The organism is Streptomyces sp. NPDC046805 (assembly GCF_040645355.1).
In the GTDB taxonomy this organism is placed as follows: Bacteria; Actinomycetota; Actinomycetes; order Streptomycetales; family Streptomycetaceae; genus Streptomyces.
Genome location: NZ_JBEYYC010000036.1, coordinates 1 through 57,671 on the forward strand (window position 1 = coordinate 1; position 57,671 = coordinate 57,671).

General features: G+C 69.6%; 41 protein-coding genes, 1 pseudogene and 1 riboswitch (1 of these 43 running past the window's edge). Of the genes and pseudogenes, 27 read left to right on the top strand and 15 right to left on the bottom strand.

Annotated features, from left to right (window positions below; all coding sequences use genetic code 11):
- Positions 1-487: 487 nt before the first annotated feature.
- The 3 genes and pseudogenes from ABZ910_RS30630 to ABZ910_RS30640 all read right to left on the bottom strand — a co-directional run bounded on the left by ABZ910_RS30630 (position 488) and on the right by ABZ910_RS30640 (position 2,505).
- Positions 488-1,279: a CPBP family intramembrane glutamic endopeptidase gene (locus tag ABZ910_RS30630; protein ID WP_361371325.1), complete on the bottom strand. Its 792-nt coding sequence runs from the start codon at positions 1,277-1,279 to the stop codon at positions 488-490.
- 180 nt (positions 1,280-1,459) lie between these two features.
- Positions 1,460-1,573 (bottom strand): annotated as a pseudogene (locus ABZ910_RS30635) (SGNH/GDSL hydrolase family protein); the annotation flags it as partial.
- Positions 1,522-2,505: a glutathione S-transferase C-terminal domain-containing protein gene (locus ABZ910_RS30640; protein WP_361371515.1), complete on the bottom strand. Its 984-nt coding sequence runs from the start codon at positions 2,503-2,505 to the stop codon at positions 1,522-1,524. The gene ABZ910_RS30640 and the pseudogene ABZ910_RS30635, both read right to left, overlap by 52 nt.
- A gap of 249 nt (positions 2,506-2,754) precedes the next feature.
- Between ABZ910_RS30640 and ABZ910_RS30645 the strand changes: the two genes are divergently transcribed.
- The 3 genes from ABZ910_RS30645 (at position 2,755) to ABZ910_RS30655 (ending at position 5,457) form a co-directional block, all read left to right on the top strand.
- On the top strand, positions 2,755-3,096 hold the full coding sequence (locus tag ABZ910_RS30645; RefSeq protein ID WP_361371328.1) for a DUF1330 domain-containing protein: 342 nt from the start codon (positions 2,755-2,757) through the stop codon (positions 3,094-3,096).
- 38 nt (positions 3,097-3,134) lie between these two features.
- Entirely contained in the window at positions 3,135-4,439 is a 1,305-nt protein-coding gene (locus tag ABZ910_RS30650; protein ID WP_361371331.1) for an MFS transporter, read from the top strand.
- A gap of 217 nt (positions 4,440-4,656) precedes the next feature.
- Positions 4,657-5,457 carry an SAM-dependent methyltransferase gene (locus tag ABZ910_RS30655; RefSeq protein WP_361371334.1) on the top strand — a complete coding sequence of 267 codons (801 nt, stop codon included), beginning with the start codon at positions 4,657-4,659 and terminating at the stop codon, positions 5,455-5,457.
- A gap of 253 nt (positions 5,458-5,710) precedes the next feature.
- Here ABZ910_RS30655 and ABZ910_RS30660 read toward each other — a convergent pair whose 3' ends face one another.
- From ABZ910_RS30660 to thiM, 8 genes are all read right to left on the bottom strand, one after another.
- Entirely contained in the window at positions 5,711-6,727 is a 1,017-nt protein-coding gene (locus tag ABZ910_RS30660; protein WP_361371337.1) for a substrate-binding domain-containing protein, read from the bottom strand.
- Between the two features lie 12 nt (positions 6,728-6,739).
- On the bottom strand, positions 6,740-7,774 hold the full coding sequence (locus tag ABZ910_RS30665; RefSeq protein ID WP_361371340.1) for an ABC transporter permease: 1,035 nt from the start codon (positions 7,772-7,774) through the stop codon (positions 6,740-6,742).
- Positions 7,771-9,270 (bottom strand): sugar ABC transporter ATP-binding protein, encoded by a 1,500-nt coding sequence (locus tag ABZ910_RS30670; RefSeq protein WP_361371342.1) that lies wholly within the window; start codon positions 9,268-9,270, stop codon positions 7,771-7,773. The genes ABZ910_RS30665 and ABZ910_RS30670 overlap by 4 nt, the downstream gene beginning before the upstream one ends.
- A 9-nt stretch (positions 9,271-9,279) precedes the next feature.
- Positions 9,280-9,684: a D-ribose pyranase gene (rbsD, locus tag ABZ910_RS30675; protein WP_361371345.1), complete on the bottom strand. Its 405-nt coding sequence runs from the start codon at positions 9,682-9,684 to the stop codon at positions 9,280-9,282.
- A complete protein-coding gene (gene rbsK / locus ABZ910_RS30680) occupies positions 9,681-10,637 on the bottom strand; it encodes a ribokinase (protein ID WP_361371348.1) in 957 nt (318 codons plus the stop codon). The genes rbsD and rbsK overlap by 4 nt, the downstream gene beginning before the upstream one ends.
- 164 nt (positions 10,638-10,801) lie before the next feature.
- Positions 10,802-11,806, bottom strand: coding sequence for a LacI family DNA-binding transcriptional regulator (locus tag ABZ910_RS30685; protein ID WP_361371351.1), 1,005 nt, complete (start codon positions 11,804-11,806; stop codon positions 10,802-10,804).
- Positions 11,807-12,329: 523 nt separating this feature from the next.
- Positions 12,330-13,010 (bottom strand): thiamine phosphate synthase, encoded by a 681-nt coding sequence (gene thiE, locus ABZ910_RS30690; RefSeq protein WP_361371354.1) that lies wholly within the window; start codon positions 13,008-13,010, stop codon positions 12,330-12,332.
- On the bottom strand, positions 13,001-13,825 hold the full coding sequence (gene thiM / locus ABZ910_RS30695) for a hydroxyethylthiazole kinase (RefSeq protein WP_361371357.1): 825 nt from the start codon (positions 13,823-13,825) through the stop codon (positions 13,001-13,003). The genes thiE and thiM overlap by 10 nt, the downstream gene beginning before the upstream one ends.
- Positions 13,817-13,911, bottom strand: a riboswitch (TPP riboswitch). Its footprint overlaps the gene before it by 9 nt.
- A gap of 191 nt (positions 13,912-14,102) precedes the next feature.
- Here thiM and ABZ910_RS30700 point away from each other — a divergent pair.
- A complete protein-coding gene (locus ABZ910_RS30700) occupies positions 14,103-15,545 on the top strand; it encodes a cytosine permease (protein ID WP_361371360.1) in 1,443 nt (480 codons plus the stop codon).
- A 152-nt stretch (positions 15,546-15,697) separates the two neighbouring features.
- Positions 15,698-16,522 carry an SAM-dependent methyltransferase gene (locus tag ABZ910_RS30705; protein WP_361371362.1) on the top strand — a complete coding sequence of 275 codons (825 nt, stop codon included), beginning with the start codon at positions 15,698-15,700 and terminating at the stop codon, positions 16,520-16,522.
- Positions 16,523-16,633: 111 nt separating this feature from the next.
- On the opposite strand, the gene ABZ910_RS30710 is transcribed toward ABZ910_RS30705, so the two are convergent.
- Positions 16,634-17,446, bottom strand: a complete 813-nt coding sequence (locus ABZ910_RS30710; RefSeq protein ID WP_361371365.1) for a hypothetical protein — start codon at positions 17,444-17,446, stop codon at positions 16,634-16,636.
- Positions 17,447-18,628: 1,182 nt separating this feature from the next.
- Here ABZ910_RS30710 and ABZ910_RS30715 point away from each other — a divergent pair.
- The 22 genes from ABZ910_RS30715 (at position 18,629) to ABZ910_RS30820 (ending at position 54,607) form a co-directional block, all read left to right on the top strand.
- On the top strand, positions 18,629-19,438 hold the full coding sequence (locus ABZ910_RS30715; protein ID WP_361371368.1) for an ATP-binding protein: 810 nt from the start codon (positions 18,629-18,631) through the stop codon (positions 19,436-19,438).
- Positions 19,439-19,548: 110 nt separating this feature from the next.
- The gene (locus ABZ910_RS30720; RefSeq protein ID WP_361371371.1) at positions 19,549-20,256 is read left to right on the top strand and encodes a response regulator transcription factor; all 708 of its coding nucleotides are present in this window, start codon (positions 19,549-19,551) and stop codon (positions 20,254-20,256) included.
- A gap of 391 nt (positions 20,257-20,647) precedes the next feature.
- Positions 20,648-31,894: an amino acid adenylation domain-containing protein gene (locus ABZ910_RS30725; RefSeq protein ID WP_361371374.1), complete on the top strand. Its 11,247-nt coding sequence runs from the start codon at positions 20,648-20,650 to the stop codon at positions 31,892-31,894.
- A gap of 9 nt (positions 31,895-31,903) precedes the next feature.
- Complete coding sequence (locus ABZ910_RS30730; RefSeq protein WP_361371377.1) at positions 31,904-35,890, top strand: amino acid adenylation domain-containing protein; 3,987 nt, start codon at positions 31,904-31,906, stop codon at positions 35,888-35,890.
- Positions 35,872-36,288 carry an aspartate 1-decarboxylase gene (gene panD / locus ABZ910_RS30735; RefSeq protein WP_361371380.1) on the top strand — a complete coding sequence of 139 codons (417 nt, stop codon included), beginning with the start codon at positions 35,872-35,874 and terminating at the stop codon, positions 36,286-36,288. The genes ABZ910_RS30730 and panD overlap by 19 nt, the downstream gene beginning before the upstream one ends.
- Positions 36,285-37,523, top strand: a complete 1,239-nt coding sequence (locus tag ABZ910_RS30740) for an MFS transporter (protein ID WP_361371383.1) — start codon at positions 36,285-36,287, stop codon at positions 37,521-37,523. Before panD ends, ABZ910_RS30740 begins: the two co-directional genes overlap by 4 nt.
- Positions 37,520-37,726 carry an MbtH family NRPS accessory protein gene (locus ABZ910_RS30745; protein WP_361371386.1) on the top strand — a complete coding sequence of 69 codons (207 nt, stop codon included), beginning with the start codon at positions 37,520-37,522 and terminating at the stop codon, positions 37,724-37,726. Before ABZ910_RS30740 ends, ABZ910_RS30745 begins: the two co-directional genes overlap by 4 nt.
- A 26-nt stretch (positions 37,727-37,752) precedes the next feature.
- Positions 37,753-38,757: a cysteine synthase family protein gene (locus tag ABZ910_RS30750; RefSeq protein ID WP_361371389.1), complete on the top strand. Its 1,005-nt coding sequence runs from the start codon at positions 37,753-37,755 to the stop codon at positions 38,755-38,757.
- 110 nt (positions 38,758-38,867) lie between these two features.
- Positions 38,868-40,475, top strand: coding sequence for a citramalate synthase (gene cimA / locus ABZ910_RS30755; protein WP_361371391.1), 1,608 nt, complete (start codon positions 38,868-38,870; stop codon positions 40,473-40,475).
- A gap of 104 nt (positions 40,476-40,579) precedes the next feature.
- Positions 40,580-41,950, top strand: coding sequence for an amidophosphoribosyltransferase (gene purF / locus ABZ910_RS30760; RefSeq protein WP_361371394.1), 1,371 nt, complete (start codon positions 40,580-40,582; stop codon positions 41,948-41,950).
- Positions 41,951-42,229: 279 nt separating this feature from the next.
- Positions 42,230-43,393, top strand: a complete 1,164-nt coding sequence (locus tag ABZ910_RS30765) for a class I SAM-dependent methyltransferase (protein ID WP_361371397.1) — start codon at positions 42,230-42,232, stop codon at positions 43,391-43,393.
- Positions 43,390-44,919 carry a condensation domain-containing protein gene (locus ABZ910_RS30770; protein WP_361371400.1) on the top strand — a complete coding sequence of 510 codons (1,530 nt, stop codon included), beginning with the start codon at positions 43,390-43,392 and terminating at the stop codon, positions 44,917-44,919. Before ABZ910_RS30765 ends, ABZ910_RS30770 begins: the two co-directional genes overlap by 4 nt.
- Entirely contained in the window at positions 44,916-45,956 is a 1,041-nt protein-coding gene (locus tag ABZ910_RS30775) for an ornithine cyclodeaminase (protein ID WP_361371403.1), read from the top strand. Before ABZ910_RS30770 ends, ABZ910_RS30775 begins: the two co-directional genes overlap by 4 nt.
- 13 nt (positions 45,957-45,969) lie before the next feature.
- The gene (locus tag ABZ910_RS30780; RefSeq protein ID WP_361371406.1) at positions 45,970-47,139 is read left to right on the top strand and encodes a Zn-dependent hydrolase; all 1,170 of its coding nucleotides are present in this window, start codon (positions 45,970-45,972) and stop codon (positions 47,137-47,139) included.
- Complete coding sequence (locus ABZ910_RS30785) at positions 47,136-47,723, top strand: TIGR00730 family Rossman fold protein (RefSeq protein WP_361371409.1); 588 nt, start codon at positions 47,136-47,138, stop codon at positions 47,721-47,723. The genes ABZ910_RS30780 and ABZ910_RS30785 overlap by 4 nt, the downstream gene beginning before the upstream one ends.
- Before the next feature lie 25 nt (positions 47,724-47,748).
- Complete coding sequence (locus tag ABZ910_RS30790) at positions 47,749-49,284, top strand: AMP-binding protein (RefSeq protein WP_361371412.1); 1,536 nt, start codon at positions 47,749-47,751, stop codon at positions 49,282-49,284.
- A 71-nt stretch (positions 49,285-49,355) separates the two neighbouring features.
- Positions 49,356-50,105, top strand: coding sequence for a thioesterase domain-containing protein (locus tag ABZ910_RS30795; protein ID WP_361371415.1), 750 nt, complete (start codon positions 49,356-49,358; stop codon positions 50,103-50,105).
- A gap of 19 nt (positions 50,106-50,124) precedes the next feature.
- Positions 50,125-51,414, top strand: coding sequence for an aminotransferase class I/II-fold pyridoxal phosphate-dependent enzyme (locus ABZ910_RS30800; RefSeq protein ID WP_361371418.1), 1,290 nt, complete (start codon positions 50,125-50,127; stop codon positions 51,412-51,414).
- 17 nt (positions 51,415-51,431) lie between these two features.
- Positions 51,432-51,719: a phosphopantetheine-binding protein gene (locus ABZ910_RS30805; RefSeq protein WP_361371421.1), complete on the top strand. Its 288-nt coding sequence runs from the start codon at positions 51,432-51,434 to the stop codon at positions 51,717-51,719.
- The gene (locus ABZ910_RS30810) at positions 51,712-53,280 is read left to right on the top strand and encodes an amino acid adenylation domain-containing protein (protein WP_361371424.1); all 1,569 of its coding nucleotides are present in this window, start codon (positions 51,712-51,714) and stop codon (positions 53,278-53,280) included. The genes ABZ910_RS30805 and ABZ910_RS30810 overlap by 8 nt, the downstream gene beginning before the upstream one ends.
- Before the next feature lie 138 nt (positions 53,281-53,418).
- The gene (locus tag ABZ910_RS30815; protein ID WP_361371427.1) at positions 53,419-53,559 is read left to right on the top strand and encodes a hypothetical protein; all 141 of its coding nucleotides are present in this window, start codon (positions 53,419-53,421) and stop codon (positions 53,557-53,559) included.
- 181 nt (positions 53,560-53,740) lie between these two features.
- Positions 53,741-54,607 (top strand): helix-turn-helix domain-containing protein, encoded by an 867-nt coding sequence (locus ABZ910_RS30820; RefSeq protein WP_361371430.1) that lies wholly within the window; start codon positions 53,741-53,743, stop codon positions 54,605-54,607.
- 19 nt (positions 54,608-54,626) lie between these two features.
- Here ABZ910_RS30820 and ABZ910_RS30825 read toward each other — a convergent pair whose 3' ends face one another.
- From ABZ910_RS30825 to ABZ910_RS30835, 3 genes are all read right to left on the bottom strand, one after another.
- On the bottom strand, positions 54,627-56,309 hold the full coding sequence (locus ABZ910_RS30825; protein ID WP_361371433.1) for a serine/threonine-protein kinase: 1,683 nt from the start codon (positions 56,307-56,309) through the stop codon (positions 54,627-54,629).
- 15 nt (positions 56,310-56,324) lie between these two features.
- Positions 56,325-56,603, bottom strand: coding sequence for a hypothetical protein (locus tag ABZ910_RS30830; protein ID WP_361371436.1), 279 nt, complete (start codon positions 56,601-56,603; stop codon positions 56,325-56,327).
- 88 nt (positions 56,604-56,691) lie between these two features.
- Positions 56,692-57,671: the 3' portion of a hypothetical protein gene (locus ABZ910_RS30835; protein WP_361371439.1), read on the bottom strand. The gene runs 175 nt beyond the window's last position; the window shows 980 of its 1,155 coding nt (coding positions 176-1,155); its start codon lies beyond the right edge, outside the window — the gene reads right to left on this strand; its stop codon occupies positions 56,692-56,694.

A 57,671-nucleotide genomic window follows, 5' to 3' on the forward strand; every position in this document is an offset into this window, starting at 1 on the left:
CACTGCGCGAGATGCGCACCCCGGCCCGTGCACTCGCTCATGCACACCAGAACACCCTTGTGTGCCGTCACGCATCAACAGCTCACAACCCCTCGACTCCCAGCGAACACGAGCGAGTCCCAGAACGATGCGTCGGCCTGCATGACCAGCACCGTCACCGGCCGGAGCCGACCGCGGAGGAGACAGCCGCACACCTGACGGAGCGTCACTCCTGCCTGTCGGGCGGCGCGGCGTGCGCGGTCTCACGCGGACCCGACCCTTCGCAATCGAACACCGCGGTAACCATCCGCGACCGCTCCCCGATGTCCTGACGGCGGCTGGTCCGCTCCGGTAGCCCTGGACCGTGAGATACGCGCAGTCCCACGGTTCGGGGGCCCGCTCGTATGGCTACGGCAGACGGACATGTAGCGGTGAGTAGCGGCCCGGGAGTGGGCAGGAGACGGACCTACGAGCGCCAGTGCGCCGTTGACGCACCGAGGTGCGCCGATCATGCCCACCAGCGACTCGCGGCCCAGGCGAGCGTGTAGCTCAGACTGTTGAGGGAGTAGTGCAGCACCACGGGTGGGATGAGGCTGCCGGAGCGGCGGCGGAGCTCACAGAAGAGCACACCGGCGAGGGCGGTGCCGGCGACCGCCGCTGTCACGGAGAGGGCGACGCCGACCTGGCCGGCTCCGAAGACCGCTTGGGCCGCCGCGTTCGCGCGCGTGAGCCCGCGTGACGGCTGTACGTGCCAAAGCCCGAAGAGCACCGAGGAAGCGGCGGTGGCCCATGCAGGCCCCCACCGTTGCCGAACCATGGCCCACAACACGCCGCGAAATGCGATTTCCTCAAGCAGCACCGTGCCGAGCGGTACGCGGACCAGCACGCGGTACACCAGTTCTCCGGGCGACAGGCCCGCGGCCCGCTCGTCCTGGAATGCCTCTTGGGCGAACGGTAGGGCCAGGCCTACCAGATAGACCACGAGAACGGCTCCGGCCAGAACCAGGCCCCAGCGCAGACCGCGGCGGGCCGCGGCCCTGCCGAGCCCCAGATCGTCCCACGTGAGGCCGGACCGGCGGGCGATCAGAACAAGCAGCACGGCCGCGACTACACAGACCGGCACGTACCAACCGGGTGCGAGCAAGGCGTTGAGCGCGTTCGCGGCCGCGAGCACCACGACGGCCAGGAAAAGTATCCACATGGCCGAACAAGGATCGCCGACGTTCGCGACGCGCGACCAGCAACGCGCCGTTCCACGGCCTGTTCTCGTATAGCTACGGCCAAGGGCGTCTGTGGTCATCCGTCCTGGTCAACGAGACGCCCGGCGAGGGGAAACGACGACCGGAGCAGTCACACAGCGCTACATGTCCGTTCGCCGTAGCACGTCCGGTCCGGCGGTTGCAGGTGTCGTGCGGGTGAGGCCCCGCGTTTCATCGGTGCATGGCAGCCGGGCGAGGCTCCGGGCCAGGGCCCCACCTGTCCGCCAGTCCGTCACAGGGCCGGGGTTTGTGCGGTCTGCAGGCGTGATCCAGAAGGCTTTGCTCAGCTCAGCGCTGAACTGGGCGGCCGGCCGTCCCCGAACGGCCGGCCGCCCAGCTGCTCGCGGTGGTGCGGGCTCAGCCAGCCGTCGAGGTCCGGGCCGAGCGGCACGACGCCGGTGGGGTTGATGCCGGAGTGGACCTGGTAGTAGTGCCGCTTGATGTGGTCGAAGTCGACCGTGTCGCCGAAGCCCGGTGTCTGAAACAGGTCCCGCGCGTACGCCCACAGGACCGGGTTCTCGGTCAGTTTCCAGCGGTTACACTTGAAGTGGCCGTGGTAGACGGCGTCGAACCGGACCAGGGTGGTGAACAGCCGAATGTCCGCCTCGGTGATCGTGTCGCCGACCAGATAGCGACGGTCGGCCAACCGCTCAGCGAGCGACTCCAGTCGCCGGAAAACCCCCGCGCACGCCTTCTCGTAGTCCTCCTGGTTATGGGCGAACCCGGCCCGATACACCCCGTTGTTGACGTCCTCGTAGACGTCCGCCATCACCTCGTCGATCTCGTCGCGCAGACGATCGGGGTACAGGTCCGGCGCGTCCTCGCGGTGCAGGGCGGTCCACTCGGTCGCCAGGTCCAGGGTCAGCTGCTGGTAGTCATTGGTGACGAGTGCGCCGCTGGGTACGTCCACGACGGCGGGCACGCTCACCCCGCCGGGCGCGCCCGGTTCTCGCTTGTCGTACGCCTCGGCCAGGTACTGGATACCGAGCACCGGGTCCCGGCCGTCGGGGTCGAGGGTGAACCGCCAGCTCCGGTCGTCCTGGATCGGGTCGGTGATCGCCATCGGCAGCGCCTGCTCCAGCCCGAGCAGCCGACGCGAGATCACCGCCCGGCTCGCCCACGGACAGGCCCGGGAGACCACCAGCCGGTAACGCCCGGACTCCACGGGCCAGCCGTCCCGTCCGTCGGCCGTGATCCGGTCCGTGAAGTGGCTCCTGGAACGCTTGAACTCCTTGTGCCCCAAGGTGCTGTTGCCGTCGCCGCCCATGCCGCCTCCTCGTCGTACCGCTGTCATCAGGAACCTTCGCCCCAGCGCCGGATCCTCCAACCTGGCGCGCGCCACCCCCGATGCCGCAAAGCGGGCGGCAGCCAACGGCCAGGCAATCAATCACATAGCGACAGAAATCCGTCGATTGGTCACCCGCATGAGACTGAGGCTTGCTGCAAGCTTCGAATGGATGGTATACACCTCGAATATTTGCCGTGGTTCAAATGAGTCCAAATGAGGTAGCGACTCTTGGCTGAAATTCCAGGTTCTGGAAAGGTTTACGCCCTCAATCTGTTCGACGTCGCGGACCGCGAGGAATACCTGGCCTATTCTCGCAGGTCCGTCAAGGAAGTCACCGCCCACGGCGGCCGCGTGGTGGCCCTCGGTAAGTTCCGGGAGAGTGTCGCGGGGGACATCGCACCGCGCCGCGTGCTCATTCTCGTGGAGTGGGACTCGCCGGAGGCCTTCGCGAGCTACCGCGACGACCCGGCCCTGGCCACGCTCCATCCACATCGCGAGAATGGAACGTCGGCGTACGTCTGGCATCTCTTCGACCGACTCGACGATCTCCGCCCGCTGTTGAAGGACTGATTCGAGCCACATCGCATCCTGGACGCGAGGACCGTTCCATGGCCACGGACAACCGATCGACCACGGACGCCACGGGCGGCGGCGGGCGGCGAGAGCGCCGGTCCACCCGGGCCTTCTGGACGGTGGCCGCAGGGGTCGGCGTGGTGCTGGCGGCCAACAGCACACCGACCCCGCTGTACGTGAACTACCAGGAGCGCTGGGGCTTTTCCGCGACCACGCTCACCGCAGTCTTCGCCATGTACGCGGTCGGCGTCCTGGTGGCCCTCCTGCTCGTCGGCGGGCTGTCCGACCGCGTCGGCCGCCGCCCCGTCCTGCTGGGAAGCATCTGCTTGCTGATCGCGAGTTACGTACTGTTCCTCGCCGCCGGCTCCGTTGGCTGGCTCTACGTCGCCCGCGCCGTACAGGGGCTGGCGACCGGCGTGTTCACCGGCGTCGCCAGCGCGGCCCTGGTCGATCTGCATCCTCGTGGCGACCACCGGACGGCGGGTCTCGTGAACAGCACCGCCATGCCGTGCGGCCTCGCCGTCGGCGCCACGGTCAGCGGGACACTGGCCCAGTGGGGACCCTCCCCTCTGCGCACCCCCTTCCTCGCCCTCGCCGGCCTCTCCCTCGCCCTGCTCGTCGCCATCGTCTGCTGGGTGCCCGAGACGGTACGTCTCTCACCGCGTCGGTGGTCGCGAGTGCTGCGCCTCCAGCCGTTGCGGGTTCCGGCCGAGACGCGCCGCGAATTCCTCATCGCCGGCACGGGAGTCGCCGTCGCCTGGGCCGTGGGCGGTCTGTATCTCGGCCTTGGCGGCAGCCTGGTCAAGGAGTTGCTCCACGGCTCCAACCCGTTCATCTCGGGCCTCGTGATCCTGAGCATGCAAGGCGTCGCTGCGCTGGCCCAGTTGACGTGGACGCTGCGCTGGGGCGCCGTCTCGGACGGCATCACCTCCGCGTTCGGCTGTACGGCCCTGCTCCTGGGCATGCTGACCGTCTCCGGAGCCCTGCTGGCCGACAGCCCCGCTCTGTTCTTCACCGGTTCCGCGATGACCGGCGTCGGGTTCGGTCTCACCTTCATGGGCAGCACCCGCCGTATCACCCAGGCCGCCCCGGTAGCGCGCCGAGGCGAAACCCTCGCCGCCTTCTTCGTCGTCGCCTACCTGGCCTTCTCCCTGCCCGCCATCCTGGCTGGCTTCCTCTCGACCCGGTTCGGCCTGACGCACACGTTCTACGCCTTCGCCACGCTCACGGCCCTTCTCGCCACCCTCACCGCACTCCGCTCGATCCACCTGGCCAGGTCGCCACACCGCCTTTCCGAAGCGGCCGCACGGGGCGGACCGAATCCAAGGGCGCGGGTGTGACGACCTGACCGGACAGGGTATCGACTCGCCAGTCAGCGGGGCAAGTTGGTCGACCTGCACGCCCAACAGCCCGTCGGGGCGGCGCCAGGGATCACGGGATGATCCTCCGCGGGCGGTGCGCCCTCAGCAGTCGAGCGCATGCGCTCCGGTTCACCCCATCCCCTCACGCACGTGCCGGCCGTATCCTCTCCGGCATCCGACGAGAGGAATCCCCCTCATGCATGAGGAGCGGTTAGCTCGCTTCGCCCCCACCACCGCCCACCCCGCCCGCACCTGGAACTACTGGCTCGGCGGCAAGGACAACTACGACGCCGACCGCGAAGCCGGAGAAGCCATCCTCAAGATCTACCCCGAGATCGCGGACATGGCCCGCTACCAGCGTGCCTTCCTCCAACGGGTCATCCGCTACTTCACCGTCGACTGCGGCATACGTCAGTTCCTCGACATCGGCACCGGCTTGCCGACCGCCGACAACACCCACGAAGTAGCCCAGCGCTTCGCGCCCGAAGCACGCGTCGTCTACGTCGACAACGATCCCATCGTCCTGCGCCACGCCGAAGCGCTGCTCCGCAGCACTCCCGAAGGCAGAACCGCCTACATCGAGGCCGACCTGCGCAACCCCGGCCAGATCCTCGAAGAGGCGGCCCGCACCCTCGACTTCACCCGCCCCATCGCCGTCACCCTTCTCGGCGTCCTTCTCTTCATCACCGACGACGACGAAGTGGCCGCCATCTTGGGCCGCTTGCGCGACGCCATGGCCCCCGGCAGCTTCCTTGCGCTCACGCACACCACCAACAGCACAGGGGGCGGCCGTACCGACGACGCCGTGAAGGAGTGGAACGACAACAGTCCCAACCCCATGGTCATGCGCACCACCGAGCACATCCGCAGCTACGTGCAGGGCCTGGAGCTGCTCGAACCCGGCATCGTGCCCCTCACACACTGGCGCCCCGACCCCGCGGACACGGGCAGCGCGCGTGACATCGACGAGTTCTGCGCGGTCGCCCGCAAACCCTGACATTGCGGGGGTCTGCCCAAGGCTCGGCACAGGGGCGCGATTCCGACACCCGAGTCACCTTCGCCTGGTCGTGGTTGCGCCGACCCACTGGAGCCCGCCCTCATCATGCTGTGCCGATACGCGGCAGCGGCATCGGGCGGGCTCCAGTGACTTCCTGTTGCTGCGCACTGCGCACTGCGCACTGCGCACTGCACCGGAACGGGTTCTGGCCTCACCGGCACGGTGGAGCAGCAGGCCTTGGACGCCGACGGTTCTACCGAAGCGCGGCCGGTACGTCGGCGGAGTCGCCGATCCCGACGAGGTACTTGGCGTACTCCTTGACGTTGGACTTGGTGACGAGCTTGCCCTGCAGGGTCTCCTCGGCCGACACCTTCTTGCCGTCGAGGACGTTCCCGGCGAGGCCGGCGACCTTCTGGCCGAGGGCGTAGGGCGACTCGGCGTTGGTGGCGTACATCGTGCCGGCCTGGATGGCGGCGAGGGCGTCGGCTATGCCGTCGTTGCCGACGAGCCGTACCTTCCCGGCCAGGTGGCGGGACTTGAGGGCGGCGAGGGCGCCCATCGCCATCTCGTCGTTGGCGGCGTAGACGCCGTCGATGTTCGGATGGGCCTGGAGGATGTTGGTCATGACGTCGAGCGCCTTGGCCCGGTCGAAGCCGGCGGCCTGCTTGGCGACGGTCTTGATGTGCGGGTACTTGGCGATCTCCTCCTCGAAGCCCTTGCTCCGGTCCTGGGCGACATTGGTGCCGAGGAGACCCTGGATCTCGACGATCGTGCCCTTCTCGCCGAGGGACTTGGCGAGCGCGTCGGCCGCGTTGCGGCCCGCCTGGGTCGCGTCGTAGCCGATGAAGGAGGACAGCGTGCCGCTGTCGGGCTTGCGGTCGAAGGCCATGACGGGGATGTTGGCGCTGTTGGCCTGCTTGACGGACGCCGTCGCGGACGTGCTGCTGACCGGGTCGATGATCAGAACGCCGGTCTGCTTGGAGACGGCGGTGGTGGCCAGATTCAGCGCGGTGGAGTCGGAGTTGTTGGCGTTCTGAACACTGAGCTTCACCCCGGACTTGGCGGCCTGGGACCGGGCACCGTTGCCGACGCTGACGAAGAACGGGTTGTTCAGGGTGCTCATGATCAAGGTGGCCGTCTTGTGACCGGACGCCTTGCCGGGTGAGGTGCCGGAGGCCGCGTTCTGGGTGCCCCGGCTGCAGCCGGTGAGGGTGAGCGCGGTGGCGGCGGCAAGGACGGCGGCCGTCCTTGCGGTGCGGGAGACAGACATGAGGCGGCTCCTTCAGGGGGTGTGACGCGCGGCGGGGACGGGGGACGAGGAGGGGACGGTGTCCGGCGCTGAGGGGGCGGGGGAGAGGGGCGGCTTGCGCCAGGCGACCATGGCCCGCAGGGCGTCGACGTTGCGGTCGAGGAAGACGGCCAGGAGGATGACCAGGCCCTTGACGACGCTCTGCAGGAACGGGGAGACGTCGAGCAGGTTCATGCCGTTGTCGATGACGCCGAGGACCAGCGCGCCGACCAGGGTGCCGAGGAGTGTGCCTCGGCCGCCGGCGAGGCTGGTGCCGCCGATGATGACGGCGGCGATCGACTCCAGTTCTAGGCCGGTTCCGGCGGTGGGCTCGGCGGTGGACAGGCGGGCCGTGAGGATGAAGCCGCCGAGTGCCGCCAGGAGCCCGCTGATCACGAAGGCGAGGACCTTGACGCGATCGGTGCGGATGCCCGACAGCCGGGCGGCCTCCAGGTTGTCGCCGGTCGCGTAGACGAAGCGGCCGAAGCCGGTACGGGCCAGGAGCACGCCGAAGACCGCGTACCCGGCCACCATCAGCCAGACGGGGACGGGGATGCCGGCGAGGTAGTCCTGCCCGATGCCCTCGAAGTCGTAGTCGCTGATGCCGACCGGGTCGCCGTTGGTCAGCTGGAGCGTCAGGCCGGACAGGATGGACATCATGGCCAGCGTGGCGATGAAGGACGGCATCCGGGTCCTGGTGACCAGGAGACCGTTGACCAGGCCGACGGCCGCGCCGACGCCGAGTCCCGACGCGAGGGCGGGCAGCAGCCCGTGGTCGCGCAGGACGAGGGCGGTCACCGCGGAGGAGAAGCCGAGGGCCGCGCCGACGGAGAGGTCGATCTCGGCCAGGATGATGACGTACGTCTGGCCGATGGCCAGCAGCGCGACCATCGAAGTGGCCAGTCCGACGTTCAGCAGGTTGGTGCTGGTCAGGAAGACCGGCGACGCGATGCTCAGGATCACGCCGACGAGCAACAGCATCCAGACCGCCCGCAGTTGGCGGGCCACGGATTTCAGGGTGGAGCTCATGCGGCACCTACCAATGCGTGTTCCAGGACGGACTGCTCGCTGAGGCGGTCGCCGGTCATCTCGGCCACCACCCGCCCCTGGCGCATGACGACCGCGCGGTCGGACATGGCGACGAGCTCGGGGAGGTCGGAACTCACCAGGACGACGGCGACACCGTCCGCGGTGAGTTGGTTGATGATGCGGTAGATCTCGGTCTTCGCCCCGACGTCCACCCCGCGGGTGGGCTCGTCCAGGAGCAGGACCCGAGGGCCGGTCAGGACCCACTTGGCGAACAGCGCCTTCTGCTGGTTGCCGCCGGACAGCGACGCCATCGCGGCCTCGGGGGAGGCGGTCCGTACGCGCAGCCGGGACATGACCTCGCCGCAGGCCTCCCGCTCCCGGCCCCGGCGTACGAGATCCGCCGGACCGGTGTGACGGCGCAGCGTGGCCAGGGAAATGTTGGCCTCCACCGACAGGTGCGTGCACAGGCCTTCCGCCTGGCGGTCGGGGGTGACGTAGGCGATGCGGCAGGCGATGGCGTCCTGGATGCGGCGCAGCGGCACCGTATTGCCGTCGATCTCGACCGTCCCGGCGGTGAGCGGCTCCAGCCCGAACAGCGCACGCAGCAGGCTGCTGCGGCCGCAGCCGACCACACCGCCGATGCCCAGGACCTCCCCGGCACGGACATCTAGGTCGACGCCCTGGAAGGCGGTTCCGGAGCCGGCACCGCGGACCCGGAGGACGATCTCTTCCCGGGCGTTGTGCTCCTTGGGGTAGAAGTTGTCCACCGTGTTGCCGACCATGGCCGCGACGACCTGCGCCGGGCCCGTGTCCGCGGTCGGCGAGTCCAGGGCGACCAGGCCGTCGCGCAGGACGACGATGCGGTCGGCGAGCTCGAAGATCTCGTCGAGGCGATGGCTGATGTAGATGATGGAGACGCCTTGGTCCCTCAACCGACGTACCTGCTCGAAGAGTTGCTGTGACTCGCGCTCGTCGAGAGCCGCCGTGGGCTCGTCGAGGATGAGCAGCCGCAGATCGTGGGAGGTGGCCTTGGCGATCTCGACCATCTGCTGCTGCGCTACACCGAGCGTGCCGACGGGCCTGAGCACGTCGATGTCGTCCATGCCGAGTTCGGCGAGGGCCGACCGGGCCTCGTCGGCCATCCGTTTCCGGGAGACCAGCAGCCGCCCGAAGCGCCGCTCGCGGTCGAGGACATGGATGTTCTCGGCGACCGTCAGATGCGGGAAGAGGTTCTGCCGGAACTCCTGGTAGATGACCTCGATGCCCCGGGCCATCGCCGCCTGCGGGTTCTTGAACGACACGGGTTCGTCGTCGATGACGACCTGCCCGGAATCCGGCTGGTGTGCACCCGAGATGACCCGGGTCAGCGTCGACTTCCCGGCCCCGTTCTCCCCGGCCAGGGCCACGACCTCGCCCGGACCGACCTCGAAGGTGACGCCGCGCAGCACGCTGTTCTCGCCGAAGGACTTGGTGACGTTCTCAAGTCGTAGCCTCATGCGTGCTCCTCAGTACACGACGCCCGCCGTGAGCAGCACGTTCGCGTAGGGGGTGAACTCCCCGGAGCGAACGGCGGCCCGTGCGGCGGCGGTCGCCTGCTTGAAGTCGGTGTGGGGTACGAAGCGCAGGGCCACCCCCTGTGCGGCCAACCGCTTCTCGATCTCGACGAGCATCTGCGGGCTCGCCTCCTTGATCTCCTCCGACAGGAGCACGTCCTCCACGGCCAGTTCGGCCAGGACCACGTCGAGCAGCTCCAGGAAGCGCGGCAGGTTCTCGGCGACGGCCAGATCCACCCGCTCCACGCCGGGCGGGATGGGCAGTCCGGCGTCGGTGACGACGAGCTGGTCGGTGTGGCCGATCTCGGAGATGACCCGGGCGAGCTGCCCGTTGAGCGTTCCGTTGTTGCGCCTCATGAGGCGGCTCCTTCCAAGTCGGTTGCGGAATCAGCGGAGTCGAGCAGGGCGCGTACGGCGGCCAGGTCCGGGAGCGAGGGGCTCGCCCCGGGACGGGTGGTGGCCAGGGCTCCGGCGGCCATGCCGTTGCGTACGGCGGCGTCGGTGTCCAGGCCGGCGGCGAGGGCCGCGCCGAGCGCGCCGGTGAAGGCGTCACCGGCCGCCGTGGTGTCGACGGGGGTGACCGGGAAGGCCGGGAAGTGCCGGACCGCGTCCGCGGTGACCGAGACCGCCCCGGCGCCGCCGAGCGTGATCAGCGCGTGCGACACGCCTCGGTCGAGGAACCAACGGCCGGCCCGTTCAGCGGACTTGGGACCGTCCACGGTGATGCCGGTCAGGGCGCCGGCCTCGCTCTCGTTGGGGGTGACGATGTCGACGTACGCCCAGATGTCGTCCGGCAGCGGCTGCGCGGGAGCCGGATCGAGTACGACGGTGAACCCGGCGTCGGCACCCGCCCGCGCGGCGTGCCGTGTGACCTCGGCCGGTACCTCCAGCTGAAGCAGCATGACGCGCGTGCGGTCCCGGGTCTCGGTGATGCTCGCGTCGACCATGTCGGGCGTGAGCGCGGCGTTCGCCAGCGGCGTGATGACGATGTCGTTCTCACCGGAGGCATCGACACGGATGTGAGCGACGCCGGTGCGGTCCGGGACCGTACGGACCTCGGAGGTCTGTACGCCGTGGGCGCGCAGGCCGTCCAGCACGAGGTCCCGGAAGAGGTCCTGTCCGACGCAACCGACCATCCAGGTTGGCGCGCCCGCCCGGGCGGCGGCGACGGCCTGGTTGGCCCCCTTGCCGCCGAGGACGAGGGTGAAGTCGTCCCCCAGCACCGTTTCGCCGGGTTGTGGCAGCCGCCTGCTGAACGCGGTGACGTCCGCGGTCATGCTGCCGACGACGAGAACACCGGTCCGGGTCATCGCGGTCCTCCTCCTGTTTTTGGCATGAGCGGGGGAGAGACACGGCCGAGTGGCTGTGCCCTTGTGCCCCTGCGGAGTTGTGCTTGTCGGAGTGTGTCTGTGCTGTGCTGGCGCCGTTGTGTGCCGGAGCTCGGCCGAATTCCGGCCGGGTCGCCGGTCCCGGGCTATCGCCGCGGAACTCCCGTGGAGCCGCGTTGGACGAGCTTGGTGTCGAGTGTGATCCGACGGGATCCGCGGTCCCGGTCGTCGTCCTGGCCGAGCCGTTGGAGCAGCAAGCGCATGGCGAGGACGCCCTGTTCGACCATGGGACGGTCGATGACGGTGAGGGGCGGATTCAGCAGCGGCCCGGTGTCGAGGTCGTCGAAGCCGATGACGCTGACATCGTCGGGGACGCCGATGCGCATGTCGTGCAGCGCCTTCAACGCACCTACGGTCATGAGGTTGTTGGCCGTGAAGAGGGCAGTGGGCGGCTCGGCCGAGGACAGCAGCTGCAGCGTGAGTTGGTAGCCGCTCTCCTCCCGGAAGTCACCGATCAGGTCGAATTCCGGGGGGAGTTCCACGCCGCCCTCGGCCAGTGCCTCCACGAATCCCTCGCGGCGGTGCCGCCCGGGTGTCGATTCCTGTTGGCCGCTGATGGCGGCGATCCGGGTGTGCCCGAGCGACAGCAGATGGGAGGCCGCCTGCCGGCCACCCTCATGGTTGTTCACCAGTACGGCGTCGAAGTGCTCGCCGCCCGTCAGGTCGCGGTCCACGAACACCAACGGCACACCCGCGTCGCGGATATGAAGCGGGGTCTCGTCCTGCTCCGTCGTCGGCGCCAGGATCACCCCGTCGACCTGATGGATCATGTCGGTGAGTACGACGTCCTCACGCTCGCTGCTCTCGTCGCTGTTGGCGAGCAGGATGCGGTAGCCACGGTCCCGGGAGGCCGACTCCATGCCCTTCACGACGGCGGCGAAGTACGGGTTGGTGATGTCGGGAACCACGACGCCGATCGTGTGGGTACGCCCGGACTTCAGCGACTGTGCGGCGACACTGGGCCGGTAGCCCAGCGCGTCGATGGCCTCCTGGATCGCCTCCGCGGTCCGAACGCGCTGTCCGCGCAGGTGCCGGGAGACCGTGGCCGCGGAGACCCCGGCGCGGGCAGCGACATCGTGGATGGTGCTCACTGCGGAACTCCCGTTTCGTCACTGAAACCGATGTCAGAGAACGATTGCAGTCGCGTCGGCACCCGTCAATGAGTGATGAGCAGATTTTTCAACCAGCGTTTCGCCCGGATTTGGGAACGGTGCGTGCTGAAGGGGCGGCTCGTGCCGCACGGGAAAGGCACCGCACCTTGATCCACCGGCCAGCCGCAACCCGCGCCGCGCGGCGAATCCCACGTCGTCGCGGGGCGCGCTGCGGCTCCGCCGCGAACCCCGACGTGATCTTCTGGTGGAGGGCGGTGCCTGGAGAGCGGGACGGGAACTTCGCGCTGCGAACTCGAGCAGGGGCGTCGACTACATCAGGTGCAGGCCATCAAGGCCCGCATGCCGCCGTCAGCCGTTAGCCGTCCTGGGGGGGGAGACAGACGCGGCCGACCGTCGAGGCGCTGGAGACATGGGCCCGGCTGCTCCCCGCCTCCGGCAACCTTGCCGGAGGCGATCCCAGGATGCTCGGCACGCGGTTCGGCAAGGTCACGGCCGCGTCCCTCTAGTCGTCTCCCGCGGCCCATGCGTGCGCGTAGGCTTGCGCGGCAGCCCGTGGGTCGGGGGCGGCGCAGACGCCCGAGACGATCGCTCCGCCTGCCGCACCGGCCGCCCGCAGCAGCGGCATGTCGGCCATGCGGACGCCGCCGATCGCTACGGCCGGCAGTCGTACGGCGCGTACGAGCGAGGCGAAGCCGTCGTGGCCGAGGGCCGGCGGGGCGTCGGACTTGGTGCGGGTCGCGTGCAGGGCCCCGATGCCCACGTAGTCCACGCGGGCGGGGCTCTGGGCAGCGGCCCGCAACTCGGCGGGAGTGGCGGCGCTCAGGCCGAGGACGGCGTCGGGTCCGACGAGAGCGCGGACGGCGTCGGGCGGCAGGTCGGACTGGCCGACATGGACACCGGTGACGCGGGCGCCGGCCGCGCGGGCCGCGAGGAAGACGTCAACCCGGTCGTTGACGAACAGCGCGACGCGTTCCGGAAGTACCGCGGCGATGCGCAGCACCGTGTCGAGGAAGGCGCGCGCGGAGGCGTCCTTCTCGCGCACCTGGACGGCGGTGGCGCCGCCGGCCACCGCCTCGGCGACCGTCGCGACCACGTCCCGGCCCCGGGCGGCGCACTGCGCGGTGTCGGTGACCAGGTAGACGGAGTAGTCGGGCCGGCCGGGGACGGCGGGGATCACGCCCACGAGACCGACGCCCGCTCGGTGAGCTGGGCCTCGTCCAGGTCGGCGAGCGCGTCGAGGAAGGCGGCGGCGAAGCTGCCGGGCCCCGCGGCGCGTGCCGCGGCCACTTCCGCGGCGACGGTGTAGACCGTGACGGCGGCGGCGGTCGCGGCGAGCCGGTCGCCGTTCGCTGCCACCAGCGAGGCGAAGGCCGCCATGACCGCCCCCAGGGCGCATCCGCCGCCGGTCACCCGCGTCAGCAGGACGTCGCCGTTGGCGACCCGCACGGTCCGGCGCCCGTCCGTGAGCAGGTCGACGGGCCCCGAGACGGCGACGACACCGCCGGTGGACCGGGCCAGCGCGGTTGCGGCGGATGCGGCGGCCTCGACGCCGTCGGTCGCGTCCACGCCGCGCCCGCCCGATCCGTTCCCGGCCACCGCGATGATCTCCGAGGCGTTGCCGCGCACCACGCTCGGGGCGAACGCGAGCAGGTCCCGGGCGAGCGCGGTGCGCACCGGCAGCGATCCGACGGCCACCGGGTCGAGGACCCACGGCGTCCCGGAGCCGGCCGCGGCCTCGGCGGCCTCCGCCATGGCCGTCCGCTGCTCGGCGTGCGGGGTGCCGAGGTTGACCAGCACACCGGAGGCCGCCTTCGCGAACGGTCCCGCCTCCTGGGGGATGTCCACCATCGCCGGGGTCGCGCCGAGGGCGAGCAGCACGTTGGCGGTGAAGTTGGTGACCACGCCGTTGGTGAGGCACTGCACCAGGGGTGTGGACTCCCGCAGCCGTACGAGAGCCTCGGCGCAGTGGGCGGTCAGATCGTCGGCAGGGCGCGTCATGCGCGACATCCCTTCGCTGGTACGAGCCAGATCAGGTTCGACGGGTGTGATCTCAGCCCCCGGCGGGGGCACCCCGTGTCTCGTCGAACATGCTAACGCCCTGGTGACGGGAGCCTGACGCGGGGCCGTCCGACGGGGAGCGCCCGGCGACGCCGCGGCGCCCCGGTGACGGCACCCGCCACCCCGGTGACGACAATGCCGTGTGCCATGTGATGACACTGTGGCATCGGCGGACACGCGTCCCGCCGGTCCCGTCCCCGATCTCCAGGAAGCGTTCATGACCATCGACCACGCCGTGTTCGACGGGCGCATGCCCACGGGCTCGCGCGACCTCTCCGTCGAGCAGCACGGCATCGGTCCGGTGCCCGAGGACAACCGGTACGGCCGGCCCGCGCGGCTGTTCACCGTCTGGTTCGCGCCGAACCTGACCATGACCGGGGTGTTCTCCGGCACCATCGGCATCGCGCTGGGCCTCGGCTTCTGGTCGGCCTTCGCCGCCATGGCGCTGGGCACTGTGCTCGGTGCCGTGCCGGCCGCTTACCTGGGTACGTGGGGCAACGTCACCGGTACCGGCCAACTCCCGTTGTCGCGGCTTGCGTTCGGACGGGCGGTCGCGCTCCCGGGGGTTCTTCAGTGGCTGTCGTCGATAGCCTGGGACGCGCTGATCGGACTGTTCGGCGGGGACGCGCTCGCCCGGTTGCTGGGCTGGCCGTTTTGGCTGGGCGTGCTCGCGGTGCTGGTGCTGGAGGGCGTGCTCGGCGTCTTCGGCTACGAGGTCATCCACCGGCTCCAGAGCGTGATGACGTTCGTTCTGGGCGCGGCGTTCGTCGCACTCGGCGTCGCGCTCCTGCACGGGGCGTCGCTGCCGACGTCCGGTACCGTCCACGGCCCCGACCAGGTCGGGGCGTTCATCCTGACCAGCACCGTCGCGCTGAGTCTGTCGCTGTCCTGGGCGCCGTACGCCTCCGACTTCAGCCGCTACCTGCCCGCCCGCGCCTCCCGGCCGCGGATGTTCTGGTACACGCTGCTGGGCATCACGGCCGCCTACGTGGGGGTGGAGACGCTGGGTCTGTGGGCCGGACGTCTGCTGACCGACCAGACCGCCGCGGGCGTGCAGCGTCTGCTGGGCGGCGGGGCAGCCGGTGCGTTCGGCCTGCTGGCCATCGCGATCTCCTCGGTGTGCAGCAACGCGATGAACGACTACAGCGGTTCGCTCGCCCTGCAGACCGCCGGAGTGCGCCTGCCCAGGCCGCTCGCCGCCGCCATCGCGGCTGTACTCGGCTTCGCCCTCGTCCTGTGGATGCACGCCGCCGACACCACGGCCCGCTTCCAGAACGTGCTGCTGTTCGTGGGCTATTGGATCCCCGGCTTCGTCGGCGTAGTCTTGGTCGACTGGCTCGTCCGCGCCCGCGCCCGGGCACGCGGAGGACACCCCCTGGACCTGCAGGCCGAACTGGCCCGTCCGCTGCCGTGGTGGCCGGCCGTACTCGCCTTCGCGGCCGCGTTCGCCGCGGCGGTGCCGTTCATGAACACCACGCTGTACGTCGGCCCGGTCGCCACCGCCCTCCACGGCGGCGACCTGGCCTACTACGCGGCGTTCGCGGTCTCGGTAGCCGTGTACGCGCCACTGCGCCTGCGTTTTCACCTGCGCCGAGGCGATGAATCCGGCGCCGATCGACAGAGCCGGAACGGCGACGCAGCCGCGGACCCAACTGGCTGATATCTCCCGAAGTTTCACCCCGGTACGTGCGTTTGATCCTGGATTTCGGCCACGGCGGGAGAGGACTGCGTCGCCGGCGGGGCGGTGACCGGCGCTGACGATTGACGTGAGGATTCCGAAATGAGGGTCAACGGGGGTCGTTGCAGGGGAGGATGACCGCCATGACGGATGAAGGCTCCTCTATCGACCCCACCAAGCCCAGTATCGCCCGCGTCTACGACTACATCCTCGGCGGCAAGGACAACTACGCCGTGGACCGGGCGATCGGCGACGTGTTCAAACGCGATCTCCCCGGTTCGGTAGCCATCGCCTTCGCCAACCGCGCAGCCATGATCCGGGCGGTTGGGGAGATCGCGACGACCACCGACGTGCGGCAGTTCATCGACCTGGGCAGCGGTCTGCCGACCGCCGACAACGTTCACCAGGTCGCGCAACGGCACGCTCCGGAGTCTCGGGTCGTGTACGTCGACACTGACCCCCAAGTGCTGGTCCACGGCCGCGCACTGCTGGAGGAGAACGACCGAACCCGGGTCGTCGCGGCCGACGTACGCACCCCCGAAGACATCCGCACCCACCCGGACACCCTGGAACTGATCGACTTCGACCGCCCCGTCGCCGTCATGTTCAGCGCCATCCTTCACCACGTCAACGACGAGGAGGACCCGGCTGGAATCGTCCGCTACTGGCGCGACCAAGTGCCGTCCGGGAGCTACTTCTTCGTCAGCCACTTCCGCTCCGGCGACAACCCCGAGACAGCGGAGGCCGAGGGAATCCTCCAGCAGACTTTCGGCCGCGGCAGGTGGCGCACCGACAAGGAGATCGCGTCCCTGCTGGAGGGCCTGGAGATCCTCGACCCCGGGATCGTCCCCGCGCCCCTGTGGCGTCCTGACGTGGTGGACAGCCCGTGGAACAGCGGCGATCGGGAACTCACCGTCTGGGAGCGCCTCATCGCCGCCGGCCTGGCCCGGAAGGCTTGACGAAGCCTGACGGGCGCGTGCACGGCAGGCAGTGAGTGGCGAGGACTTCGGTGGGCCTAGGGTTCCGTCAGCGGCGCCGATGCCAGGGTGGTGATCTGCCGGCGAGACCGGTCACGCCGAAAAGGGCACGACGTGTGCGTTCTGGATGTGGGCGACAAGGGAGTCTCTGGTCGATTTGCTGCTCAGCAGCTCGTTCTCCGTGCAGTCGACGGTCAGCGTGCTGGTCGACACGGCGCCCGGCCAGTCCGCGCGGAACGGGTGGCCGTGGGAAGTGAGGTGGAGTACGTCGCCGCCCCACGCGGGCGCTGAGCTGTTGTGGGCCGCGATGAGGTGCGTCAGCCAGCCGACGTACAGATTCACCAGCGGGGTGGACGCTTCCTCCAGCTCTTCCTCGGTCTCCACGTCGTCGGCGAGCATATTCCTGGCGAGTAGGCGCATCCGCACCCGGAACTCCTCGACGGTGTGCGCGGGGTCGGTTCGCAGGGCCTCGGCCTCGAAGAGGTGGGTCAGCGCGCCTCGGTCGACCTCCGCCGCCAACTCCGCGCCGTCGAAGAGCTCGAACACCGAACGGCACTCGGCCGCGACGGTTTCCGCCAGGCAGGGGCCGCTGTCGAGGACGATCAGCGGAAGTGGCATGCCGGACACGGCTGTCAGCTGCGCGGCCGATTCCTGCGCGAGGTGTGCGGCCATACAGTAGGCGACGATCGCGACGACCGAGTTCGGATCGATCTTCGACTCATCGATCAGACGTCGGGCATATGCATCGCCGTGCAACTCTTTTGGGAGTTCGGCACGCATGGTGTAGCGGACGTCGAAACCATGTTCTTCCAGTCGCATGTCGCCCACGTGTCCGGTGTCCCGGCGTCCGGGATAGTCGATCACAAGAAGCTGTGGTCGGTTCTCGGCGTGCTGAACTGATCTCACGGCAGCTCCAGTTGAGCGGTAGATGAGTTCCAGGCGTCTGGTGACGGCGCGATCACCGGGAGAATGAGCGGCAGCCGAGGCGCAATCCAGGATTCGGAGCCGCGGCGGGCACGGGGATCGTCAGCTTCGTGGCGCGATGGCGATGGTACCCCAGGCGCCTCAATATCATGCCCGGCCCCGTCCCGGGCCGTCTGGGATCCCTTCGCTCCGTGACACGGCGCGGCTCCGTCTCCGTCGCGATCAACTCGGCTCCCACCCCTCGGGGTTGATTACTCCGGAGTTTCCCTGGCCGCGACGTGAGATTGAATCGAAAGTGAGATGAGGCCGTTAAGCCGGCGACCCGAAGTGCGCACGCATCACACCTGTACCACCGGCGAGACGTGCTGCTACGGTGTGCCTCGGTGTCTACGGCCTTGATCCATCTCATGAATTCCGAAGATCGGTTCCGAGTGGATCCAGGGATCAAATCGGGGGTGGGCAGCGCGGTGTGTTGGTTGGCCGTCCGGTGCGGTATCTCCGAGGTTCTTCCAGGTTGGAAGCAGTCGAGCCGACTGCGTGGTTCTCGTGACCCGGTAATGGTCCACTGCTTCGGGCAAGCAGAAGTTCACGCGGTGGCGCCGGACGCCGGCCTTTGCGACCCGTTCTCCGTGCGTGGACTTCGGTGCGCGAATCGAGCGGCGGCCCTCGCGGCCCGCCCGCCCCGGCGAAGACGTCGGCAGGCCACGGCATGCAGGAAGCCACCCGTTGCGGATGGGGCGCGCGCCCGCCGAATGCGCGCGGCAAGCCGCACCAGGGGACACGTCCAAGTCGCCCCCACCGCCGGTTCGGGCGGCCCTGCCACCGCGGACCGATGTGACCTTCACGCTCGGAGACCACACCGGTCCACTTCGCCGCAGCGCTCCACCTTCCCGGTCGCCGGTCCAGCGGCCGCATCGGGGCCATCGAGCTGCGCGCGATCTCCCCTTCCGAAGTTCCCTGTCTCATGAGGGGACGGGTGAGGGTGTCGCACTCTCACCCGCCCCCTGTCGATAGGTGTCCCTGCGCACGGTGCCACCCCGATACCGGCTGTCGGGCAGTGGAATCAGGCAGTCCGTCCACATCGGTGGTCGGAGATTCGATCGTCTCAATGAGGAGAGCGATTTGATCAGATATCTGGCCAAGGGGCGAGCGTCTGTCGTGAGGATGGGCGACCTGGTGGTCAGGGCCGTGTCCTCCGTACGGCAGGCGATCTCCCGGATCTTCGATCGCCGGTCCCAGCGGATCACGAACGCGGACGCCCTCGCCACCGAGGTGCACAACACCATGGCGCACTCGCTGACGTTGATCAGTCTCCATCTGCAGTTGGTCAGCAAGAAGGTGGTCGATTCGAGCGTCGGCCATGAGTTACGCCATGACCTCGCCCTCATGCATGTCGCGCTCAACAAAGCGTGGACCGACTTGCAGAACCTCCTGCGATCGCTGTCCAACGAGAATGGCGGCGGCGCGGCCCAGCGGAACCAGGTGGAGCACGTCAAGGGGCTGGTGGCGGTGGTCGACCACATCGGTATCCCCGTGGCCCTGGACATATATGGCGCACCGCCCGACGTGCCCCCGGCGATCGGCAGCGCGATGTACGGCATCGTGCAAGAAGCCCTCACCAATGCGATCAAGCACTCTCCCCAGGGGAGCGCGCGAGTGGCAATAACATTCGCTGACGACGAGGTGCATTTGGAGGTAACGGACGATGGAGTCCGTGACGCCAGGATGCTACCACTGCGCGGTTCCGGTAGGGGCCTCCAAGGACTGCAGAATCGGGCCGCTTTTCTCGGCGGTGAAGTATCCGCCGGCCGTGATCCCCACGGTGGATATCGGGTGATGGCCAGGCTGCCGCTGACGGATGACGACAGCCGGAATTCCTCGGCGCCGCCGAACCTCCCCGCGTGGTTGCGGGATCAGCGAAGAGAGAGAGCGAAGGACTGGCACTGCGCCGCGGATCAGGGAAAGGCCGGGTGAGGTGGGAAAACCGGCCGATCGGGTCGGGCCACTCCTTGAGTGTCGGGTGGGGAATACAAAGATCTCCCCCATGACGACGTTGTCATCTTCGCGATCCACGGAGGAACGGTATGGAAGGCACTGAGGACCGGGTGATCCAGGTGATGCTCGTGGACGATCACGAGTTGATCCGCCGGGGATTTCGGACATTACTCGAGTCAGTTCCCGGAATTGAGATCGCGGCCGAGGCCGCCAACGGACGGCAGGCCGTGCGGGCCGCGACACAGCGGCCCGATCTCGATCTCATTCTCATGGACATCCGCATGCCGGACATCGACGGCATCGAGGCGGGCCGCCAAATCCTCAACAACCGCCGTTACCCGCCGTGGATCGTCATGCTGACGGCCTATGAGCAGGACGACTACCTGTTCAAGGCGTTGAAGGCCGGAGTGAGCGGATTCCTGCTCAAGAACGTCGGGGAAGCCGAGTTGACCTCCGCCATCAGAACGGTCGCCGAAGGGAACGCGATCATCTCGCCGGAGATGACCAAACGCCTGCTGGCCAACTTCGCCATCACTCCGCTGCCGCCCGAGAACGGACGCCCGCACGCGTTCCAGCACCTGACCGAGCGCGAGTTGGAGGTCCTCCATCAGATCGCCCTCGGCCGCTCCAACCAACGCATCGCCGCCGCCATGCAGTTGACCGAAGCGACGATCAAGTCCCATGTGTCACACCTGCTGATCAAGCTGGAGGTACGCGACCGCGCACAGGCGGCGTTTCTCGCGTACGAGGTGGGACTGGTCGTCCCGGGCGCCGCACAGCGGCGCGACAGCAAGTGAGGACACACACCGCGCGACGTGCTGTTCGTGCCGGCCTGTCGGTTCGGTAAGAACCGGAGGCGACGCAGGCACGGGTTTCCGACGTCATGGGGCTCTTCGCGCCCCGTGATCCGAGCGGAAGCCCGTGCCTGCGCTGCCGTCGGCGGCCGGGTGGTTCGCGTACGCGTGCCGGCAACGTGCCCCGCGCCATGGCCACATGGCGCGACCATCCCGCAGGAGAGCCCGCGAACGACTTCGCGGATTGCCCCGCATCCATCTGGCGAAGGAGCACCGACTCAGCCAGAGGAGGGGGCGGGATCGATCCTTCTGGCGATGTCCGGGAAATGCGGGGTCCATACGCTCATGACCGGAGCCTTCTGTTTGAAGTGATCTACGGACGGAGCGCGTTCTCATGACGAGTGCCGCACATGACCGCGAGAAGAGCCCACGAGAAGAATCGATCGCCTCGATCTGGGCGAAGATCCTCGACGTCGAACAGATCGGATCGGACGACGACTTCTTCGAGCTGGGTGGCACCTCGCTGCTTGCCATGCGGGTCGTCGCACGTCTGAAGAAGGCCTTCGACGTCAAGGTGCCGCTGAGAACGATCTTCGAGGCGCCCACGGTGAGCGGCCTCGACGCGGCCATAAGGAACCTGGAGAGCAACGCCCCCATCGTGGCGCGGCCGAAGGGCGCGCCACGCACACTGTCGCTCGGCCAGCGGCGCATGTGGTTTCTGGACCAGCTCGGAGAGAGCCGCCTCGACTACATCGTCCCTGTGGGGCTGCGCCTGCGGGGGAAGTTGGACGCGGCCGCGTTGACCGATGCCGTCAACGCGCTCGTCGAACGGCACGAGACCCTGCGTACGACGTTCCCCGCCGAGCAGGGCGAGCCGACGGTACGCGTACACCCGGCCGCGGAAGGCTGCGTACCGCTCATCGACCTGTCCGGCCTGCCTCGGGCTGAGGCCGAGGAGCGCGCGGACAGGCTCGCCTCCGACCAGCTGGCGACGCCGTTCGACCTCGCGAACGGACCCCTGCTACGGGTTCAGCTGGTCCGGCTGGCGGCGGAGGAGCACGTGCTCCAACTCGCCGTCCACCACATCGTCACCGACGGCTGGTCGATGACCGTGCTCATCCGCGAACTCGGCATGCTCCTGGACGGCGTGCCCGAGAAACTTCCCGACCTGCCCATCACGTACTCCGACTACGCCGCTTGGCAGCACGAGAACCAACCCGAGGAGGACCTCGGCTACTGGCGCGAGGCGCTCGATGGTGCGCCGCCCCGGCTGGAGCTGGCAACTCGTCCGCATCAGACCGATGAGCCGGGCAACGGTGCCGGTCTGCACCGTGTGGAGTTGCCGCCGGCGCTCACGAGCACGCTCGCCGACCTGGGCGGCCGCGTGGGGGCCACCCCCTTCATGGTGCTGCTCGCCGGGTTCACTCTCCTGCTCGCGCGACTCAGCGGTCAGGACGACCTGGTGGTGGGCACTCCCGTGGCCTGCCGTGACCGGCTGGAGTGCGAGGGGGTGGTCGGTCTCTTCCTCGACACCCTGGCCCTGCGTATGGACGCGTCCGGCGAGCTCACCTTCGACGAACTGCTCGAACGGGTCAAGCGGACGACGGTGGACGCCTACACCCACCGCGACGTCCCCTTCGACCGCATCGTGGCCGAGCTCAAGCCGGAGCGCGACCTCGACCGCAACCCGTTCTTCGACGTCCTCTTCAACTTCACCGACTCCCTCGAGCTGCCCGACACCTTCGGGGCCGGTCTGGACGTACAGCTCGTGGACACGCCGCCGCAGGAGTCGAAGTTCTGGCTCACGGTCTACGGCCAGGAACGGGACGGGCGGTTCGTCCTGGACCTCGTGTACCGCGAGGACGTGTTCGACGCGTCCCAGGTCGCGATCATGGCGGATCAGTTCGCGAGCCTGCTCGAGCAGATCGCGGCCGACTCCGGCCGGGCCCTGTCGGCGTACTCGCTGATGACACCCGCCCAGCTGGATGTGCTGCCGGACCCGGCCGCCGAGCTGGCGGTTCCCGGTCCCGTGCCGGTCGGCTCCAGGTTCCTGGAGGTCGCGGCCGGGCATCCTGACCTGCCCGCCGTCTCGTGCGGCGAGCGCGAGTGGTCGTACGCCGAACTCGCCGAAGCCGCCCTCGGGGTCGCGGGCCGCATACAGGCGGCGGGCGTGGGCGACGACGAGGTGGTCGCGATCCACGGCGAGCGCGGCTACGGCGTGATCGCGGCCCTCCTCGGGGCCCTGGTCAGCGGCCGTCCGCTACTCCTGGTGGACGCCGCGCTGCCCGTCGGACGACGCCTGCTCATGCTGCGCGAGGCCCAGGCGGTCCATCTGATCGCCGTCGGTCGCCCGGCTCCGCCCGAGATGGCGGCAACCGTACGGCAGGTGACGGAGTTAGACCCGGACAAGGGGCTGGGCGGCGAGCCGGGCATGGTGGGCGGGCAACGCGGCCCGGCCTACGTGTTCTTCACGTCCGGTACGACCGGCACGCCCAAGGGAGTGCTCGGGTCGCACGAAGGGCTCGCGCACTTCCTCGACTGGCAGCGCGGCGTCTGCGAGGCGGGTCCCGGCGACCGAGCCGCGCATCTGACCTCGCTGTCGTTCGACGTCGTGCTGCGCGACATCCTCCTGCCGCTCACCTCAGGAGCCACGCTCTGCGTGCCGCCCCGCGAGTACACGCCGGCCGGCCTGTTCGCGTGGATGCGCGGGGAGCGGATCTCGCTGATCCACACCGTGCCCGCCGTGACCGCGATGTGGCTGTCCGACGAACACGCCGACCACCGGCTCGATTCGCTGCGGTGCACCTTCTTCGCCGGCGAGCCGCTGACCCGCCCTCTGGTGACCGGGTGGCGGGACGAGGTCAATGAGCAGGCGCGGATCGTCAACCTGTACGGCCCGACGGAGACGACCCTGGCCAAGTTCTGGCACGAGGCCGATCCGCGCGCGGCGCACGAGGTCGAGCCGGTGGGCCGCCCCCTTCCCGACACCCAGGGCATCGTCCTGTCGCCGACCGGTGAGCGCTGCGGCGTGGGCGAGCCCGGTGAAGTGGTCATCAGGACACCGATGCGCAGCCTCGGCTACCTCAACCAGGCCACCCCCTTCGTGACCAACCCCTTCACCGAGGAGGATCTCCTCTACCCGACGGGAGACCGCGGGCGATACCGGGCGGACGGCACGCTGGAGCTGCTGGGACGGCTCGACGACCAGCTCAAGATCCGTGGGGTCCGGGTCGAACCCGGCGAGATCGTGGCGCAGTTGCGCAGGCACGACAAGGTGCGTGATGCCTGCGTGATCGGTCTGGGGGACCGGCTCGTGTGCTACGTCGTGCCCGCAGCCGAAGATCCTGCGACCGGCGAACTGCGTGCGCTCCTGCGCCGCTCGCTGCCCGACTACCTGGTTCCCGGCACCTTCATGTGCCTGCGGGAGCTTCCGGTCACAGCCAACGGCAAGCTCGACCGCCGCGCCCTGCCCGAACCGCCGGCCGGAGGCGACACCGACGACTACGCGGCCCCGCAGAGCGCCGCCGAGCAGCAGATCGCCGGGATCTGGGCGGAGGCACTCCAGGTTGCACGGGTCGGTCGGCACGACAACTTCTTCGACCTCGGCGGCCACTCCCTGCTGGCGATGAGGGCGGCCACCCGGTTGCGCGACACCTTCGGGGTGGAGTTGCCGCTGCGCGCGTTCTTCGAGGCGCCGACGGTCGCCGACCTGAGCGAGCGCCTCAGCGCCGAGATGATGCGGCTGGTGCAAGAGCGCTTCACGGCCACCGACCTGCCGGCACAGCAGCCGGTCACCCAGCGGGTCCACGACGGCCCCGAGGCGGTGGCGCACGACGGCCCGCTGCCGCTGTCCTCCGCCCAGCGCCGCCTGTGGTTCCTCGATCAGCTCGAACCGGACTCGCCCGAGTACGTCATCGCGTTCGCGCTCGGGCTCAGCGGCGAGCTGGACCGTGCGGCGTTGCACGGCGCCCTGGACGACCTCGTTCGCCGCCACACGATCCTGCGCACGGCCTTCTCCGCGGCGGACGGCACGCCGGTCCAGCAGATCATGGCGCCGATGGCCGCGGACGTGAGGGAGATGGATCTCAGCGACCGGCCGCAGGACTGTGACGAGACGCTGAGGGCCTTCGCGGGCGAGCCGTTCGACCTGTCGAGGCCGCCGCTCCTGCGCGCCCTGCTGATCCGGAGATCCCGAGCGGAGTGGGTGCTCGGCCTGGCGGTTCACCACATCGCCGCCGACGGCTGGTCGGTCGATCTGCTGATCGGCGACCTGGGAGCTCACTACGCCGCGCGCGTCGACGAGGGGCACGCGCGACCCGCCCCGCTCGGGCTGCAGTACGCCGACGTCGCCGTATGGGAGCGGAACAGGGGCACCGACGAGCTGCTCGACAAGCAACTCGGCTACTGGAAGGAGCGGCTGAGCGGAGCGCGGCCGCTCGAGCTGCCCACCGACCGGCCCCGGCCGCCCGTGCGTTCTCCCCGCGGGGACACGCATGAATTCGTCATCCCCGCCGGACTCGTCACCGAGTTGAAGAAGGTGGCCCGACAGCACGACGCCACGCTGTACATGGCGCTCCTGACCGTCTTCAACGTGCTGCTGTCGCGCTACACCGGCGAGGGCGACATCGTGGTGGGCACCACGACGGCGGGCCGGACGCGGGCCGAACTGGAGGCGGTCGTCGGCCCCTTCGCCAACACGCTCGTGCTGCGCTGCGACACCTCGGGCGACCCTACCTTCGCGCAGCTGCTCGGGCGGGTCCGCGATGACGTGCTGGACGCGTTCGCCCACCCGGACGTGCCCTTCGAGCGGCTGGTGGACGAGCTCAAGGTGCCCCGCGACCTCAGCAGGACGCCGCTGTTCCAGGTACTCGTCGAGCTGCAGAATGCCGATGGTGTCGTCGTCGACTTCCCCGGCCTGGCCGTCGCCCAGCACACCGTGCGGCGGAACACCGCGAAGTTCGACCTGGGACTGTGGATGACCGAGGACGAGGACGGGCTGCTGTGCCGCATCGAGTACAGCACCGACCTGTTCGACGGTGAGCGCATCCGCCGTACAGCGGGTCATCTGACCTCGCTCCTGGCCGGCGTCGTTGCCGACGCCGACGTCCGGCTCGGCTCCATGGAGCTGCTGGTGCCGGAGGAGCGGCACGAGCTGGTCGAGGCGTGGAACGACACTCGGGCGGACTTTCCCGAGGGCCGCTGCCTGCACGAGCTGATCGCGGAGCAAGCGGCACGGACTCCCGCCAACGTGGCCATCGAGTTCGAAGGACGACAGGTCACCTACGAGGAACTCAACGGCCGCGCCAACGCCCTCGCCCACCTGTTGCGATCGCTGGGCGCGGGGCCGGAGACACCGGTCGGCGTGTGCCTGGAGCGTTCACCGGAGATGGTGGTCAGCCTGCTGGCGATCATGAAGGCGGGCAGCGCCTACCTGCCCCTCGACCCCGACTACCCGGAAGAGCGCCTGCGCTTCATGGTGGAGGACACCGCCGCGCCCCTGGTGATCACCACATCGCACCGGGCCGAGCAGTTCGCCTCCCACGACGCCGTGCCCGTCCTGCTCGACCAGAACCCCGAGGCCGATCACCCGACCACCGACCCCGCCACGCTCATCAACCCCGACAACCTCGCCTACGTCATCTACACCTCGGGCTCCACCGGCCGGCCCAAGGGAGTCATGGTCTCCCACGAGGGCTGCGTCAACTACCTGTGGTGGATGCACAGCGCGTTCCCGCTCTCGTACGAAGACCGGGTTCTCCAAGCGGCGGCCCAGGGCTTCGACATCTCCGTCTGGGAGATGTGCTGGCCGCTGCTGGAAGGCGCCGCGGTGGTCGTGCCGAAACCCGGCGGGCACCGTGATCCGGCCTATCTCGCCGGTCTCATCGAGACGACCGGGGTGACCACGGTCCACTTCGTGCCCTCGCTGCTCCGCGTCTTCCTCCAGGACCTCGAGCCCCGGCGATGCGCGAGCCTGCGCAGGGTGCTGTGCAGCGCCGAGCCGCTGACGCCCGACCTGCAGGAGCTCTTCTTCTCCCGGCTCCAGGCCGAGCTGTACAACATCTACGGGGCCACCGAGGTCTCCGTGGACTCGACCTTCTGGCGCTGTGACGCACGTGAGCTACCCGTCACCGTGCCGCTCGGCCGCCCGATGATCAACCAGACGGCCTATGTACTCGACCGGCACGGCAACCCCTGCCCCGTCGGAGTGCCCGGCGAGATCCTCCTGGGCGGCCTGAGCGTGACACGGGGTTATCTCGGCCGGCCAGGGCTGACGGCGGAGCGGTTCGTCCCCGACCCCTTCTCCGCCGCACCCGGCGCCCGCATGTACCGCACCGGCGACACCGGGTGCCGGCTCCCCAGCGGCGATCTGCAATTCATCGGCCGCACCGACAACCAGCTCAAGCTGCGCGGCTACCGCATCGAGCCCAACGAGATCAGCGCCGCCCTCGCCGAACACCCGGACGTGACCCACGCGATCACCATCCTGCGGCACGACGATCCCGGCCATCCCAGGCTGGCCGCCTACTACATCGCCGCCGGCGCCGACCCCACACCCGCCGACCTGCGCGAGCACCTCAAGTCCCGGCTGCCGGACTACATGATCCCGGCCAGCTACCTGCCCATCACCCACATTCCGCTCAGCCCCAACGGCAAGGTCGACACCAGCCAGCTTCCCGTGCCGCCCAGCCAGCCCCGGACCAGCGACGACTACGTACCGCCGAGCACCCCGGTCGAGAAGCAGCTGACCGGCATCTGGGTGGCGACGCTGGGCATCGAGCAGATCGGCATCCACGACAACTACTTCGAACTCGGCGGCGACTCCATCCTCACCATCCAGATCGTCGCCCAAGCCCGCAAGGCAGGGCTCCAGTTCAGCCCCAAGGACGTCTTCCAGCACCCCACCATCGCCGAACTCGCCACCATCGCCCAGCCCCTCGACGCCACGCAGGACGCACCCGCGGCGGAACAGGGCTCCGTGCGCGGGCCCGTGCCGCTCACCCCGATCCAGCGGGAGTTCCTGGCCCTGACGCCACCGAACCCCCATCACTACAACCAGTCCGTGCTCGTCGAGGTCGACGACCCGGACCTGTCGGTGCTCGAGCGGGCGCTCGCCGCGCTGACCGGCCATCACGACGCGCTGCGGTTGCGGCTCCATCGGGACGACGACGGAATCTGGCAGCAGGAGTCCGCCGCCGCTGTGCCGTCGCCGCCGCTGTCCGTGATCGACCTGACCGCGCTGCCGTCCGATCGGCGCGACGAGGCTGTCGAAGAGGCGGCCGCCCGGGCCCAGGGCGACCTGGACCTGGCCGCGGGCAGGCTCTTCTCGGCGACGCTCTTCCAGTCCGGAACCGAGCGGCCGGCGCGGCTGCTGCTGGTGATCCACCATCTCGCCGTCGACGCGCTGTCGTGGCCGATCCTGCTGGAGGACCTCGCCACCGCCTACGCCCAGTTGGCCGCCGACCGGGCCGCTCACCTCCCGCCCAAGACGACCTCGTACCAGAAGTGGGCTCGCCTGCTGGAGGAGTACGGCCGAACGGCTCCCCTGCAGGAGGTCGGGCACTGGAGTGAGCTGGACGGCCTCGCCACCGTGCCCGTGCCCGACCATCCGGTCGACGAGCTCGCCACCCACAACACGGTCGGCGACGCGGCGTGCGTGACGGCCGACCTCTCCGCGGCCGACACCAAGGCGCTGCTGCACGAGGCACCCTCCGCCTACCGCACCAGGGTCGAAGACCTCCTGCTGACCGCGCTCGCCCTGGCGGTGGGCGACTGGCAGGGGACCGGGTCGGTGACCCTCGACCTCGAACGGCACGGGCGTGACCACCCGCTGGACGGCGTCGACCTGTCCCGGACGGTCGGCTGGTTCACCAGCATCCACCCCGTACGGCTCGACCTCCCCGAAGGAGCCGGCAACGGCCATGCGACGGCCCTGAAGGCGATCAAGGAGCAGCTGCGCGCGATTCCGGGGGAGGGCTTCGGCTACGGACCGACCCGGGGGCCCGAGAGCGCGCGGGAGCCGCGCACGGGCGGCATCGTCGTCAACTACCTGGGGCGCATGGACCGGATCCACCCGCAGGTGGGCGTGTTCCGGCCCCGTACGCACTCGATCGGCGCGCAGGCCGATCCGTCGCAGCCGCGCAGCCATCTCATCGAGGTGGAGGCGATCGTCGCCGACGGCCGGCTGCACATCGAGTGGATCTATCCGGCCCCGCTGTTCGAGGAGGCGACGATCCGGCGGGTCGCCGAGGACTGCGCACGCCACCTAAGCGACCTGATCGCGCACTGCGTGTCGGGCGCCCGCGGCCACACCCCCTCCGACTTCCCACTGGCCGCCATCGATCAGCCGGGCCTGGACCTGCTGCTGGAACGCCATGACGACGTCGTGGACGTCTACCGGCTGGCGCCGCTCCAGGCGGGCATGTTGTTCCACACCGTGTACGCGTCGGACTCCAGCGACTACTTCGAGCAGGTCGTCTTCAGCCTGGACGGGCCGCTCGACCCCGAGGCGTTCGAGCGGGCATGGCAGCTCATGGTCCAGCGGCACACCGCGCTGCGCACCGTCATCGCCTGGGAGGACCTGCGCGAACCGGTCCAGCTCGTCAAACGCCACGCCCCGCTCGACATCCGGTGGCGCGACTGGCGCAGCCGCACCGCCGCCGAGCGCGAGCGCCTGGTGCAGGAGTTGCTGAACGAGGAGCGCGCGGCCGGCTTCGAACTGAGTCAGTCGCCCCCGCACCGGCTCACGCTGGTGCGGACGGCCGAGGAGACGCATCAGCTCGTCTGGAGTTTCCATCACATCGTTTTGGACGGGTGGAGCGTCTCGGTCGTGCTGGAGGAGGTGCTCAACAGCTACGACATGCTGTGCCGCGGAGCACGTCCAGAGCTCGGACAGGCCGCCGCCTACCGGCAGTACATCGACTGGCTCGACCGCCAGGACCGGGATGCGGCCGAGGCCTACTGGCGCGAGGCCCTCGCCGGGTTCACCGCGCCGACCGTCCTGAGCGCCGAGCGGCAGGGGGCCGGCAAAGCCGGGAACGACGCCGTGCACCTGGAATTCTCCGAGACCGAGACGCGTGCGCTGCGGAGCTTCGCCCGGCGGCACGGGCTCACCATGAGCACCGTTCTGCAGGGAGCGTGGGCGCTACTGCTGTCCCGCTACACGGGCGAGGACGACGTCGTCTTCGGTACGACGGTGGCGGGACGCCCGGGCGACCTGCCCGGCGTGGAGTCGATGATCGGGATGTTCATCAACACGCTGCCCGTGCGGGTGCGGATCTCGGCGGACCTGCCGGCCGTCGACTGGCTCCGCGACCTTCAGAGCAAGCTCATCGACCTGCGGCAGTACGAGTACAGCTCGCTGGTCGACATCCAGGGCTGGAGCGAGGTGCCCCGCGGGGTGCCCCTCTTCCAGAGCATCCTCGTCTTCGAGAACTATCCGGGCGTCTCGCCGGAGCACCAGCCGCGGGGGCTGCGACTCAGCCCGCGCGGGGCCATCGAGCGCACCGGCTACCCGATGACCGTCGTCGTCGACGAAGACAGCGACCGCATCGCCGCGTACCTGCGCTTCCAGCAGGCGCACTTCGACCGTGACCGCGTGGAGCGCATGGGCGGCCATCTGCGCGCCCTGCTGACCTGCCTGGCGGCCGACCCGCTCACCGAGGTGGGCGCGCTGGACCTGCTCGCGCCGCAGGAGCGGCATGAGCTGATCCACGTCTGGAACGACACGGCGGCCGCCGTCCCCGACGACCGGTGCCTGCACGAGCTGATCAGCGAGCAGGCGGCCCGGACCCCCGACAGCCCGGCCATCGTCCACGGCGACCAGCGGCTGACCTACGAGCAGCTCAACAGCCGGGCCAACGCCCTGGCCCATCACCTGCGCTCCCTCGGGGCGGGAGCCGAACGGCCCGTCGGGGTCTGCCTCGAACGCTCACCCGAGATGATCATCAGTCTGCTGGCCGTCATGAAGGCCGGCAGCCCCTACCTCCCCCTGGACCCCGAGTACCCGTCCGAGCGGCTGTGCTTCATGCTGGCGGACACCAGCGCACCCCTGGTGATCACGACCTCGCGCCTGGCCGGACACTTCGCCTCCCTCGACATCGGCAGGGTGCTGGTCGACGAGCATCCCGAGGCGGAGGAGCCCAGCACCGATCCCGTTGCGCTCACCACCCCCGACAACCTCGCCTATGTCATCTACACCTCCGGCTCCACCGGTCGGCCCAAGGGCGTGATGGTCCCGCACCGAGGTCTCGTCAACTACCTGTGGTGGTGCCGCGCGGGATACGCGCACCGGGGCGACAACGGAGCACCCGTGTTCTCGTCGTTCGCCTTCGACATGATCGTGCCGAACCTGTACACGCCGCTGGTCATGGGCCAGCCCGTCCATGTCCTGCCGCAGGACCTTGACCTCGCGCGGCTGGGCGAGACGCTGAGCGCGATCGCGCCCCTGGGCTTCATCAAGCTCACGCCCGGTCACCTCGACCTGCTCGCCGGCCAGCTCACTCCCGAGCAGGCACGGAACCTCGCGGGCGTGCTCGCGGTGGGCGCCGACGCCTTGCCGAGCGGGCTGCTCGACTTCTGGCTCGACCTCGACACCGACATGGTGCTGCTCAACGAGTACGGGCCCACCGAGGCCTCGGTGGCGAACTCGACGTACGAGATCCACGGAGCCGCCCAGGACGAACTCGTGCCCATCGGCAAGCCGATCCCCAACTCCACACTCTATGTGCTGGACGAGCGGCTCAACCCGGTGCCCGTCGGCGTCGAAGGAGAGATTTACATCGGCGGGTCGAGCGTGGTGCGGGGCTATCTGGGCCGGCCCGCCCTGACGGCGGAGCGGTTCGTCCCCGACCCCTTCTCCGCCACACTCGGCGCGCGCCTGTACCGCACGGGCGACACCGGGCGCTGGCTGCCCGGCGGCGACCTGCAGTTCATCGGCCGCACCGACGACCAGGTCAAGCTGCGCGGCTATCGCATCGAGCTCAACGAGATCAGTGCCGTACTCGCCGAACACCCGGACGTGACCCACGCGATCACGACCCTGCGGCACGACGACCCCGGCCACCCCAAGCTCGCCGGCTACTACATCGCCGCTCCCGGCGCCGAGCCCACGCCCGCCGACCTGCGCGAGCACCTCAAGTCCCGGCTGCCCGAGTACATGATCCCCGCGCTCTACCTCCCCATCACCCACGTCCCGCTCAATCCCAACGGCAAAGTCGACACCAGCCAGCTGCCGGCCCCGCCCAGCCATCCCCAGACCGGCGACGACTACGTGCCGCCGAGCACCCCGGTCGAGAAGCAGCTGACCGGCATCTGGACGGCGACGCTGGGCATCGAGCAGATCGGCGTCCACGACAACTACTTCGAACTCGGCGGCGACTCCATCCTCACCATCCAGATCGTCGCCCAAGCCCGCAAGGCAGGACTCCAGTTCAGCCCCAAGATGGTCTTTCAGCACCCCACCATCGCCGAACTGGCCACCGTCGCCCAGCCCTTGGACGCCCCCGCGGAGCGGCCCACCGGACGCCGGACAGAGCCGGCCGGCAGTCAAGGCCCGGGGCGTTCCGCCGCCGACTTCCCCCTCGCCGGGATCAGCCAGCAGGAGCTCGACCGACTGCTCAGCCGTCTGTCCGGATCGGAGTGAGGTGAGAACGTGGGTACCAAGCGGCAGTTCGACATCGAGGACATCTACGGCCTGACGCCCCTGCAGAAGGGCCTCCTCTTCGACGCCATGTACCGGCCCCTGTCCGACATCGGGTTCGTACAGGAGATCTTCGAGATCAGTGGCCCGCTCGACGCGGACGCCCTCGAGCGGAGCTGGCAGGACGTCGTCGCCAGGCATCCGGTGCTGCGCAGCGGCTTCTCCTGGTACGGCCTTCAGGAACCGGTCCAGTTGGTGCACCGGTCGGTGTCGGTGCCCTTCGCCCGGCTCGACCTGGGCGACCTGCTCCCCGACGAGCGGGACGCTGCCCTCGACCGCTTCCTGGCCGACGACCGCGCCGCCGAGTTCGACCCCGAGGTACCGCCACTCCTGCGCCTGGCGCTGGTGCGACTCGGCGACGCGTCGCACCGATTGGTGATGAGCGTGCACCACCTGCTGATCGACGGCTGGAGCGAGGCCATCGTCCTGGACGAGGTGGTGGACCGCTACACCGCCCTCCAGCGGGGAGACGCCGAACCCCTGCCGCCGGGCATCCCCTTCCGGTCCTATCTCGAATGGCTCGCCGCGCAGGACAAGGAAGCCGCGAAGGAGTACTGGAGCGAGAAGCTGGCCGGTTTCGCCGCGCCCACCCCGCTGGGCATCGACCGGGCGAACCCGGGCAAGCACGGTGTCGACGTCGTCGAGATCGAGTTGTCGGAGCAGTTGACCGAGCGCATGACCACGGTCGCCGCCGGCCAGGGGATCACGCTCAACAGTCTGCTCCAGGGCATGTGGGCGATCCTGCTGAGCCGGTACAGCGGCGAAACCGACGTCATGTACGGCACGGTGGTCGGCGGACGCCCACCCGAGCTGGACGGCGCCGGCTCCATCGTGGGGCTGCTGCTGAACATGCTGCCCTTCCGGGTCGGCGTGCCCGAGGACGCCACCGTCACCACGTGGCTGCGCTCCCTCCAGTCGCAGCACCTCGACCTGCGCCAGTACGAGTACAGCTCCATCGCCGAACTCCACGGGATGACCGCGGTGCCCCGCGGTACCGCCCTGTTCGACAGCGTGCTGGTCTTCGAGAACATGCCCGAGGCGCGCTCGGTCCAGGGCGCGGGGAGTTCCCTGCACCTGCGGCCCGTCGGCTACGTCAGCAGGACCGGCTTCCCGCTCACCCTGAAGGCGGTGCCGGGACGCCGGCTGTGGGTGCAGTTCGCCTTCGAAGAGGGGCGTTTCGAGCGCGAGGCGGTCGCCCGCATCGCGAGCCACTTCCAGCGCCTGGCCGAGCGGATAGTCGCCGATCCCCAGGCGACCGTCGGATCGCTGGACATTGTCTCGGACGACGAACGGCAGTTGGTCCTTCACACGTGGAACGACACCGCCGAGTCGTACCCGAGAGACCGGGCCCTGCACGAGATGGTCGCCGAGCAGGCGGCGCAGCGACCCGATCAGGTGGCCGTGGTGTGCGGAGAGCGCGAGCTGACCTACCGGGAACTGGACGAGCGGTCCGATCGCATCGCGCGGCGCCTCGCGGCCGCGGGTGTCGGCCCCGAAGTGCTGGTGGGCATCTGCGCCGAACGCGGCCCCGAACTGGTCACCGGGCTGCTGGGAATCCTGAAGTCCGGCGGGGCGTATCTGCCGCTCGATCCCGGCTATCCGCCGGAGCGGCTGCGGTTCATGCTGGCGGACTCCCAGGCGTCACTGCTGGTCGTGGACAGCGGCGACACCACCCTGTCCGCGCCCGGGGTGCGCGTGCTGCCGCTCGACGACCTGATGGGCCCGGAGGAGGGGAGTGCCGCGTCGGCCGGGCCGGCGGCCGCGGACATGGACCGCCTGGCCTACGTCGTCTACACCTCGGGGTCGACCGGCAGGCCCAAGGGGGTCGCCGTCAGCCACGAGGGAGTCAACCGGCTGCTGTGCACGGCCGACTACCTCCAGGTGGAGCCGGGCGACGTGGTCGGACAGACCGTGAACGCCTCCTTCGACCCGATGACCCTCGAATGCTGGGGCACGCTGATCCGAGGTGCCACCCTCGCGGTCATCCCGAAGCAGACGGTCCTCGCACCCCCCGTGCTCGCCGCGGAGTTGCGCCGCCGGAAGGTGAACGTGCTCTTCCTCACCGTGGCCGTCGTCAACCGGATGGCCGACGAGTGCCCCGACTTCGGCAGTGAGCTCAAGCAGCTCATGATCGGCGGTGAGCCGCCCGACCCCGTACGCCTGGAGCGGCTGCTGTCCGACCCTCTCGCCCGCCCCGGGGAGATCCTCAACCTCTACGGCCCCACCGAGATCACCGTCTGGGCGACGGCACATCCGATCACCCTGCCCGCAGGGGCGCTCGTGCCGGCCGGCACCCCCATGCCCAACATGCGCATCTACGTGCTGGACAGCCAGCTGAGACCGGTCCCTGCGGGCGTCTGCGGAGAGGTCTACATCGGGGCGCCGGGCATCGCCCGCGGATATGCGGGGCGGCCTCGGCTGACGGCGGGTCAGTTCCTGCCCGACCCGTTCGCCGCCGACCCCGGCAGCCGCATGTACGCGACCGGTGACCTCGGCCGCCGGCGCCAGGACGGTGTGCTGGAACTCCTCGGCCGCCGGGACCACCAGGTCAAGATCCGCGGCTTCCGGGTCGAGACGGGCGAGGTCGAGCAGGTGACCGCGGAACACCCGGACGTACGAGCGGTCACGGTACAGGCCAGGCCGGACGCCTCGGGCGGGCTGTCGCTGGTCGGTTACGTCGTCCCGCGTGACGGCACCATCGACATCGCCGACCTGCAACGGCACTTGAGGAGCCGACTGCCCGACTACATGGTGCCTGCCCGCTGTCTCACCCTGGACTCACTGCCGTTGAACCCGAACGGCAAGGTCGACAGGGCGGCGTTGCCCGAACCCCGGCCACAGGCCGACCCCAGGCCGGACCGGCAGCTGCCCAGCACCGACACCGAGCACACCATCGCCGCCGTCTGGGGCGAGGTCCTCGGCCTCGATCCGGCGGAGATCGGCGTGGACGACGTCTTCTTCGAACTCGGTGGCCACTCTCTGCTCGCCACCTCCGTGATCGCCCGGATCAACGGGGCCCTGGACGTACGACTTCCGCTGCGCGTACTGTTCGATCTGCCCACCATCTCGCTGCTGGCCGCCTACATAGGCGAGCTGCCCCGAGGCGAGGCGGTCACCGGCTCGACGCTGATGCGGTTGGGCGACGGCCCCGATCGGCCCTTCTTCTGGATCCACGAAGGCACGGGCAACATCCGGCGCTACGTGCCCCTGGCACAGCTCCTCGAAGCCGACTACAGCCTCCACGGCCTGTACGCGGTGGGCCTGACGGACGACTCCGAACCGCTCGACGACGTCGGTGTGATGGCACAGACGTACCTCGCCGAGATCCGCAAGGTGCAGCCGCACGGCCCCTATCGGCTCGGAGGCTGGTCCTTCGGCGGAATGGTCGCCTTCGAGATGGCCAGCCGGCTGGTGGACAGCGGCGAGCGTGTGGACCTGCTGTGCGCCGTGGACGCCACCCCGCCCCACCCCGACCTGATGACCCACCTGCTGGCCAGGCACGGAGCGTACGAGCGCCTGGTCGAGCTGACCAAGGCCGCGATGGCCACGGGCCGGCCGTGGCCCACGCCTGCCTACGAGGAGGCGTTGAAGGCCACGCTCGTCGAGTGCGAGCTGCCCGCCCAACTGCTCGACGCGGGCGGTGTGTCCATCCTGCGCCTGGTCAGGGTGACGACCGCCATCCGCCGAGCCATGGCGCGGTACCGGCCCACGGCCTACCCGGGCGAGCTGAAGCTCTTCCTCGCGGACGACGGATTCGAGGTCGAACTCGAACGCGACCTCGCGGCCGACTGGGCGGCCCTTGCGGGCAAGGTCGAGGTCCACCGGGTCCCGGGTGAGCACCTCACCGTCATGGACGAACCGAATGTCAACCACGTCGCAGCCGTACTGGAGCGTCTGGCCGAACACGACAAGGAGCCGGAATGCAGCGCACCATGCTGAAGTCCAAAATTCATCGCGCCACCGTTACCCAGGCCGACCTCCACTACGTCGGATCCCTCACCGTGGACGCCGACCTGATGCGTGCGGCCGATCTGCTGCCGGGTGAGCTCGTCCATGTCGTCGACATCGACACCGGAGCCCGTCTGGAGACCTATGTCATCGAGGGAGCACCGGGCTCGGGCGTCATCGGCATCAACGGTGCCGCGGCCCGGCTCGTCCACGAGGGCGACCTGGTGATCATCATCAGCTACGCCGGTGTGCCCGACGCCCAGGCCGGACTCCTCGCCCCACGGGTGGTCTTCGTCGACGACCGCAACCGGATGATCGACCTCGGGGACGATCCCGGCAATGTCCCCGACGACAGCGGTCTGCTGGACCCGAGGGCCACGGCGGAATGATGTTCCGCAACCGTGCCCTGACCGCCCTGGCCGCGGCCAAGCTCATCTCGACCATGGGTTCGTGGATGACGGTGGTCGCGCTGCCCTGGTTCGTGCTGACCACCACGGGTTCCCCCACCAAGATGGGTCAGGTCCTGGGCGCCGAAGTGCTCGCGGTGGCGCTGCTGGGCATCCCCAGCGGCTCCGTCGTGGCACGCCTCGGTGTCCTGCGCACCATGCTCGTCGGAGATTTGCTGCGCGCGGTCATCGTCGCGCTGATCCCCGGCCTCCACGCGGTCGGCCTGCTGTCCTTCCCCCTGCTGCTGGTCCTGTCCTTCGCGATCGGAGTCTTCTCCGCGCCGTACTACTCCTCGCAACGACTGATCCTCCCCGAGTTGCTCGGCGAGGACGAGCAGGTCATCAGCCAGGGCAACAGCATGATCGACGGCGCCAACAGGTTCGGCTCACTGGCCGGCCCGGCGCTGTCGGGCGTGCTCATCGGGCTGTTGAGCGCGGCGAACGTGATGTGGGTGGACGCGGCCACCTACTTGGCGTCGTTCCTCCTGCTCGCGCTGTTCGTCCGACGGCAGACGAAGCGTCGGCCGGTCCCCTCCGCGGAGCCCACCGGCATGGCTGTGGGCCTGCGGTACGTGTTCGGCAACCGGATCATCAAGCACCTCGGCATCGCTCTGTTCCTGATGGGCATCGCCCTGCCCATGCTGATGGCCGCCCTGCCGGTGCTCACCTATCTGCGCTACGGTGCCGACCCCAAGATCACGGGCTTCCTGGTCACCTCCTACGGAGCGGGCATGGCGCTCGGCAGCGTCATGGCCTACATGGCCTTCGCCCGCTATTCGCGCCAATTCCTCGGCACGGTCGGGATGATCTGCGTGGTCATTCCCCTGTGGGTCCTGATCAGCACACCGTCGCCCGTCGTGGTGGGCGTGGCCCTGTTCGTCTCGGGGCTGTTCATCCCCGTCAACAGCTCCATCATCGGGACGCTGGTCACGCTCAGGACGCCGGAAGGAATCCGTCCTCAGGTCATGACCGTCGTCGTCACCTCCGAGAACCTTGCGGGCCCCCTCGCCTTCGCGCTGGCCGGTCCGCTGCTGCAAGCCCTGGGCCTCGCGACGGTCTTCGCGCTCGTCGCCGCCATGTGGACCGGAGCCGCGCTCGCGTTCCTCGTCGCGCTTCGAGCCGCCGCCCAGCCGCCACCTCCCGACCACATCAGCACCGAGAGGGCCACCGTCTCATGAGCGAAGTCCAGTTCAAGGTTGTCGTCAACCAGGAAGAGCAGTTCTCCCTGTGGCGGGCCGACCAGCGGAACCCGGCCGGCTGGCGGGACGAGGGCACATCGGGGTCCCGGGAAGAGTGCCTCGATCACATCGAGCGGGTCTGGACCGACATGCGGCCGCTCAGCGTCCGCCGTCGGCTGGACCGGCAAGAGCAGGCACGATGATGGTTTCGGCAGGGATCGTGGAGCCCATGCCCAGCGTCCTGGAGGCGATGGAGAGACCTCGCATCATCCACCTCGAGGGCGGCCTGTACGGCGCGTACTTCTCCTTGATGAAGGTGCTGCCCGCCTGTCACATGCTGCGCCGGGGCGAGGAGCGGGGCGAACTCCAGCCCGGCATGAGGGTGATCGAGACCACGTCCGGGTCTATGGGGCTGGCGCTGGCGATGGTCAGCCGGCTGCGCGGCTACGCCTGCACCATCGTCGGCGACCAGGCCATCGACACACACATGCAAGCCCGCCTGACCGCGCTCGGCGCCGAGGTGAGTCTCGTCTCCCAGCCCGTGGCGCGCGGCGGTATCCAGCAGGCCCGGCTCAACCGGGTCAGGGAACTGCAGCAGCGCCACCCCTGGCACTACGCGCCCTCGCAGTACAGCAACCCGGACAACCCCCAGGCGTACGGCCTCGCCGCCGACTCCATGCTGCGGGCGATGGGGGAGGTGGACTGCGTGGTCGGAACGGTCGGATCGGGCGGTTCCACCTGCGGGACCACGGCCTTTCTCCGCGCGGCGTCACCCGAGGTGCGCCTCGTCGGCGTGGACACGCCGGGAAGCGTGCTCTTCGGCGCGCCCGAAGGACCGCGGTTGCTGCGCGGCATGGGCAGCAGCATCCGGCCGTCCGTGCTGGACCCCACGATGTTCGACGAGGTCCACTGGGTCGACGCGCCCGAGGCGTTCTGTGCCACCCGGCAGCTGTACCGGCGGCACTGCCTCTTCATGGGCGGCACCAGCGGAGCGGCGTACCTGGTCGCCCGCTGGTGGGCGGCCGCCAACCCCGGGGCCCGTGTCGTCGTCCTGCTGCCCGACGAGGGATTCCGCTACCAGGACACGGTCTACTCCGACGATTGGCTGCGCAGCCAGGGCGCCTACCTGAGGCAGGAGCCCCGCGTGCCGGTGGAGGTGAGCGACCCGGGCGAGGTCGGCCCCGGCTGGTCCCGCATGGACTGGAAGCAGCGGCCGGTCCCGGAGTTCGTGTAGCTCCCGGCTCGTTGCTCGTTGCTCGTTGCTCGTTGCTCGAAGCCCCGAAGGCCGGGACACGGACCCAGCCTTGACGCGAAGCCCATAGGGAAAGCCCATTGGAGCCAGTCATGAACGCGCCGCACCGGCCACTGGACGACAGCTTCCACGTGTTCGACACAACGCTGCGTGACGGAGCGCAGCGCGAGGGCATCAACCTCTCCGTGGCGGACAAGCTGACCATCGCCCGGCACCTCGACGATTTCGGGGTCGGGTTCATCGAGGGCGGCTGGCCGGGGGCCGTTCCGCGGGACACCGAGTTCTTCCGGCGGGCCGCGAAGGAGATCGACTTCCGGCACGCGAGGCTGGTGGCCTTCGGGGCGACCCGTAAGGCGGGACTGCGGGTCGACGACGACGCGCAGGTCGCCGCGCTGCTGGAGTCCGAGGCGCCGATGGTGTGCCTGGTGGCCAAGTCGCACGGCCGGCATGTGGAGTTGGCACTGCGCACCACGCTCGACGAGAACCTGGCGATGATCCGCGACACCGTGGCGTTCCTGCGCACGCGGGGGCGGCGGGTGTTCGTGGACTGCGAGCACTTCTTCGACGGGTTCGAGGCTGATCCGGAGTATGCCGAGTCCGTCGTCGTCACGGCGTCGGAGGCCGGCGCGGACGTCGTCGTGCTGTGTGACACCAACGGCGGCATGCTGCCGAGTCGGGTGCACGAGGTGGTCGCCGCGGTGCTGGCGGACACCGGGGTGCGGCTCGGCATACACGCCCAGGACGACACCGGGTGTGCCGTCGCCAACACCCTTGCGGCGGTGGACGCGGGCGCCACGCATGTGCAGTGCACGGCCAACGGATACGGGGAGCGGGTCGGCAACGCCAACCTCTTCCCGGTGGTGGCGGCACTGGAGCTGAAGTACGGCCGGCGTGTGCTGCCGCCCGGCGCGCTGCGCGAGATGACCCGTATCTCGCACGCCGTCGCCGAGGTCGTCAACCTCACGCCGTCCACACACCAGCCGTACGTCGGTGTCTCGGCGTTCGCCCACAAGGCGGGCCTGCACGCCTCCGCGATCAAGGTCGATCCGGACCTCTACCAGCACATCGACCCCGAACAGGTCGGCAACACCATGCGGATGCTCGTCTCCGACATGGCCGGCCGGGCCTCGATCGAGCTCAAGGCCAAGGAACTCGGAACAGACCTCAGCGGCGACCGCGAGCTCGTCGGCCGGGTGATGACCCGCGTCAAGGAGGCGGAGCTGTGCGGCTACACGTACGAGGCGGCCGACGCCTCCTTCGAGCTGCTGCTCCGCGAGGAGGCGGCGGGGCACCCGCTGCGCTACTTCCGCGCGGAGTCGTGGCGGGCCGTCACCGAGTACCGCCCGGACGGCACGCACGCCATCGAGGCCACGGTCCAGCTCCGTACCAAGGGCGAGCGGATCACCGCCACGGCCGAGGGCAACGGGCCGGTCCACGCACTGGATCGGGCTTTGCGTGTGGCGCTGGAGCGGATCTACCCGGCGCTGGCGGGCTTCGAGCTGGTGGACTACAAGGTCCGCATCCTGGAGGGCAGGCACGGCACCGAGTCCACGACGCGGGTGCTGGTCTCCACCAGCGACGGCCGCGTGGAATGGTCCACGGTCGGCGTCGCCGACAACATCATCGGCGCCTCGTGGCAGGCGCTGGACGACGCGTACGCGTACGGACTGCTGCGGGCCGGTGTCAGCGCGCAGGCGTAGGCGGTTCCACCACCGGGGCCGCGCGAACCGCCCCCGGAAACCTCAGGACATCCCTTTCTAATCCCGGCGAGAAATCCAGTGATTGAATTGCGAGGAGCTCCCACGTGCATGGACCAGATGCAGCCCAGGAAGCGTGTGGGGTCTTCGGCGTGTGGACCGATGACGCGCATCGAGCGGTGCCGCTGATCAGATACGGCCTGCACGCCCTTCAGCACCGCGGTCAAGAGGCGGCGGGGATCGCCGTGTCCCACGGCGGGCGGCTTCAGGGGCACAAGGACAAGGGCCTGGTCAGCCAGGTGCTGGCCCCGGCGCTGACGACCTGGCTGCGCGGGGAGGCAGGCATCGGCCACACCCGGTACTCGACCGCCGGATCCCTCGACCGAGGCCATGCGCAGCCTTTCTTCGGCACCTTGCCGGACGGCGGAGCCTTCGCGCTGGCCCACAACGGCACGATCGCCGACCTCGGCGCGGGCGACGGCACCGGCAAGTCCGACAGCGAGCTGCTGGCCGAGTTGATCAGCCGGCAGCCCGGGGCGCTGGGCGAGGCCCTCCTGCGCCTCCTGCCCCACGTGGGTGGCGCCTGGTCGATTCTCCTGCTGGACGAGCACCATCTGTTCGGTGCCCGTGACCCGCACGGCTTCCGGCCGCTGTGCCTCGGCGCGCTGGACGACGGGGGCTGGGTCCTGGCCTCGGAGTCGAGCGCGTTGTCGGCGGTGGGGGCGCGCCTGGTGCGGGAGGTCGAACCAGGAGAGCTGATCATCGTGGGGCCGTCCGGTCCGCGCTCCTTCAGATTCGCGCCCGCGCTGCCCCGGCTGTGCGCCCTCGAACACGTCTACCTCGCGCGGGCCGACTCCCGCCTCGCCGGGAGCTCCGTCCACGCCACCCGCAGGGAACTCGGCCGAGAACTGGCCGCAGAAGCTCCCGCGCCGGGAGATGTGATCGTGCCGGTGCCCGCCACGGCGACCACCGCCGCGCTGGGTTTCGCCGAGCGCAGCCGCATCCCATACCAGGAGGGCCTGTTGTGCAACCGGTACGTCGGGCGGACCTTCATCGAGCCCACCCAGCAACTGCGCGACCTCGCTGTGCGGCTCAAACTCAGTCCGGTGCCCGATGTGGTGGACGGCCGGCGCGTGGTGTTGGTCGACGACTCCATCGTGCGGGGGAGCACGACCCGTGCGGTGATCAGGATGCTCAGGGAAGCCGGTGCCGCGGAGATCCACCTGCGGATCGCCTCACCACCCGTCATGTGGACCTGCCCCTACGGCGTGGACATCGCCGCCAGGGAAGAACTCGTCGCGGCCGACCGGACGGTACCCGCCGTCGCCGGCCTGCTGGGTGCGGACTCGCTCGGATATCTGTCGGTGGAGGCGCTGACACGGGTCTGCCGATCGCCGGGCAGCGGGCTGTGCACGGCCTGCTTCACGGGGGAGTACCCCACCGCTACCACCCCCGCCCACGACAGGGCTTCGGTGTAGTCGCGGAGCAGTGCCCCGCGCGGCCGCGACCGGCTGTGTGCCCGCCGACGAGCTGCCTCCCTCAGGAGAACCAGCACCTCTCCTCAGATCGGCTGACGGCGATCGAATCCGCAGAAGGAAGACAACGGACCGCGCCCTTCGGAATATGAAGGGGAGATCCTGGAATGGCTGGCACAGACTGGAGGACCCGTGACCGGTTTCGCGAAAGTCCCGCGCCGGGACGAGGTCCGACTGGCGAATTTCTATGGCAGATATCCATATCCGTGGAAACCCTCGCGATTGGACAAGGTCGAGGACGACTCGTTCTATCCGGCGTTCGTCGCGCAGGGAGTCGGGGATTTCGGACACACGGCCATTCCCGCCGACGCGTCGATCTGGGTGGCCGGATGCGGCACGAACCAGGCGCTCATCACCGCCCTGCGCTTTCCCTCCGCTTCCGTGGTCGGCAGTGACATCTCCGACGTGTCCCTCGAGATCTGCAGCGAGAACGCGCGGGCGCTGGGCGTACGCAATCTGAGGCTGCGCCGGGAGTCGCTCGCCGAGGCCAGTTACGACGCCGGCTTCCACCACGTGATTTGCACGGGGGTGCTCCATCACAACAGGCGCCCCGAGGAAGGGCTGGAGCGGATCGCCCGGTCCCTGCGCCCCGACGGCGTGCTCGAACTCATGGTCTACAACCGGTTCCACCGGCGTGAGCCGGCCGCTTTCCAGTCGGTCGTCCGGCTCCTCCTGGGCGATGAGGCGGACGACGACGCCGCACGGCTCGACACCGGCAAGCGCATAGCCCGGGGTCTCACCGAAGAGAACGCGATGACGCGCGCCGTCGTCTCGGCGCTGGACGAGCCCGATGAGGAGTTCGCCGACGAATGGGTGAACCTCAGGGAACTGAGCTACACCTTGAACGAGTTGTGGGCGCTGGCCGACAGCTGCGGTCTGGAGGTGAGCGCTCCCTGCCTCAATCCCTTCGACGCCGCCGCGGGGACGTACGAGTGGGACACTCACTTTCCCGACGAGGAAATCCAGCGGCGCTACGACTCCTTGGACGACCGCACGCGCTGGCAGGTGACGAACCTCCTCAAGCTGGACAGCTCACCCCGGCTGTGGTTCTACCTGCGCCCGGCGGTCCCGGGCCGGCCGCGGATGACCGAGAGCGAGCGCGACAGCGCCTTCCTGGACGCGGTGTTGGAGCCCGCGTCGACCATGCGCAAGGGCTTCATCCTCACCGGAGCGCAGACCTACGCACCGGCGAAGCGAGCGAGCCGCCTGCCCACCGTTCCGCCGGACGAGACCGTCCGACCCCTGTGGGAGCTGGCCGACGGCACCCTGACGACGCGAGAACTCTTCACCCGCGCCGGCCTGCCCCTCGACGCCCACTCCGTCCGCCGGGCACGCATCCAGCTCACGACGCCGCAGTTCCCCCACCTGCGGGCGGTAGCCGTATGACCGGGACCGAAGGCCGTGTCCGCACCTTGGTCGCGCAGGCCCTGCCGGAGGGTGCCGATGTGACGCAGGGCTTCGTCAACGCAGGCGGGGACTCGCTCGCCGCGCTCAGGCTGGTGACGGCCCTGGCCGAGGAATGTGGTGTCCGCGTGGCCATCACCACGGTGCTGCGCAGCACCAGCGTGGCCGCGCTGACCGGGGCGCTGGTCACCGCGCTCCCCGTCGAGGAAGAGCGGACCGGCGACGAATCCGGGCCCGGCGCGGTCTCGGCCGCCGAGCGGGAGATGCTGCTCGAACAGACCATGGGGTTCGCCTCGGCCCATCTCGTCGCGGCGGAACTGGAGTTCACCGGGCAGCTCGACGTTTGGCGCCTGGAGGCCGCGATGCGTGACGTCGTCGCCCGCCACGACGTGCTGCGCACCCGCTTCTGGTTCGACGAGGAGGACTTCCGGCGGGAAGCGGTCGCCGGCGTCCAGCCGGAGATCAGCCACGTCACCGCGTGCGACGACGAGTTGCCGGGACTGCGCGCCCGCGAGCTCACCGCCAAGGTGGACCTCGACGGGCCGCTCGTCCCTCGCTTCACCCTCGTCCGGCTGTCGCGCGACCGTCATGTACTGATCGTGGTGCTCCACCATCTGACGTGCGACGGCTGGTCGCTCGACCTCGTGCTCGACGAGCTCATGGAACTCTACTCGGCGCACGTCGAACAGCGGCCGCCCGCGCAGCCCGAACCCTCCGCCTCCTCGACGACGACACCCTCCACAGCCGCCCTCGACTTCTGGACTGCCCGGCTCACCGGAGCCCCGGACGTGATCACCGTGCCACCGGACCGGCCACGGCCACCGGTCCAGAGCTTCGATCTGCGCAGGGTTGCGATGGACCTGCCGAGACCCGTGCTGGGCAGGCTCAGGACCGTCACGCGGGCGCAGGGCGCCACGCAGTTCGCCGGTCTCCTCGCCACATGGATGCTGCTGCTCGCCGACCGGGCGGGAGCGGAGGACGTCTGTGTCGCCGTGCCCGTCTCCGGCAGGAGCACACCCGCGCAGGCCGTCAGCATCGGCCTGTTCGTCAACACCGCCGTGATCCGAGAGCGCGCCGTGCCCGCGATGCCGTTCGCCGAGTTCCTCGGGCGTGTGCACCGCCGCGTACTCGAGGCCCAGGATCACCAGGACGTGCCGTTCTCCGATGTCGTGAGCGCGGTCGCCCCCCGCCGGCCCCCGGACCGTCAGCCGTTGGCGCAAGTGATGATGGCCGTCCAGCCCCCGGTCACACGGCACTTCACGCTGCCCCACGAGGTCGTCGCCGACGTCAATCTGGACCTGGGCGTCGCCGAGCACACCAGATACGACCTGGTGTTCCAACTCGACGAGTCCGAGGACCGGCCGCAGGGCTGGATCGACTACGACGCAGCCCTCTACCACCGTGAAACGGTCCTGCGCCTGACCGCCGACTACACCGAGATGGTCTCGGCTGCCGCGTCCGCGCCACACGCCGCGATCCAGGACCTCATACCCAAGGGGACAACGTGAACGCGCCCACGGAGATCCGCTATCTCACCGAGGCGGAGACCCGCCAACTCTGCGCGAGCTTCGACGCCGTCGAAGCCGTTCGCGAGGCACTCGTTCTGCACGCGAGCGACCGGGCTACGGTGGCGAGCGAGGCGCACATGCGCTGGAAGAGCCCGGCGGGTCATGCGGCGCGCACCCTCAACATGCCCGGCCATCTGGACAGCGACCGGGGCGAATTGATCGGCACGAAAGTCATCAATGCCAGCCTGGGCAACGTGGACCGCGGGCTGCCCAGGGCCAGCGGTCTGACCATGCTCTTCGATCCCGAGACCGCCCGGGTGACCTGCGTGATGGCGAGCGCGTACATCAGTGCCCTGCGCACCGCGTGCGTCACCGTCGCCGCCGCCGAGGCGCTCCAGCCCGCCTCGATGGACAAGTGCGCCATCCTGGGCGCCGGAACGCTCGCGCAGATGCACGCGGAGCTGATCGCGAGCCGCTTCCCCCAGCTCAAGCGCATCGAGATCTTCGACCTGGTGCCGGCCAAGGCGCAGGCCCTCGCCGAGCACCTCCGCCGTGGACATACGCGCGCGGGCCTGGAGTTCACCGTGGCGTCGTCCAGCCAGGAGGCGGTCGACGACACGGCCCTCGTCGTACCGGTCACGACGACCACACAGGGCTACATTCCGCACAGCTGGCTGCGGCCCGGAGCGGTGGTGGTCCACGTCTCCCTCGACGACCTTCTGCCGGACGCCGTCCTCCTCGCCGATCGGCTGTTCGTGGACGACTGGGCGCTGGTACGCGACGACCCACACCGGCTGCTCGGCAGGATGTACCGCGAGGGCCTGCTCGCCGGCCCTGGTGATCGGTCCGCCGAAGGGGTGCGCCGAGTCGACGCGGTGCTCGGCTCGGTCCTCAGCAGCCGGGCTCCCGGCCGGCTCACCGATGACGACATCATCGTGGTCAATCCCTTCGGGATGTCCATCGAGGACGTGGCGATCGCCGCCCGTGTCCACGAGCAGGCCGTCGAGCAGGGCATCGGTCACCTTCTAACCCGATAGGTGAGGCGTAAGCATGCATATGGACACCACCCTGAAGATCACGGGTGCGCGGTTGCTCGAGGATCTCGCGACCCTGGCCACGTTCGGCGGCCGCGAGGACGGCGGAGTCGACCGGATCGCCGGGTCGGCGGCCGACCTGGCCTCGCGGGAATGGCTCAAGCAGCGGATGACGGACTGCGGAATGCGGGCCTGGAGCGACGAGACGGGAAACGTCCTCGGGCAGAGCGCCCGGGCCGTCGCGCCGTGGTTGCTCGTGGGCTCGCACACCGACACGGTCCCGGCCGGCGGGCGGTTGGACGGCGCGTACGGCGTCGTCGCCGCGATGGAAGTGCTCAGGACCCTCATCGAGCACGATCACCCTGCCGGAGTCGTCGCCCAGGTCATCAGCTTCTGGGACGAGGAGGGCGCCCGGCCGCTGTCGCAAGGCGGGTTCGTCGGCTCGTCGGCGCTGTGCGACAGCGCTCACATGGAAGCCGTCCGTGCCTACATCGAGTTGCACATCGAGCAGGGACCCCGCATGGAGAAGGCGGGGCTTGAACTGGCCGCTGTGGCCGGCATCGTGGGCGTCGACCGCTACCACCTCAGGGTGGACGGGACGGCCAACCACGCGGGCACCACCCCCCTCGAACTGCGCGCCGACGCCGGGCGGGTCGCCACACGCGTCGCCGCACAGGTACGCGACATCGCCATGGACGTCTCCTCCGGCATGGTCGCGAACGCCGGCTGCATCGAGGTCCAGCCCGGCGCGCCCAACGTGGTCCCGGGCGCGGCGAACCTCACGGTCGAGTTCCGCGCCGAATCCGAGAAGGAGCTGGACGAGGCGAGGGAGAACCTGATCACCTTCGCCACGGAGGTCGCCGCCCAGGAGCACTGCGACGTCCAGGTGACCCAGCTGTCCCATCAGCCGGTGACGCTCTTCGACGAGACCATGTGCGAGCTGGTCGAGGAAGCGTGCTGTGCGACGGAGAGGCCGACGGCGACGCTCTTCAGCTACGCGGGCCACGACGCGGGCATACTCGCCCGCGAAGTACCGGCCGCCATGATCTTCGTGCCGAGCTCCGGCGGAGTCAGCCACAGCCCACTGGAGCACACGGAAGACTCCCTCCTCGTCCGGGGAGCGCAGGTTCTCCTCGATTCGATCCTGTCCGTCGCCGGATCACGCAGTGAAAGGGCGGCGTGGTGAGCACACCGCGCAGCCTCCGGCGCATCGGGGTGTTCTGCGGCTCACGGCCCGGCAGTGAGCCGGGCTACCTGGAACTGGCACGAGAGCTCGGAGCCGCGCTCGCCGCGAGGAATATCGGCCTCGTCTACGGCGGAGGCTGCGCCGGGATCATGGGCGCGGCCGCAGGGGCGGCGCAGCAGGCCGGCGGGGAGGTCATCGGTGTGACGCCCCAAGGCCTGTTCGAGGACGAGCTCGCCGAGGTGCCCTTGGGCAGGCTGCACGTCGTCCCGTCCATGCACGAGCGCAAGGCGCTGATGTACGAGTTCTCCGACGGCTTCATCACGCTTCCCGGCGGACTCGGCACGCTGGAGGAGCTACTGGAGATCAGCACGTGGGCCCAGCTCGGCCTGCACGACAAGCCGAGCGTGGTGCTGAACTACAGCGGCGTCTACGACCCGCTGACGCAGTTGCTCGACGGCCTGACGGCGCGGGGCTTCCTGCCGCACCGGCATCGCCGGCTCGTCCGCATGGCCGACACCGTCGACGACGCGATCGCGGCCGTGGAGGCGGCATACGCAGGGGCAGTCAGCTACGGGCGGACGTGAGTGACCCGCGGGGAGGAATGCTGTCATGTATTCGCTGTACGAGAAGTTCGCCGCCATCGCGACGCACCGTCCCGACGACATCGCCGTGGACCTCAGGGACTGCCGGCTGACCTACCACGACATGCGCCTGGGCGCGGAAAAGCTGGCCGGCGCGATCCGTGAGTCACTCGGCCAAAGACCGAGGCGGATCGGGCTGTTCGCCTCCCGCAGCCCGCTGACCTACCTCGGCTACCTGGCCGTTCTGCGCCTGGGCGCGACCGTGGTGCCCATGAACCCGTCCTTCCCGATCGCACGCAACCACGCCATCGCCGAGGCGGCCGGGGTCGACCTCGTCCTCAGCGACGAGACGGCTTCCTGCCGGGAAGACGTACTGCCCGGCCGCCATCTGGGGCTCACGGCGCAGGCGGTCTTCGCGCTGCCGGAGCGTGCCGTCGAGCCGCTGGACGCGGCGCCGGACGACACGGCCTACATCATGTTCACCTCCGGCTCCACGGGAAGGCCCAAGGGCGTGCCCGTCCAGCACCGAAACGTGCTGGCCTACGCGGCGTACGTCGTCGAGCGCTACGGACTGGGACCGGGCTGCCGGCTGTCCCAGAACTTCGACCTGACCTTCGACCTGTCCGTCTTCGATCTGTTCGCGGCCTGGACATCGGGCGCCACCGTGGTGCCCCCGGGTCTGGACGACCTGATGTCCCCGGTCGACTACGTCAACGACCGCGGCCTCACCCACTGGTTCTCGGTCCCCTCCGTGGTGTCCTTCGCGCAGCGCCTGAAGACCTTGGCCCCCGGCAGCATGCCGGGACTGCGCTGGAGCCTGTTCTGCGGCGAACAGTTGACCATGGACCAGGCCATCGCCTGGCAACGTGCCGCACCCTCCGCGGCCCTGGAGAACCTGTACGGCCCGACCGAGCTGACTGTCAGCTGCTCCCACCACCGCCTCCCGGCGGACTCGGTGGACCCGCCCGCCACCTCCAACGGCACGGTGCCCATCGGCCGGTTGCATCCGTTCCTGGAGTCGATCGTCGTCGACGAGTCGGGCAAGCCGGCCACCGACGGGGAGTTGTGCGTCAGGGGAGTGCAGCGATTCCCCGGATACCTGGACGCCGCCGACGACGCGAACCGCTTCGCGGTCTTCGACGGCGTCGCCATGTCGTCCTACGACGGCACCGCGCCGCTCACCGATGACCACTGGTACCGCACGGGCGACCGCGTCCGCGTCGAGAACGGCACGCTCGTCCACATCGGTCGTATCGACAACCAGATCAAGATTCGCGGCTACCGAGTGGAGCCGGGCGAGATCGAGAACGCGCTGCGGCGGCACCCCGCGGTGCGTGATGCCGCGGTGGTCGCGATCACCCCCGTCGACGGTGCGACGGATCTCGCCGCCGCCTACACCGGAACCGCGGTCTCCGAAGCCGAACTCGTACGAACCCTCCGGGAGCGGCTTCCGCAGTACATGGTGCCGCGGCATTTCAGTTGCATGGAGGACCTGCCCAAGAACGCCAACGGCAAGACCGACCGCCTCGCTCTCACGGCGCGGCGATGGCAGAAGGACGGCTGAACTCGGGCCCACCGAAACGCCGATGGATTCCCTTCGCACGCCACATCCAGAGAGGGTCGGTCCGGGGAGAAATGGTGACTGGAGAATCATGGCTGCCGCTCGGCACACACCCGGACGCCGGTATCCGGCTCCTGTGCCTGCCGCACGCGGGTGCCGGGGCGAGCGTGTACAAACTCTGGGGAGAAGGCCTCCCGCCGGACATCAAGGCCTGTCCCGTGCAGCCTCCCGGACGGGAGCGGCGGCGCCGGGAGAAGCCGTTCACCGACGTGCGGCCACTGGCCGGGGCGCTGGCGAAGGAGATAGCGGAATCGGTACCGCCCCCGTATGCCCTGTTCGGCCACAGCACCGGCGCGCTCTGTGCCTTCGAGGTGCTGCGGGAACTGCGGCGCGCCAACGGGCCGTTACCGGTGCACTTGTTCGTGTCCGGCCGGTGCGCACCGCAGTTCCCGATGACGAGGCACGACCTTGCCGCCATGGGCCTGGCCGAGCTGACGGACTTCCTGCGCCGGCTCGGCGGAACGCCCGAGGAGGTCCTCGCCGATCCGGGCCTGCTCGAACTCCTTCAGCCGCTGCTGGCCGCGGATTTCTCCGTCAACGAGGACTACGCGTACGTCCCTGAGGACCCGCTGGACATTCCGATCACGGCGTTCGCCGGCATCGACGACCGGGGAGCCGGCGTATCCCGGATGGAACCGTGGCACGTGCACACATCGGAGAAGTTCACGCTGCACGCCCTCCAAGGGGGGCATTTCGCCGTTTTCGATCACGCGGCAGCGGTCCAAACCCACATGGTCGAAGCCCTCCTCGCGTATCGACAGTGATCGGAAAGGATCGTGAGCCGTGGAGTTGTCCCGAGCGGGAAACAAGATGGCGAGTCTGTCCGGCTTGCGGGGGATCATGGAGGACATCGCGACCTCCATGGGGACCTCCACCGGCAGACAGTGGCTCAACCTGGGAATCGGAAACCCCGCGGCGATACCCGAGGTCGGAAACGTCTGGAAGCGGATGACCATCCGCGCACTCGACGACTCCTTCGAAGACACGAGCTGCCGCTACGGGCCCTCACGCGGCCTGCCCAGGCTCATCGACGCGATCGTCGAGTACTTCAACGACCGGTACGACTGGGGCATCGGACCCCGGAATGTCGTCGTGGGCCCGGGCAGCCAGATGCTCTGCTTCATCGCCGCGGCACTGTTCACCGGCTCCGGGGACGAGCGCGACAGCACCATCGTCCTGCCGATGGTGCCCGACTACACCGGTTATCAGGGCCTCAACATGACCCCGGGAGGGATCGTCGGCGTCGAACCGCTCTTGCGGATACAGGACGCCGGACGCTCCTTCGGCTACCTCTTCGATCTGCCCGCCATCGAGCGCCAGAGGGACGTCGGGCTGATGCTGCTGTCGAGCCCGAGCAACCCCGCGGGGCGCTGCGCGACCCCTGACGAGATCGGGAGCCTGATCGCCGCCGCCGAGGCCCACGATGTACCGCTTGTGATCGACAACGCCTACGGGGCGCCGTTCCCGCGCATCGGGAACGCGATCACCGCGCCGGTTCGGCACGACCACGTCGTCCATTGCTTCTCCCTCTCCAAGGCGGGTCTGCCGGGCGAACGTCTCGGTTTTGCGATCGCGGACGAGCGATACATAGACCCGATCGTCTCGTTCCTCGCCAACTCCACTTTGCACGCTCCTCAGTTGGTGCAGTCGGCGCTGGCACTGGCGCTGAAGTCGGACGTCCTCGACACCTTGGTGGAGACCGCGATCAGCCCGTTCTACGCGCATCGCCGTAAATTCGTCGAGTCCCTGCTGTTCCAGAGCCTCCCGGAGGGCGTCGCCTGGCGACTGCACGTCGGCGAAGGCGGGATGTTCTTCTGGGTCTGGGTGGACGAGGACTGGTTCGATGACCTGACGCTGTATCAGAAGCTGAAGGAGCGAGGGGTCTTCGTCGTGCCGGGCCGGCATTTCTTCACGGACCCCGAGAACAGCACCGGCCTGGGTCGGCACCCCCGGCAGTGCTTCCGCGTCAGCATCACCCCCGACGCGGCCACGCTGGTCGCGGGTGTCGAGGTGATCGGGCAGACGCTGAGCGATCTGCACGCCGGGCGGACCCGCGTGCCCGCAAACCCCTGACAGCGAGGAGTGTTGCCATGGCCGACAGCCGTGAAGAGATGGTGGACGCCGCCTACGAGCCTCCGGAAGGGGAGCTTGAACAGGCGGTCGCGGACATCGTCGCGGAAGTGCTCGGGATAGACCGGGTGAGCCGCGGCGACAGCTTCTACGACTTCGGCGGAACGTCGCTCCAGGCGATCCGCATCTGTGCCCGCATCGAACTCAGACTGGGGCTGAAGGCACTCCCGCTGTGGCTCTTCTCCAACGACGTCCTGCACGAGTTCGTCGAGGAACTGCGCGTTCAGGCGGCGAAGACGCATGTCTGAGACGAGCGGAGCCGCTCCGCCGATCCACGCGTCCTTCTCCCTGCATGCCGCGGCACGCCCGGATGCTCCGGCAGTACGCCACGACGGCGAGGCGATCAGCTACGGAACCCTCGACGCGGCATCGGACGCATACGCCGCGGTGCTCTCCGCGCGCGGAGTCGGCATCGGCCAGATCGTCCCGCTGGCCCTCCCACGCTCCCCGCAGCTGATCGCCGTGCAGCTCGCCGTTCTCAAGTGCGGGGCGGCCTACGCGAACATCGACCTGGGCTGGCCGGACGAGCGCCGGGCAGCGATCTTCGCTCAGACGGCGCCCAAGATCGTCGTGACCGGTCCCGCCGACGTCAGTGCGGGAGACGCCGGCGTTCTCCCCCTGGAGGCCGAGGACGTGAGGGACGTCGCCGCACGCGCACCGGGCTTCACTCCGGCGGCTGTCACCCCCGCCGATCCGGCGACCGTGTTCTTCACCTCCGGTACCACCGGCGGCCCCAAGGGCGTGGTCGTCCCGCACCAGGCCGTGACGCGGCTCTTCGGTGAGGGAGGGCTGGACGGCTTCGGACCGGGGCACGCCACTCCTCAGGCAGCGGCGATCGCGTGGGACATGTACGCGTTCGAGCTGTGGGGGCAGTTGAGCAGCGGCGGATGCGCGGTTTTCGTACCAGGGGATCACCTGATGCCGGGCTCCCTGCGGGAGTCGATCCGTCATGCGGGCGTGGACACCCTGTGGCTGACCACCTCGCTCTTCAACCTCTTCGTCGACGAGGACGTGGATTGCTTCGCCGGCCTTACGCACGTGCTCATCGGGGGCGAGAAGCTCTCGCCCGCGCACGTCCGCGGCTTTCTGGCACGCCACCCGTCGATCCCGCTGCGCAACGGCTACGGCCCCGTCGAGAACTGCATGCTCACCACGACCCACCTCGTACAGCCCGAGGACTGCGACATCGCGGAGGGCATTCCGGTGGGCAGCGATGTGCCCGGCACCACCGTGCACATCCTGTCGGAGACCGGCATGCCGTGTGCGCCGGGCGAGATCGGCGAGGTGTGCATCGAGGGAACTGGTCTTGCGGTCAGCTACCTGGACCAGACGCAGATGACGGCCGAGAAGTTCCCCACCGTCCTCGTCGACGGCACCCCGGTCCGCATGTACCGCACCGGAGACCTGGGCTTCAGGGACGACCATGGCGTGCTGCACTTCCGGGGCCGCCGGGACCGGCAGGTGAAGATCAGCGGATACCGGATCGAGCTGGCCGAGATCGAGATCGCCGCCCGGGCCGTCGACGGCGTCCGTGAGTGTCTCGTCGTCACGCTCGGCGGTCCGGACGGCCAGATCAGCGGCCTCGCTCTGTTCTACGTGGCGGAACAGGCGGACAGCAGCGCCGACTCACACACCGGGAACGGTCCCGACGAGCATGCAGTACGGAAGGCGTTGACCCGGGTCCTGCCGGGCTACCTCGTTCCCGGGGTCGTACGCAGGCTGGACCGCTTCCCGGTCACGGCGAACGGCAAGGCCGACCAGGCCGAACTGCGCAGGCTGGCGAAGAAGTCCCGGCGCGGCCGGCCCTGACGCGAGGAAGAGGTTGGGGACGGTGGTCACCGCCTCGGAGCGCAGTTCCCAGGACGAGACGTCGTTGAGGAAGTACGTGTCGCCGTTGGCGGCCCGCACCTCGGCGTCCAGGTCGAGGGGCGGGTCCAGGAACCAGGAGTGCACGATGCCGTCGGACAGTCCCGCTCCTGGACCGAGCCGTACGCGGCGACCCGGGGCGACGGCAAGGTCGCCGAGTCGTTGTCCGTGACCTTCCGGTATGCCGGAGCGCCCGAGCAGCAGCGCGCGGCCGGGACCTGAGCGCGCGATGGGCTTACGCGCACCGATCGCTCGTGTCACTCTGATTGGGGTCGCGCGGAACGCAGGCGAGGCGCGGCGGCCTCGCGCGGCAGTGGGAACACTGAAGCCGCGCCGATAACCGGGGGAAAGAGCTGTGATGCCGATGTGTACGGCCTTACGTACGCCACCGCCGTCTGCCCGCGTGGCACCGACCGATCTGTGCACCGAAGCGGAGCTCGGGCCCGTACGGGTCTCCGTGCTCCGCTTCGCCGATGCCGTCTGGCACCGCGTCCCGTGTGACGAACCGTGTGCCTGGCACCTGGCGCTCGCGTCGGACGGCCCGCTGGTGGTCGGCTCCTGCCGGCGCGACGTCACGCGCGTGGAGCCGGGCTGCTTGGTGCTGTGGGAGCCGTCAGGGCTGTTCGCCGCGCGGTCGGCCGAGGTGCCCCCGCTGCGGCCCACCCGGATGACCGTGCTGAGCGTGCCGCCCCGGACGCTGCCCGTACCGTACGAGGTGCTGCGCGCCCTGGTCGTACGGCCGTTGGCGGCGACGACCGGTCCGGGCGCGCTGCTCGCGCGGTTCCTGGACGGGCTCGCGGGGCAGGCGTCCGACGTCGACGCCGTACAGGCGGCGTGGCTGGGGTGGGCGGCGGTCAATCTGACCGTCGCGTTCTTCGCCGGTACGGAGGCGCCGCCCGACGAGGGACTGGCGCCCTCGCGTCAGGGCGCGCTGGTGCACGAGGTCAAGGGGTACATCGACCGCCGTCTGGGCGATCCCGAGCTGTCGCCGAAGACCATCGCCGACGCCCACCACATCTCGGTGCGCTATCTGCACCACCTCTTCCAGCAGGACGGGCTGACCGTCGGCGGGTTCGTCCGCGAACGGCGACTCGGGCACTGCCGGGCCGACCTGGCCAGCCCGCGTGTGGCCGAGCTGAGCGTCGGCCAGGTCGGGGCCCGGTGGGGGTTCACGGACGCGGCGGTGTTCGGGCGGACGTTCAAGAAGGCGTACGGGGTGGCGCCGGGGGAGTACCGCAGACGGTGCGCGCTCGCCCAACATGCCTCCTGAGCACCCGGCTCGACATCCGTCAAGGTCCGCGGAGGGCGGGCCAGGTGTCCTCGCCGACCATGCCGTCGACGTGGAGGTTGTGGCCGCGCTGGAACTTTTCCACCGCTGTCTTGGTGTCGGGACCGAAGTCCCCGTCGACGCCGGACGGACCGATGTCGAACCCGCGGGCCTTGAGGATGCACTGCACCTCGCGGACCCGGTCGCCCTTGTCGCCGTACTTGGTGAGGGCGGTCCCCGAGTAGTACCGGCAGGAAGCCCACGGCCGCGGCTTGGAGGTCGTCCGCGGGGGCGGCTTCGGGGCGGCGGTGACGACCTTGGTCGGCTGCGGCTTCTGACTGCCCGGGGCCGGGGGCGGGGCGGGCACGGGGTTTCCTCCGGCGCCCGGGGCCGGCTGGGCCGTGACGGTGGCGGGGGGTCGCTCCGCGGTGTGCCGCGCGGACGGCTTCGCCGACGACGCCTGATGCGTGCGATGCGGCGACCGCGACGCCGAATGTGTGGCACCGGCCGGGGACTTGGACCCGGCCTCGCGCACCGCGTTCCCGTGGGGGACGGCGAAGGCCACCGCCAGCGCGGCCACCGCCGCGACAGCCGCGGACGCCGCCAGGACCAGGGCGCGGCGCCGTCGCCGCTTGGGCTTCTCGTCGACCGTCTGCTCGGGCGTTCCTCGGCGTACGACCGTCAGCTGGTCCATCGGCGAGACGGCCGCGGTCCGGCCGCGCCACGCGGCCCGCGCCGTGATCACCTCCGCGATCGGCCCGGGCCACTGCTCGGCCGGATCGTGCTCCCGCGCCTCGTCGGCGACCTGCTGCGGGGTGGGGCGCGCGGCGGGGTCCTTGTCCAGGCAGCGGCGTACGAGAGCGGCGAGCGCCGGATCGGACTCGGCGACCCGGTCGACGACGTCCGTGCTCGGCTGCTCATAGATCACGCTGTGCAGGACGCCGCCCGACGACCCCTCGCCGAAGGGCGCCCGGCCGGTGGCCGCCAGGGCCAGCACCGAGCCCAGGGAGAAGACGTCCGAGGCGGTGGTGACCTCCCGGCCGCCCGCCTGCTCCGGGGACATGTAGGCGGGGGTGCCCACGGCCTGGCCGGTCATGGTCAGCGCGCTCGCGTCGGTGGTGTGGGCCACCCCGAAGTCGATGACCCGTGCGCCGTCCGGGGCCAGCAGGACGTTCGACGGCTTGAGGTCGCGATGGACGATCCCGGCGGCCTCGATGGTCGCCAGCGCTTGCCCGATCTCGTACGCCAGTCGCCACACCACCGGCGCGGGCAGCGGGCCGTGACGGCGCACCACGTCGTCCAGGCCGAGGCCCGGGACGAAGGCGGTCGCCATCCACAGCTGCTCGTCCTCGTCGAACCCGGAGCCGAGCAGCCCGGCGGTGTACCGGTCGTGGACCCGCCGTACGGCCTCGACCTCGCGCTCGAAGCGGCGCCGGAAGCGGGAGTCCTCGGCGTACTCCGGCCGGATGACCTTGACGGCGACCAGATCCTGCGTCCCGTACGGGGCCGGCTGTGACTCGTCCGCCGCGGCTGCCCGGCAGAGGAACAGCCGGCCCATCCCGCCGCCGCCCAGCCGGGCCAGCACCCGGAACGGTCCGATCGCCGTGGGGTCCGTCCGGCGCAGCGGCTCGGCGCCGAGCCGTTCGAGGTCGGCGGCGGTCAGCTCCGTGGTCCAGGGGTGAGCGGGGTCCGGCTCAGGCAGCATCGTGCGGCCACCCGCTCACGCGCCGCCGGCGTGCGCGATGTTGGTGAGGATCTTCTGCACCTGGTGCTGGAGCTGCTCCAGCGACGCCTTCATCCGGTCCAGGTCGCCCTTGGCCTGCGGCCACACCTCGCCCCGGAACTTCTGCGCGAGCGGCCCGTCCCAGTGGTTGGGGTCGCTGAGCTGCTGGCCGTGGCTGTTCAACTGCTGGATGAGGCCGGGAAGTTGGTTGTTGATGAGGCTCAGCATCTTGGTGGCCTCGGCGTGTGCGAAGTCGGTCGACTTTACGGTTGCCATGGTGATGTCACTCCTGGGTTGTCATGGGCGGAGAGCGCAAGTCCGTCGGCGCTCGGCGTGGTTGTCCCGGAAGCACCTCGTCACCTCGTCACCTCGGCGTCGGGCTGGGCCCGGGACCTGGTGTCGGGGTGCGGAGCTGGGGTGGCGGCGCGTCCCCCGGCTGCCAGGGGCGCAGGGCGTCGTTCAGGAACTCCGGATGTTCCGCTGACCACTTGGCCATGTCGTTCTCGAAGTGGATGTCCTTGCCCTGCTTGCCGCGAAGGTATTGCTCCCAGGTTCCCGGGTCGCTGTCCTGGCCCCTGCCAGGGGTACCGCCCTGGTACACCTGGGTGAGCAGCGGAATGTTGTCGCGGGGGTGGTAGCGGCCGTATCCCGCGCGCTCCGTGGCATCAGCGTTGGCGCGCATGATCGCGGCGATGTATCTGATGGACCCTTCCTCGGTGCTGAGGATGCGTTCGCGCTCCGCCAGGCTCACGCGGGGCATGTATCCGTGCTCCTCGACGTACTTCACCAGAGCAGTGTTCATGTGCACCTTGCCGGGGCCGACCGATGTCCTGGCCCCCACCGGCGATGTCGGTGGAATCGGGTTGTACGGGTGCACGTTCACCAGTGCTTCCCAGGCGATGGCGGCGACGATGGCCCGCGGATCGATGCCCTGTCTGCGTGCCTCTTCGTTGATCGTCTGTTGGTGTGCCTCGATCCAGCTCAGCACGGCGTCCGCGCGGCGGGAGTACTTCGTGCCGTTCGGATCCGTGTACGGGAGGGTGTAGCCGTACGCGTCCTGGAGCTCGTAGGAGAGGTTCATGGGCGGGGGTACGAGATCCCAGACGCCGTCGGAGAGTTGGGGCTGGTGGGGCGGCACGGGCGGCTGGCCGGGCCGGGGGCTCGGCGTGGCGACCGGCTGCGCCGCCCGCTGCTCCAGGATCTTGTAACTCGCGTTCACGGCCTGGTCGGAGGCGGACAGCGGCGACTTCGGATCGCGGACGGCGACATTCCCGTGCTGCGTCGACATGAACGCCAGGCCGGCCATCCTGACGTTGCGGTCGGTGTAGAAGGCGGCGGCGATCT

Excerpts from the sequence above, each read along its gene's own strand:
- ABZ910_RS30630 (WP_361371325.1), bottom strand. The coding sequence starts at position 1,279 with ATGACCACAGACGCCCTTGGCCGTAGCTATACGAGAACAGGCCGTGGA.
- ABZ910_RS30640 (WP_361371515.1), bottom strand. The coding sequence starts at position 2,505 with ATGGGCGGCGACGGCAACAGCACCTTGGGGCACAAGGAGTTCAAGCGT.
- ABZ910_RS30650 (WP_361371331.1), top strand. The coding sequence starts at position 3,135 with ATGGCCACGGACAACCGATCGACCACGGACGCCACGGGCGGCGGCGGG.
- ABZ910_RS30655 (WP_361371334.1), top strand. The coding sequence starts at position 4,657 with ATGCATGAGGAGCGGTTAGCTCGCTTCGCCCCCACCACCGCCCACCCC.
- ABZ910_RS30660 (WP_361371337.1), bottom strand. The coding sequence starts at position 6,727 with ATGTCTGTCTCCCGCACCGCAAGGACGGCCGCCGTCCTTGCCGCCGCC.
- ABZ910_RS30665 (WP_361371340.1), bottom strand. The coding sequence starts at position 7,774 with ATGAGCTCCACCCTGAAATCCGTGGCCCGCCAACTGCGGGCGGTCTGG.
- ABZ910_RS30670 (WP_361371342.1), bottom strand. The coding sequence starts at position 9,270 with ATGAGGCTACGACTTGAGAACGTCACCAAGTCCTTCGGCGAGAACAGC.
- rbsD (WP_361371345.1), bottom strand. The coding sequence starts at position 9,684 with ATGAGGCGCAACAACGGAACGCTCAACGGGCAGCTCGCCCGGGTCATC.
- rbsK (WP_361371348.1), bottom strand. The coding sequence starts at position 10,637 with ATGACCCGGACCGGTGTTCTCGTCGTCGGCAGCATGACCGCGGACGTC.
- thiM (WP_361371357.1), bottom strand. The coding sequence starts at position 13,825 with ATGACGCGCCCTGCCGACGATCTGACCGCCCACTGCGCCGAGGCTCTC.
- ABZ910_RS30700 (WP_361371360.1), top strand. The coding sequence starts at position 14,103 with ATGACCATCGACCACGCCGTGTTCGACGGGCGCATGCCCACGGGCTCG.
- ABZ910_RS30705 (WP_361371362.1), top strand. The coding sequence starts at position 15,698 with ATGACCGCCATGACGGATGAAGGCTCCTCTATCGACCCCACCAAGCCC.
- ABZ910_RS30715 (WP_361371368.1), top strand. The coding sequence starts at position 18,629 with ATGGGCGACCTGGTGGTCAGGGCCGTGTCCTCCGTACGGCAGGCGATC.
- ABZ910_RS30720 (WP_361371371.1), top strand. The coding sequence starts at position 19,549 with ATGGAAGGCACTGAGGACCGGGTGATCCAGGTGATGCTCGTGGACGAT.
- ABZ910_RS30725 (WP_361371374.1), top strand. The coding sequence starts at position 20,648 with ATGACGAGTGCCGCACATGACCGCGAGAAGAGCCCACGAGAAGAATCG.
- panD (WP_361371380.1), top strand. The coding sequence starts at position 35,872 with ATGCAGCGCACCATGCTGAAGTCCAAAATTCATCGCGCCACCGTTACC.
- ABZ910_RS30740 (WP_361371383.1), top strand. The coding sequence starts at position 36,285 with ATGATGTTCCGCAACCGTGCCCTGACCGCCCTGGCCGCGGCCAAGCTC.
- ABZ910_RS30745 (WP_361371386.1), top strand. The coding sequence starts at position 37,520 with ATGAGCGAAGTCCAGTTCAAGGTTGTCGTCAACCAGGAAGAGCAGTTC.
- ABZ910_RS30750 (WP_361371389.1), top strand. The coding sequence starts at position 37,753 with ATGCCCAGCGTCCTGGAGGCGATGGAGAGACCTCGCATCATCCACCTC.
- cimA (WP_361371391.1), top strand. The coding sequence starts at position 38,868 with ATGAACGCGCCGCACCGGCCACTGGACGACAGCTTCCACGTGTTCGAC.
- ABZ910_RS30770 (WP_361371400.1), top strand. The coding sequence starts at position 43,390 with ATGACCGGGACCGAAGGCCGTGTCCGCACCTTGGTCGCGCAGGCCCTG.
- ABZ910_RS30780 (WP_361371406.1), top strand. The coding sequence starts at position 45,970 with ATGCATATGGACACCACCCTGAAGATCACGGGTGCGCGGTTGCTCGAG.
- ABZ910_RS30790 (WP_361371412.1), top strand. The coding sequence starts at position 47,749 with ATGTATTCGCTGTACGAGAAGTTCGCCGCCATCGCGACGCACCGTCCC.
- ABZ910_RS30795 (WP_361371415.1), top strand. The coding sequence starts at position 49,356 with ATGGTGACTGGAGAATCATGGCTGCCGCTCGGCACACACCCGGACGCC.
- ABZ910_RS30805 (WP_361371421.1), top strand. The coding sequence starts at position 51,432 with ATGGCCGACAGCCGTGAAGAGATGGTGGACGCCGCCTACGAGCCTCCG.
- ABZ910_RS30810 (WP_361371424.1), top strand. The coding sequence starts at position 51,712 with ATGTCTGAGACGAGCGGAGCCGCTCCGCCGATCCACGCGTCCTTCTCC.
- ABZ910_RS30825 (WP_361371433.1), bottom strand. The coding sequence starts at position 56,309 with ATGCTGCCTGAGCCGGACCCCGCTCACCCCTGGACCACGGAGCTGACC.
- ABZ910_RS30830 (WP_361371436.1), bottom strand. The coding sequence starts at position 56,603 with ATGGCAACCGTAAAGTCGACCGACTTCGCACACGCCGAGGCCACCAAG.